General features: G+C 47.9%; 44 protein-coding genes and 2 rRNA genes. 17 read left to right on the plus strand and 29 right to left on the minus strand.

Annotation, left to right across the window (positions count from 1 at the left end; all coding sequences use genetic code 11):
* Positions 1 to 113 (minus strand): 16S ribosomal RNA (locus tag MHM89_RS18210); the annotation flags it as partial.
* 649 nt (positions 114 to 762) lie between these two features.
* Between MHM89_RS18210 and MHM89_RS18215 the strand changes: the two genes are divergently transcribed.
* Positions 763 to 1,221: an RNA-binding protein gene (locus MHM89_RS18215; protein WP_045979511.1), complete on the plus strand. Its 459-nt coding sequence runs from the start codon at positions 763 to 765 to the stop codon at positions 1,219 to 1,221.
* Positions 1,222 to 1,247: 26 nt separating this feature from the next.
* Here the strand turns inward: MHM89_RS18215 and MHM89_RS18220 are convergent, their stop codons facing one another.
* From MHM89_RS18220 to MHM89_RS18230, 3 genes are read right to left on the minus strand one after another with little or no spacing between them, the layout of a single operon-like run.
* The gene (locus MHM89_RS18220; RefSeq protein ID WP_045979512.1) at positions 1,248 to 1,988 is read right to left on the minus strand and encodes a phosphoadenylyl-sulfate reductase; all 741 of its coding nucleotides are present in this window, start codon (positions 1,986 to 1,988) and stop codon (positions 1,248 to 1,250) included.
* Between the two features lie 25 nt (positions 1,989 to 2,013).
* Entirely contained in the window at positions 2,014 to 3,732 is a 1,719-nt protein-coding gene (cysI, locus tag MHM89_RS18225) for an assimilatory sulfite reductase (NADPH) hemoprotein subunit (protein ID WP_022946132.1), read from the minus strand.
* Positions 3,733 to 3,768: 36 nt separating this feature from the next.
* A complete protein-coding gene (locus tag MHM89_RS18230) occupies positions 3,769 to 5,580 on the minus strand; it encodes an assimilatory sulfite reductase (NADPH) flavoprotein subunit (protein ID WP_239409409.1) in 1,812 nt (603 codons plus the stop codon).
* Between the two features lie 295 nt (positions 5,581 to 5,875).
* Here MHM89_RS18230 and MHM89_RS18235 point away from each other — a divergent pair, with 295 nt between their 5' ends.
* A complete protein-coding gene (locus tag MHM89_RS18235; protein WP_239409410.1) occupies positions 5,876 to 7,498 on the plus strand; it encodes an endonuclease in 1,623 nt (540 codons plus the stop codon).
* 53 nt (positions 7,499 to 7,551) lie between these two features.
* On the opposite strand, the gene MHM89_RS18240 is transcribed toward MHM89_RS18235, so the two are convergent.
* Complete coding sequence (locus tag MHM89_RS18240; protein WP_022946129.1) at positions 7,552 to 7,935, minus strand: hypothetical protein; 384 nt, start codon at positions 7,933 to 7,935, stop codon at positions 7,552 to 7,554.
* 111 nt (positions 7,936 to 8,046) lie between these two features.
* Between MHM89_RS18240 and MHM89_RS18245 the strand changes: the two genes are divergently transcribed.
* Complete coding sequence (locus MHM89_RS18245; RefSeq protein ID WP_239409411.1) at positions 8,047 to 8,754, plus strand: hypothetical protein; 708 nt, start codon at positions 8,047 to 8,049, stop codon at positions 8,752 to 8,754.
* Between the two features lie 42 nt (positions 8,755 to 8,796).
* Here MHM89_RS18245 and MHM89_RS18250 read toward each other — a convergent pair whose 3' ends face one another.
* Positions 8,797 to 9,681: a LysR family transcriptional regulator gene (locus tag MHM89_RS18250; protein WP_239409412.1), complete on the minus strand. Its 885-nt coding sequence runs from the start codon at positions 9,679 to 9,681 to the stop codon at positions 8,797 to 8,799.
* A gap of 120 nt (positions 9,682 to 9,801) precedes the next feature.
* On the opposite strand from MHM89_RS18250, the gene MHM89_RS18255 reads away from it, so the two are divergent.
* On the plus strand, positions 9,802 to 10,371 hold the full coding sequence (locus tag MHM89_RS18255; protein WP_053911811.1) for an NAD(P)H-dependent oxidoreductase: 570 nt from the start codon (positions 9,802 to 9,804) through the stop codon (positions 10,369 to 10,371).
* Here the strand turns inward: MHM89_RS18255 and MHM89_RS18260 are convergent.
* Genes MHM89_RS18260 through MHM89_RS18270 form a run of 3 tightly spaced genes read right to left on the minus strand, consistent with a single transcriptional unit; the run spans position 10,355 to position 11,951 of the window.
* On the minus strand, positions 10,355 to 10,861 hold the full coding sequence (locus tag MHM89_RS18260; protein ID WP_130147991.1) for a YgjV family protein: 507 nt from the start codon (positions 10,859 to 10,861) through the stop codon (positions 10,355 to 10,357). The genes MHM89_RS18255 and MHM89_RS18260 overlap by 17 nt on opposite strands.
* 55 nt (positions 10,862 to 10,916) lie before the next feature.
* Complete coding sequence (locus MHM89_RS18265; RefSeq protein WP_239409413.1) at positions 10,917 to 11,480, minus strand: Crp/Fnr family transcriptional regulator; 564 nt, start codon at positions 11,478 to 11,480, stop codon at positions 10,917 to 10,919.
* Between the two features lie 21 nt (positions 11,481 to 11,501).
* On the minus strand, positions 11,502 to 11,951 hold the full coding sequence (locus MHM89_RS18270) for a TerB family tellurite resistance protein (RefSeq protein WP_022946123.1): 450 nt from the start codon (positions 11,949 to 11,951) through the stop codon (positions 11,502 to 11,504).
* 69 nt (positions 11,952 to 12,020) lie between these two features.
* Between MHM89_RS18270 and MHM89_RS18275 the strand changes: the two genes are divergently transcribed.
* Complete coding sequence (locus MHM89_RS18275; protein ID WP_239409414.1) at positions 12,021 to 12,368, plus strand: hypothetical protein; 348 nt, start codon at positions 12,021 to 12,023, stop codon at positions 12,366 to 12,368.
* A gap of 10 nt (positions 12,369 to 12,378) precedes the next feature.
* Here MHM89_RS18275 and MHM89_RS18280 read toward each other — a convergent pair whose 3' ends face one another.
* From MHM89_RS18280 to fabR, 6 genes are all read right to left on the minus strand, one after another.
* Positions 12,379 to 12,981 (minus strand): hypothetical protein, encoded by a 603-nt coding sequence (locus MHM89_RS18280; protein ID WP_022946121.1) that lies wholly within the window; start codon positions 12,979 to 12,981, stop codon positions 12,379 to 12,381.
* Between the two features lie 85 nt (positions 12,982 to 13,066).
* Positions 13,067 to 13,666: a 3-isopropylmalate dehydratase small subunit gene (gene leuD / locus MHM89_RS18285; protein WP_239409415.1), complete on the minus strand. Its 600-nt coding sequence runs from the start codon at positions 13,664 to 13,666 to the stop codon at positions 13,067 to 13,069.
* The gene (gene leuC, locus MHM89_RS18290) at positions 13,663 to 15,066 is read right to left on the minus strand and encodes a 3-isopropylmalate dehydratase large subunit (protein WP_239409416.1); all 1,404 of its coding nucleotides are present in this window, start codon (positions 15,064 to 15,066) and stop codon (positions 13,663 to 13,665) included. The genes leuD and leuC overlap by 4 nt, the downstream gene beginning before the upstream one ends.
* A gap of 20 nt (positions 15,067 to 15,086) precedes the next feature.
* Positions 15,087 to 16,163, minus strand: a complete 1,077-nt coding sequence (leuB, locus tag MHM89_RS18295; RefSeq protein WP_022945941.1) for a 3-isopropylmalate dehydrogenase — start codon at positions 16,161 to 16,163, stop codon at positions 15,087 to 15,089.
* On the minus strand, positions 16,160 to 17,710 hold the full coding sequence (gene leuA, locus MHM89_RS18300; RefSeq protein ID WP_239409417.1) for a 2-isopropylmalate synthase: 1,551 nt from the start codon (positions 17,708 to 17,710) through the stop codon (positions 16,160 to 16,162). The genes leuB and leuA overlap by 4 nt, the downstream gene beginning before the upstream one ends.
* 385 nt (positions 17,711 to 18,095) lie before the next feature.
* Positions 18,096 to 18,710, minus strand: coding sequence for an HTH-type transcriptional repressor FabR (fabR, locus tag MHM89_RS18305; RefSeq protein WP_022945939.1), 615 nt, complete (start codon positions 18,708 to 18,710; stop codon positions 18,096 to 18,098).
* A 111-nt stretch (positions 18,711 to 18,821) separates the two neighbouring features.
* Here fabR and MHM89_RS18310 point away from each other — a divergent pair, with 111 nt between their 5' ends.
* The 3 genes from MHM89_RS18310 to MHM89_RS18320 all read left to right on the plus strand — a co-directional run bounded on the left by MHM89_RS18310 (position 18,822) and on the right by MHM89_RS18320 (position 22,913).
* Positions 18,822 to 19,952: a fatty acid desaturase gene (locus tag MHM89_RS18310; protein WP_239409418.1), complete on the plus strand. Its 1,131-nt coding sequence runs from the start codon at positions 18,822 to 18,824 to the stop codon at positions 19,950 to 19,952.
* Positions 19,953 to 19,969: 17 nt separating this feature from the next.
* Positions 19,970 to 21,409: a Si-specific NAD(P)(+) transhydrogenase gene (gene sthA, locus MHM89_RS18315; protein ID WP_022945937.1), complete on the plus strand. Its 1,440-nt coding sequence runs from the start codon at positions 19,970 to 19,972 to the stop codon at positions 21,407 to 21,409.
* A gap of 124 nt (positions 21,410 to 21,533) precedes the next feature.
* The gene (locus MHM89_RS18320) at positions 21,534 to 22,913 is read left to right on the plus strand and encodes a TonB family protein (protein ID WP_138510409.1); all 1,380 of its coding nucleotides are present in this window, start codon (positions 21,534 to 21,536) and stop codon (positions 22,911 to 22,913) included.
* A gap of 73 nt (positions 22,914 to 22,986) precedes the next feature.
* Here MHM89_RS18320 and hemE read toward each other — a convergent pair whose 3' ends face one another.
* Complete coding sequence (gene hemE, locus MHM89_RS18325; RefSeq protein WP_239409419.1) at positions 22,987 to 24,051, minus strand: uroporphyrinogen decarboxylase; 1,065 nt, start codon at positions 24,049 to 24,051, stop codon at positions 22,987 to 22,989.
* A gap of 465 nt (positions 24,052 to 24,516) precedes the next feature.
* Here hemE and MHM89_RS18330 point away from each other — a divergent pair, with 465 nt between their 5' ends.
* On the plus strand, positions 24,517 to 24,984 hold the full coding sequence (locus MHM89_RS18330) for an Rsd/AlgQ family anti-sigma factor (RefSeq protein ID WP_022945934.1): 468 nt from the start codon (positions 24,517 to 24,519) through the stop codon (positions 24,982 to 24,984).
* Between the two features lie 93 nt (positions 24,985 to 25,077).
* On the opposite strand, the gene fkpA is transcribed toward MHM89_RS18330, so the two are convergent.
* Complete coding sequence (fkpA, locus tag MHM89_RS18335) at positions 25,078 to 25,833, minus strand: FKBP-type peptidyl-prolyl cis-trans isomerase (protein ID WP_022945933.1); 756 nt, start codon at positions 25,831 to 25,833, stop codon at positions 25,078 to 25,080.
* A gap of 208 nt (positions 25,834 to 26,041) precedes the next feature.
* Here fkpA and MHM89_RS18340 point away from each other — a divergent pair, with 208 nt between their 5' ends.
* The gene (locus MHM89_RS18340; protein ID WP_151173336.1) at positions 26,042 to 27,028 is read left to right on the plus strand and encodes a hypothetical protein; all 987 of its coding nucleotides are present in this window, start codon (positions 26,042 to 26,044) and stop codon (positions 27,026 to 27,028) included.
* The gene (locus MHM89_RS18345; protein WP_022945931.1) at positions 27,025 to 27,237 is read left to right on the plus strand and encodes a SlyX family protein; all 213 of its coding nucleotides are present in this window, start codon (positions 27,025 to 27,027) and stop codon (positions 27,235 to 27,237) included. Before MHM89_RS18340 ends, MHM89_RS18345 begins: the two co-directional genes overlap by 4 nt.
* Here the strand turns inward: MHM89_RS18345 and MHM89_RS18350 are convergent, their stop codons facing one another.
* Positions 27,238 to 27,438, minus strand: a complete 201-nt coding sequence (locus MHM89_RS18350; protein WP_022945930.1) for a YheV family putative zinc ribbon protein — start codon at positions 27,436 to 27,438, stop codon at positions 27,238 to 27,240. It lies immediately after the preceding gene.
* A gap of 133 nt (positions 27,439 to 27,571) precedes the next feature.
* On the opposite strand from MHM89_RS18350, the gene MHM89_RS18355 reads away from it, so the two are divergent.
* The 5 genes from MHM89_RS18355 (at position 27,572) to MHM89_RS18375 (ending at position 31,576) form a co-directional block, all read left to right on the plus strand.
* On the plus strand, positions 27,572 to 29,485 hold the full coding sequence (locus MHM89_RS18355) for an ATP-binding cassette domain-containing protein (protein ID WP_239409420.1): 1,914 nt from the start codon (positions 27,572 to 27,574) through the stop codon (positions 29,483 to 29,485).
* The gene (locus MHM89_RS18360; protein WP_171035462.1) at positions 29,472 to 29,945 is read left to right on the plus strand and encodes a TIGR02444 family protein; all 474 of its coding nucleotides are present in this window, start codon (positions 29,472 to 29,474) and stop codon (positions 29,943 to 29,945) included. The genes MHM89_RS18355 and MHM89_RS18360 overlap by 14 nt, the downstream gene beginning before the upstream one ends.
* Before the next feature lie 85 nt (positions 29,946 to 30,030).
* Positions 30,031 to 30,177 (plus strand): hypothetical protein, encoded by a 147-nt coding sequence (locus tag MHM89_RS18365; RefSeq protein ID WP_022945927.1) that lies wholly within the window; start codon positions 30,031 to 30,033, stop codon positions 30,175 to 30,177.
* A 164-nt stretch (positions 30,178 to 30,341) separates the two neighbouring features.
* Positions 30,342 to 31,316, plus strand: coding sequence for a hydrolase (locus tag MHM89_RS18370; protein WP_239409421.1), 975 nt, complete (start codon positions 30,342 to 30,344; stop codon positions 31,314 to 31,316).
* Positions 31,313 to 31,576: a YheU family protein gene (locus tag MHM89_RS18375; RefSeq protein WP_239409422.1), complete on the plus strand. Its 264-nt coding sequence runs from the start codon at positions 31,313 to 31,315 to the stop codon at positions 31,574 to 31,576. The genes MHM89_RS18370 and MHM89_RS18375 overlap by 4 nt, the downstream gene beginning before the upstream one ends.
* A gap of 139 nt (positions 31,577 to 31,715) precedes the next feature.
* Here MHM89_RS18375 and MHM89_RS18380 read toward each other — a convergent pair whose 3' ends face one another.
* Positions 31,716 to 32,108 (minus strand): hypothetical protein, encoded by a 393-nt coding sequence (locus tag MHM89_RS18380; RefSeq protein ID WP_239409423.1) that lies wholly within the window; start codon positions 32,106 to 32,108, stop codon positions 31,716 to 31,718.
* Positions 32,109 to 32,332: 224 nt separating this feature from the next.
* Here MHM89_RS18380 and MHM89_RS18385 point away from each other — a divergent pair, with 224 nt between their 5' ends.
* Positions 32,333 to 33,526 (plus strand): dipeptidase, encoded by a 1,194-nt coding sequence (locus MHM89_RS18385; protein ID WP_022945922.1) that lies wholly within the window; start codon positions 32,333 to 32,335, stop codon positions 33,524 to 33,526.
* A 48-nt stretch (positions 33,527 to 33,574) separates the two neighbouring features.
* Here MHM89_RS18385 and MHM89_RS18390 read toward each other — a convergent pair whose 3' ends face one another.
* The 10 genes from MHM89_RS18390 to rrf form a co-directional block, all read right to left on the minus strand.
* Positions 33,575 to 34,996 carry a YdiU family protein gene (locus MHM89_RS18390; RefSeq protein WP_239409424.1) on the minus strand — a complete coding sequence of 474 codons (1,422 nt, stop codon included), beginning with the start codon at positions 34,994 to 34,996 and terminating at the stop codon, positions 33,575 to 33,577.
* An 8-nt stretch (positions 34,997 to 35,004) separates the two neighbouring features.
* Positions 35,005 to 35,697: a DNA-3-methyladenine glycosylase I gene (locus MHM89_RS18395; RefSeq protein WP_235420151.1), complete on the minus strand. Its 693-nt coding sequence runs from the start codon at positions 35,695 to 35,697 to the stop codon at positions 35,005 to 35,007.
* Between the two features lie 64 nt (positions 35,698 to 35,761).
* A complete protein-coding gene (locus tag MHM89_RS18400; RefSeq protein ID WP_045979531.1) occupies positions 35,762 to 36,706 on the minus strand; it encodes a VWA domain-containing protein in 945 nt (314 codons plus the stop codon).
* Complete coding sequence (locus MHM89_RS18405; protein WP_239409425.1) at positions 36,703 to 37,770, minus strand: vWA domain-containing protein; 1,068 nt, start codon at positions 37,768 to 37,770, stop codon at positions 36,703 to 36,705. The genes MHM89_RS18400 and MHM89_RS18405 overlap by 4 nt, the downstream gene beginning before the upstream one ends.
* Before the next feature lie 6 nt (positions 37,771 to 37,776).
* Positions 37,777 to 38,547: a MotA/TolQ/ExbB proton channel family protein gene (locus MHM89_RS18410; protein ID WP_130147963.1), complete on the minus strand. Its 771-nt coding sequence runs from the start codon at positions 38,545 to 38,547 to the stop codon at positions 37,777 to 37,779.
* Positions 38,548 to 38,678: 131 nt separating this feature from the next.
* Positions 38,679 to 40,667 carry a PEGA domain-containing protein gene (locus MHM89_RS18415; protein WP_239409426.1) on the minus strand — a complete coding sequence of 663 codons (1,989 nt, stop codon included), beginning with the start codon at positions 40,665 to 40,667 and terminating at the stop codon, positions 38,679 to 38,681.
* 5 nt (positions 40,668 to 40,672) lie between these two features.
* A complete protein-coding gene (locus MHM89_RS18420; protein ID WP_239409427.1) occupies positions 40,673 to 42,109 on the minus strand; it encodes a hypothetical protein in 1,437 nt (478 codons plus the stop codon).
* Between the two features lie 23 nt (positions 42,110 to 42,132).
* Entirely contained in the window at positions 42,133 to 43,398 is a 1,266-nt protein-coding gene (locus tag MHM89_RS18425) for a hypothetical protein (protein ID WP_239409428.1), read from the minus strand.
* A 14-nt stretch (positions 43,399 to 43,412) separates the two neighbouring features.
* Complete coding sequence (locus tag MHM89_RS18430) at positions 43,413 to 43,922, minus strand: hypothetical protein (protein WP_239409429.1); 510 nt, start codon at positions 43,920 to 43,922, stop codon at positions 43,413 to 43,415.
* A gap of 473 nt (positions 43,923 to 44,395) precedes the next feature.
* Positions 44,396 to 44,490: ribosomal RNA gene (gene rrf, locus MHM89_RS18435) — 5S ribosomal RNA — on the minus strand; the annotation flags it as partial.

The raw sequence follows: 44,490 nt of genomic DNA on the forward strand, positions 1-44,490 counted from the left end.
CCCGTCCGCCGCTCGACGCCAGAGGTGCAAGCACCTCTTCGTTTCCGCTCGACTTGCATGTGTTAGGCCTGCCGCCAGCGTTCAATCTGAGCCATGATCAAACTCTTCAATTAAAAGTTTTTTATTCCCCACCTAATGAAAGGCGAAGAATCATGCTCAATGAATTCTGATTTTGATTCTTTCGAATCGAATTGACTGTGCTGAAACAAGTAAACTTGTTTCCGTTGGTCACTCAGTTCAATTGAGACTCTAAATCTGTTTGCGTCATCTAGCGAACTAGAATCGGCTGTTAGAACTCAATCTGTACGAGTGCCCACACAGATGATTGCTTCATATTTTTAAAGAACGTTTTAGGCTTTCGCCTCGGAAGCTTTGCTCCCGTCCAGGGCTGCGCATTCTACGCTTTCCTGATTTTGTGTCAACACTTAATTTTAAGTTTTTTTAATTCGCTTTAAACTAAGTTTTATTTGACTCACCTGACTCATTGAAGTGCTTGTTTGTAAGCAGTCCGCCGTGTCGGTGGATGCGCATTATAGGGAGATCGAAAATGAGATCAACACTTTTTTTAAAGATCTTTTCTGATCGCTCAATTTAGCAACAAAAATGTGTTTTTTGCTCATTTTTAATACATCTATACTGAGCTTGAGCAATAAAACCCGAAGTTTCCCGCTTTACTTGTTGCTATGTGTTGTAATGTCGTTAAGATAACACACTGCATTTTGTTAATTTTATGTTTATTCTATGTATATTTGGTAGATCACAATGACGTCACCTAATTTAAAAGCAATTATAATCTCAGTTTCTATCGCTGTTCTGGGTTTTCTTATACTGCAATTTGCAGTTCCTCAGTTGCAGCTTTCACCAGCCGTTACATTTGCGCTAGGCGCTATATTGGCGGGTTTCGCTCCCTTAGCTTTCAACCAGTCACCGCAGCATGATGCGGTAGATGCCGATGTAACCGATACGAAAACACTCTATGTTGGTAACTTACCCTACCGTGCAAACGAGCATATGGTTAAGGAGTTATTTGAACAGCATGGCACTGTTTTCAGTGTTCGATTACTCAAAGATAAACACACAGGCAAGCGCCGAGGTTTTGGTTTTGTCGAAGTCGCATTGAAAGATGCGGATAAGATAATTGATAAACTGAATGACAATGAGTACCAAGAACGGACTCTGAAAGTTAGAGAAGCGAAGCAAAAGCAAGAAGGCAACGCATAAAAAAAGAGGGCTTAAGCCCTCTTTTTTTATATTCCATCACCATCTATATGCAAACCACATTCTCGATTAAGGCCAAAGAAGCGCGTTTCCTCTTCGCTCATGCCCGGCTCCAGTTTACGAGTAGTATGCACATCCCCCATCGAAACATAGCCTTGCTCCCACAAAGGGTGATACGGCAGATCATGTTTAGTTAGATACTGGTATACATCACGGTTCGTCCACTCCAATATAGGATAAACCTTGACCGTACCGCGACTAATTTCAACCACATTTTTGTCCTGGCGAGTGCTCGACTGCTGACGACGTAAGCCACTGAACCACGTACCTACTTCCAGCTCGTTCAATGCTCTGGTCATGGGCTCAACTTTGTTGATCTGGTTATAAAGCTTAATACCAGCCTCTCCCTGCTCCCACAACTTCCCATACTTAGCTTCTTGCCATGCGGGACTGATAGCTGCTTTATAGACTTTTAGATTAAGCTGTAAGCGCTCAGTCATCTGCTCTATAAACTGGTAGGTTTCTGGAAATAAGTACCCTGTATCAGTCAGCACTACGGGAATGTCGTGCTTTTGCGCCGTTAGCATATGCAGCATCACCGCCGCTTGAATACCAAAGCTGGAGGACAGCATGGGTGTGCTTGGCAAGTTATCCAGCGCCCATGCAACACGTTGCTCTGGGGTTTTGTCCGCAAGTATTCCGTTGATATCGGTTAGCAAGCTTTGTTGCTGCTCTTTTTCAAGCGTTAAAATGTGCTTAAAATCACTCATGACTTGTCCTCATTCCCGCACTTAGTTATGCGTGGAAATCTGTCTTTGATACTTTGACTTCAGTAACGATGCCTTGGCGAATAACAAAATCCCCAAACCCTTCGTCTTGCTCGCGTTCATTGGCCCAACGACCGATTAGCTCGTCTAGGGCTTCTAAGTAAGTCTCTTCGCCAACATTTTCGAGATACAACTTAGGAATACGTGTTCCTTCTCGGTTGCCCCCGAGATAGAAGTTATACTTACCCGGCCCTTTACCCACTAAACCAGCCTCGGCGAGCATGGCTCGACCACAACCATTAGGGCAACCAACCACGCGCAAAATAATGTGCTCATCGGCAACATTGTGCTTGGCTAGTAAGGCTTCCGTTTTTTCGATTAAACTCGGTAAATAACGTTCAGCTTCTGCCATCGCCAACGGACATGTGGGCAATGACACACAGGCCATAGACGCTTTGCGCTGCTCACTATCGCCGTCGTCTATCAGGCCATGCTCGCGCGCCAGCTGTTCTATTGTGGCCTTTTGCTGTGCAGGTACACCGGCGATGATAAGGTTCTGGTTTGCAGTCATGCGGAAATCGCCTTGGTGGATTTCAGCTATTTTTCGACATCCCGTTTTTAAAGGCTTACCTGGAAAATCTAGGATCCGGCCATTTTGAATAAACAAAGTAAGATGGTGTTTACCATCGATGCCCTCAACCCAACCAAAACGGTCACCACGATGAGTAAACTCATAGTCACGACTTGGTTCAAACTTGACGCCAGCACGCTTTTCAACTTCCGCTTTAAAGGCATCGCTACCAAAGGTGTCTAAGGTGTATTTCGTTTTCGCGTTTTTACGGTTTACGCGGTTACCCCAGTCACGTTGTACTGATACCACATGCTCTGCAATCGCTAAGGTGTGTTCTAAAGGCACAAAACCAAAGTCGTCTGCTTTACGCGGATAGGTATTCACGTCACCATGAGTCATGGCTAAGCCACCGCCCACAAGTACGTTGAAACCAATAAGCTTGCCATTTTCAGCAATCGCTACAAAGTTCAAATCATTGGCATGTACATCCACTTCATTATTCGGTGGAATAGTGACCGTCGTCTTAAACTTACGCGGCAGATAAGTAGACCCCAAAATAGGCTCTTCATCTGTACTCTCTGACTTTTCACCATTAAGCCAAATTTCCGCGTATGCTCTGGTCTTCGGCAACAAATGCTCAGAAATCTTCGCAGCCCACTGATAAGCTTCTTGATGTAGCTCAGACTCTACTGGGTTTGTGGTACACAACACATTACGGTTCACATCACCCGCAGTAGCGATAGAATCGATACCGACACTGTTGAGCATCTGGTGCATATCTTTGATGTTAGGTTTGAGCACGCCGTGAAACTGGAAGGTCTGCCGCGTCGTCAAACGGATACTGCCGTACATGGTTTTTTCATCAGCAAATTTGTCGATGGCCAACCACTGTTGTGGCTTGATAATACCGCCTGGCATCCGCGCCCGTAGCATCACGTTGTGCAATGGTTCTAGCTTTTGTTTTGCCCGCTCTGGGCGAATATCGCGATCATCCTGCTGATACATGCCGTGAAAACGGATCAACTGGAAGTTATCAGCGTTAAAACCACCGGTGATCTGATCCTTAAGATCAGTTTCAATGGTGCCACGCAAAAAGTTACTTTGCGTTTTAAGACGCTCGTTGTCAGCAAACTTCGCCTCGGGGTCATGCTTGCTATTTGGCTTGTAGTCGCTCATATCAATTCCTACATTATTTGCGCTGACGGAGTGCGCTTAATAAACATCTTTTTGGTAACGGTTGGCGCTGCGTAAATCTTTAATGTACTGCTCAGCACTTTCGTCGTCTTTGTTGCCATGAGTTTTCACAACATCAATTAAAGCTTGATGAACATCTTTGGCCATACGGTTCGCATCACCACACACATACAGGTGAGCTCCTTGCTCTAGCCATGCGAAGAGTTGTTCACCTTGCTCACGCAGACGATCTTGGACATACACTTTTTCAGCCTGATCGCGACTCCAGGCAACATCAATGTTAGTGAGTAAACCCGATTTTAAATAACCCTGAATTTCGGTTTGATACAGAAAGTCTTGCGTAAAGTGTGGGTTACCAAAGAAGAGCCAGTTTTTGCCCTGTGCGTCACGGGCTTCACGCTCTTGTAAAAACGCTCTAAATGGCGCAATGCCGGTTCCTGGACCAATCATAATGACTGGCGTGTTATCATCACTTGGCAAACGGAAGTTATCATTGTGCTCAGTGAATACGCGAACTTCACTGCCTTCTTCTGCAACACGACATAAGTAACCTGAACAGCCGCCTAGGTGGTTCTCACCAAAGGCGTCAAACTCAACGACACCAACGGTAAGGTGTACTTCGTCCTCAACCTCGCTTTGGCTCGAGGCAATGGAATACAAACGTGGCTGCACCTTGCGCAAGCAATCAACCAACTCTTGAGCACCAATTTGTGCCGGATGCTGGAAAATCACATCAAACGTTTGTCGCGCTTCAATGTATTCACGCATCGCCGCTTTATCTTCGACTAGGGCTAATAGCTCTGGTGTGTTAGTAGCTAAGGCGTACTTTTCCACAAACCCTGGGTAAGACTGAGTAAGTTCTAACTTCTCTATTAACGCATCACGTAGGCTGAGACTCTCATCACCGAGCGTTATTTGCGTAGCACCATCCAGCTGCAAGAGTGACAATACCTTGTCGACCTTACTTTGCTCATTTAAGAAGTACACACCTAATGAATCACCTGGAGTGTAGGTGATATCTGACCCCTCCAGTGAAATCTCAATATGACGAACATCTTTAGTCGAGTCACGGCCGGTAATTTTCTGCACCGTCAGTAGTTCAGCTGCAAAGGGGTTTTTCTTGTTGTACTGACTTGCCGCTGGGCTCGCAGCGCCAAATGGCATGCTCACCACATTTGCCTCGCCGCCTTGTTGCGCTCTCAGCTCAGGCTCAAATGCATCTAGGGCTCCAGCAATCCAGGTCTCGCTTTGATCTTCATAGTCAACATCTAGATCAGCGCGTTGGTAAATGCTTTGCGCCCCGAGCTTAACTAAGCGCTCTTCAAAATCTTTCGCCGTTTGACAGAAGAACTCATAGCTTGAGTCGCCTAACCCAAGCACCGCAATTTTAACGTCATCAAGCTTTGGCGCTTTTTTGGTGGTTAAAAATTCATGTAAGGCCTCAGCATCTTCTGGCGGCTCGCCTTCACCATAAGTAGAAACCACGATGCTAATAAATTTTTCTTTCTTTAATGCTGTAGGCTTGTAGTCCGCCATACTAACTAGTTTCGCGGCTAACCCTCTGCTTTGGGCTTGCTCTTTAAGTTGTGTGGCCACAGCTTTCGCGTTACCCGTTTGTGACCCGTAAAGGATCGTTAAAGCAGCAGCCTCAGTGGCAGCGGGCGCACTCACAGCTCCACCAGCCAAGGCTGCAGTATTTGCATTGGCAGCGAGATAACCACTGACCCACGCCTGCTGAATTGGATTAAGTTCAGCCACCAAACCTTGGAGCTTCTGCACCTGTTCAGGTGTAAGCGGGCTTGCAGCCGCATGCAGCTGGTTTAACAACATTTTAATTCCTCTGACCCATGAAAAACGCCACCATTTAAGTTTGCGGTGGCTGATTAAATTCGTACTACGTTGGCAACCCAAGTCACTTTTTTGGGTTTTTGTTAGCGTGAAGCATACCTATGAGCGACGTTTGGAAAAAAGAATAGAATCTGCTTTGTTATTCCATTTGGTTATGAAATTAGAATTTATCCAACAAAAACAATTTAACGGATCAGCGACTATAGTTACCCTGTGTCACTTTGGGGTAATACTCCTTCGGCACAATTTATAACCAAAAGAATCAACAGGTATAACAATGAGAAATTTTTCACATAACATCGTGGCGCTCACGCTACTGTCAACGGCTAGTTTCGCTGCTCAAGCTCAGGTATTGGATAATGGTGGGTTTGAGGCTTGGAACGCGAATGTTCCTTCCGGGTGGAGCACAATCGATACTGGTATTGAAGTGAGTCAAGAATCTGCCAATATATATGCTGGCAGCTATGGCGCGAAGGTGCGCGTAACCACTGGCTCACAAAGCAGTACAGACCTACGACAAAGCATTGACGTAAGTGCCGGCCAGCAATATCAATTTGCCGTTTGGGTTAAACATACCGAAGGCAACGTGCGTGCACGGCTGTACGTTGATGGCTATCAAAACTACTCTAATCCAGCCCAAATAAATCAATGGCAACAGTTAAACTATACCTATACTGCTACTAGCAGTGGTCAGATAGAGGTTGGCTTACGCTTTTATGATGTCAGTGGCTTTGATGGCAGTGAAGTGGTTTATATCGACGAATTTGCCCCGAGCAACGGCCACAGTGAGCCACCAACAGGCTCTTGCAGTGAGCACACTGTCACCTTAACTCTGCACACCGATAACTATGGCAGTGAAACAAGCTGGGAGCTGAGCCAACAAGGGGGCAACGTCGCCAATGGCAGTGGCTACCAATCTAACCAAGAATACAATGAAGACATGTGCTTGGCCGATGGTGACTATACCTTCACCATTTTTGATAGCTATGGCGATGGGATGTGTTGTGGACAAGGCTCTGGCTCTTACGAATTAAGCAATGGCAGCACCGTACTAGCCAGTGGCGGGCAATTCACCTATTCGCAAGCCACATCTTTTACCCTTGGCGACAGCGACCCAGTAGAGCCCCCTCCAGTCGACGGATACTATAGCTCAGCTTCAGGGTTAAGCGGATATGCCTTAAAAACAGAACTACATAACCTCATCAGTAACCATGCCAATCAGGGTTATGGTGCCATTTGGGGTTTCTATGATCAGTACGCTCGAGACAGCTATTATGAGAATGACAACAGTATTCTCGATCGCTACTCAGAGCGTCCTTCAAGCACTGATTCACACAGCTTCATTAGCATCAACGACCAATGTGGCAGCTACAGTCGAGAGGGTGATTGCTACAACCGCGAGCATAGCTTTCCAAAGAGCTGGTTTGGTGGCAAGGTTGAGCCCATGAACTCAGACGTACACCATATTTTCGCATCTGACGGCTATGTAAATGCCAAACGTGGAAGTTATCCTTTTGGCGAGGTCGGCAGTGCTAGCTACACTTCCAGCAACGGTTCAAAATTAGGCGTTGCGCGCAGTGGCTTAGGTTACAGTGGCACGGTGTTTGAGCCAATTGATGAATTCAAGGGTGACTTTGCACGTGCTCACTTTTACATGGCAACACGCTATCAAGACCGTATTGCCGGCTGGAAGAACAATTCGAGTTATGGCAGTGCCGTGCTTGATGGCAGCAGCAATCAAGTATTCAGCTCATGGGCACTGACGATGTTATTGCAGTGGCATCAGCAAGACCCAGTCTCTCAAGCAGAAATAGACCGCAATAACGGCGCTTACAACCATCAAGGCAATCGGAACCCTTATATCGATCATCCCGAGTTTGCAGCCCTGATTTGGCAATAGTCGTTCACAACTAAAAAGGCGCCAATTGGCGCCTTTTTACAATTTAAATAACTTTAATCTTGTTCTAAGCCGTACAGCGTAATCTCAATACCTGCACCAATAGCAGAAATACGAAGTAAAGTATCGGCGCTAATGGCTTCATTAAAACATTTGGGCGAGTGACCAGAACTAAAGCCCAAATCAAACGTACGACGCGAGCAGCTCAGCCATTGTTTAAGTCCGGCTTTAGAACATGACTCAATCAGCTCGCACAATTCATTGATGGCTTTATCTGGGCTCGGGCTATCGACGTTAGCCTCAATACGCGCGAGCTGGCGTGTTTCGTCTTTGTCGTAGTGCAAAACAATGGCGCTTTTGTCTAAATCAGCGACTAGCGCGCTAATATCATGTTGTGACTCCAGCTCAAGATCCACATTAAGAAATTGAATATCTGCCATGCACCGTTCCTATTATCCACGCACTAGTTATTAACTGCGTCATTGTGTCACATTGACCGCCAATAACAAGAGCGTAAACTGAGTTACACCTGCCACAAAGACAACAACAATATGAATAAACGTCTTTTCAAGCACAGCCGAACATTACACAAATGGGCTGGATACGTACTTGTGTTGCAATTATTTGCTTGGCTCACGGGTGGCCTTGTGATGAGCGCACTACCGCTCGACAAGGTACATGGTAAGCATTTGGCAAAGCGCACGCTAGAGAACCCCTTTTCCAGTAGCGACTATACTGCCTCCTTGGATAACATTCGCATGCAGATGCCCTCACTGAGGCAGCTACAATTTACTCACCGCCTCAATCAACCAATCATTATCGCGGCTGAGGGCAAGCAAGAGCATGTTTTTCACGCCCAAACGGGTCAGCTATCTGCGGCTCTTAACCAAGAGCAGGCTGAGCGTATTGCCTATAACCATTATCTTGGCAAGGGTAAGGTTAGCCTCGCAGAGCGCCTTATCACTGGGCCACAGGAGATCGGTTACCGTCAAGATGTGTGGCGTATCGAGTTCGATGACTGGTGTGCAACAACGCTTTATTTAGACGCGTACAGTGGCCAGTTTATTACTGTTCGCTCAACTATTTGGCGCATTTTCGATTTCTTCTGGATGCTGCACATTATGGATTACCAAGAGCGCAAAGATTTCAACAACCCGCTGCTGATAAGCTTTGCAGCTGCCTCTGTATTATTTGCTATCACAGGGGGGATGTTGTTGCTGCAAAACCCACCTTGGCGCCGACGGAAAAAGCGCAGCTAGTGCCTAAAGGGCGATGCCTCAAAGGTGAGCACACTGCCATTGCTATTTACGAAAGTGTTGCTTCAATAATTGCGCGAAGGCTTGGACCTTAGCACTGCGATGCACTTGATGGTGAGTCACCAACCAAATATCACTGTGCCAGCTTAACTCACTGCCAAGCACAGGCTTTAGCTGTGGGTATAAAGCTGCCACTTCTTTTTGCATCCCGCCAATCCCTAGGCCGCTGGCAATCGCCCGATTGGCATCAGACGTTTCTGACACCCGCAAGGTGATCTGCTCACCCGGTATATGCTCATCCACCCAAGCAAAATAAGGGACTCGACTATTGAACCCGGCCACACCAGATATGAAATGATGCTGTTGCAACTGGGCCATGGACTGTGGTTCACCGGTGCGAGCCAAATAACGTTCATGAGCGTACAACCCTGCCTCGATAGTACTGAGGTATTGGGCAATATAATCGCCCTCATCTGGGCGCGGACCAGCACGCACAGCAATGTGTGCTTGGCCATGATCGAGGCGCAAGCGCTTTTGATCCAACAGCACTTCTAATTGCACCTGGGGGTGCAGTGTTTGAAACTGCTCACATACCGGCGCCAACACATCGATAAAGCCGCTTACTGTTGTTAGCAGTAACGAGCCAGACAAAGTCGTGTCTGCAGCCATAATATCGTTGTGTAATAACTCTAACTGCTCGTTGATTTGCTCTGCACTTGCAAACAGTTTGGCACCGGTTTCTGTCATGGAGTAACCTCGAGCATGACGGTGAAACAATCGCGCATTCAAGCTTTGCTCGAGATGATTAATGCGTCTTAGCACTGTGCTATGGTGCACACCTAAGGCTTCGGCCGCTGAGGTAAGAGTCCCTCTTCTGGCAACTTCAAATGCTACTTTGATATCCTGCCAGTCGTTAAATTCTATCGCCATGGTTGCATTCTCTGTGTATATACGCACATAAGCTTTGCGTTTTTTGCGCTTTTTTGCAAGTCTGATTTTGGCTAAAGTACGTACTAACACAGACTAACTTACAGCATTAGGATATTCACTATGGCAACAGCAAAAATTATCGCCCTCGCAGGCAGCCTTCGTAAAAATAGTTTCAATCAGGCAGTGATCAATCATGCCGCACAATTGGCGCAACAGCAGGGCAGCGAAGTCGAAGTAATTTCTTTGGCGGAGTTAAACTTGCCCATGTTTGATGAAGACATTGAAGCACAAGGTGTACCAAGCAGTGCGCAACAACTAAAAGATAAATTGCGTTCAGCGGATGCTATTTTACTTGCCAGCCCGGAATACAATGGCTCAATCACAGCGGTATTAAAAAACGCCATAGACTGGGCATCACGTACTGAAGCCGGTGCAACGCCCGCATTTCGTAACAAGGTAGTAGCGTTATTCGCAGCGTCTCCTGGCGGACTCGGTGGCCTACGCGGCTTAAATCACGTGCGTGACATCCTCAGTGGCATTGGCGCATTAGTGCTTGGTGACCAACTCGCTATTGCTGGTATCCACGGCTTTGTGAACGACCAAGGAGAGCTGACCGACAGCGCCACCAGCGAGAAAATAGCCGGGCTTACGTCACAACTTATCGACGTAACGTCTAAGTTGAAAAGCTAAAAAGCTGCCGGCGATAGCGATATAGCGCAATGACGTTGCTGCTTACAAACAAGCCCTCAAGTAACGCAGCCATAGGGGAGCCTGCAGCAACGCCATACGCTAACCAACAACCACTACCCAAGAGCATCAGTAAACGCATCGTCAATTGCCGGCGCTGAAATGCAGCGCAGGTTTGTATACAACTTCCCGCCAAAGCCCACAGCGAAATAGGCGACTGCCATACAAATAAAGTTGTCAGTATCGACAGAGCCATAAATATCACCATCAGCCGCCGCTGTTGATAATGAATACTGAGCGCAAAGCGCAAAGACGCCAGCAGCATCAGGATGGCGCCGCTGTACTGAGTTAATAAAACATAATGGCCACTGGTCAGAGCCGTAGATAGCACCAAGCATATTAGGACACTGCGCCTTTGTGGTAATTGAAACGATACTAAATCGCAGACAATAGCGATAGCAACCAGTAGCTGAGATAACCAAAACCAATCCATACTCCCTCCACTGCCGGAGTATGCCGAGTATAGGCTGGGGCCGCCTTAACCTTTGTTAATTCAATCCTAAACGAGCGCGTATCCGCGACAGACTCACGGCACTAATCCCTAAATATTTGGCCACTTGCGTAAGCGATAATTGCGCCAACCAGTGTGGTCGGTGGGTTAATAAAAACTGGTAACGCTGCTGTGGACTTTGCAGCAACAGGAAGGCTTCTTTAGACTCTTTAAATAATACTTGTTGCTGTAGCAAAGCCATAGTTAATGAGTGCCACCGAGGCTGTGCCAGCTCAGCCAGGGGCACACGCAACAAGCAGCTGGGTTTGAGTACCTCTAAGCTGTAGTTTGCAGGTTGTTGAGTGATCCAGGCACTGTATATAAACGCCAATTCACCCTGAAAATAGAACTCTTTATAATGTTGTTGTCCTTGTTCATCGAGATACGCGGCAACTAACACCCCGGATTGTACAAAGTATGCATAATTCTGTTGTTGTTGCTGTTCGAGCAATACATCATGAGTGTTCATCTCTAAACTTTTGATAGCATGACTGTGAGCGAGTAACTGTTGCAGTTGCTCACTCACAACTTGACTGGCCTGCCCTAATTGCTGATAAGCCAAGGCACAAGCCTCTGCAACTGGTTAACTTTGCACATTTGTCGCTGCCAACTTTGCTTGAATAAAATCATTATGAGTTACATAGAGTAAATCAGCTACACGGCGAATAACATGCTCTTCATGCTTATCTAATTGGCCATCTGCATAGGCCAGTCGCCATAACAACTCGATAATCTCTATACGCTCCTGTGCATTGGTATTGTCATTGATCTGCTTAGAAAAACGGAAGTAATCAATGGCTTCATCAAGGTCTTGACTGGCCGCTGTGATTAAGTTGTTTACCTCTTCCTCGCCTAAATCAAAGTATTTCTGTAACAGCACGACCATGGCTTTGCGCTCATCTTCTTGAAGTTCGCTATCGGCACGCATCACCTCAACCAGTAGCGCTGCGACTGAGGTTTTAAAATCAGGCGAGTCATCTTGCTGTGGCTGTGACTGTAAAGAATTAAAGAACCGTTTTAAATTATTGAGCATGGCACGCCTCCCGCTTGGTGTTACACTCACTGTAAAGGATACTCCCAGTACACACAACAAGGGTTGTTTATGTCGTCATATCGCTATGCTTTTCTGCTTTTCATGGTCGCAATGAACTGGGGATGTAGCTACACTCCTGCACCTATTGGTGAGCAAGAAAAGTTCTATGACTTTGATAATAAGGTGAATTACTACCAAACTAGGTTAAGTAAAAAGCGCTATCGTCTGGAAGTGGTTGAGGATGGTTACCAACAGTTCGCCAACCAGAGTGTGTTTTTATTACGTCACAGTGCTCAGTTGTGTAACGATTCCACCTTCTCTTTGCGCATTACCCAAGGTGTGCAAGACTATGAACGCTTCCCTACTCACCCACGAGGTTATGAGCCCAACTTGGTTGCTGAGCTCATTTGTGAGTAGCCCTGCGCAATTAGTCTTTATATCCCCAAGGGGCTTTTGGCGGGGTAATGGGCTGGGTCAAATCAAAATCAACGCGAAACTCTCGTCCCTGGCGCACTAGCCGATAAGTAAACTGCTCTGGGTAAATATACATTTGCCAAGTATTACCCACTGATTGTGGGATCCCTTGCTGTACAAATAATTCTTTGGAGTACTGATCCGCCGGGAATGACTGCATGGTGGCATAACCGGCATCCACGGTATGGCCGCCGTACATAGTCGAGACGTCATCGCTGCCATCCTTATGGCGATGGTCATGCTTTAAGCTTAAGCCACTGCCCGTTTTAGTAATAATCCAGGTGCGCGAGGCATCATCACCGACATGAAACGGCACTTGTAACTCGCGCTCTGTACAACGGCGCACGTGCATGACCAGCTTTGCTTCGCTGAAGCTACTTGGTCCTGCGTTATCAACCGTCACCTTTCCTTGATACGCTTTACCACAATGCGCTTTGATATTATTAAAAAATGCATCGTGGGAAGGGATTGAGACCAAAGGCGCAGGGCGCGCTTGCGCACCAGTGGCAACAGCGCCTATCACAGATAACGCCGCACACGTAATCGCTAATTTCATGCTGAGTTCCAAGTAAAGTAAAAGCGCCAATATAGCGCTTTCACTGTTGCTTTCCTACTTTTTACGTTGAAGCACTACCTGCCACTCACTGCCAAGGGCGCTGCGCCTTTAGTTGCTGCTCAAAGGCTTCAATTTGGGCGTTGTATTGCTCAGTCACACCGATAAAATCCAGGCCACTTAACAACCGCTCTTTCACGTCTGCACGCACCGAGAAAGTAATCGGTGCAAAGCGTGAACTGCGCAGCTGCTGATTCGCCAAGTCCACCTCAATATGCAGTGCTTGCTCAGACTCACACAGTGCAAATAAGGCATCCAGCTGCGCGCTCGCCAAGGCGATAGTCAACATTTGGTTATTAGCACAGTTATTAAAGAAGATATCAGCAAAGCTTTCGGCAATGATCACCGAAAACCCATATTGCTTCAGTGCCCAGGGTGCGTGCTCCCGTGATGAACCACAACCAAAATTATCACGGCTAAGAAGAATACTAGCCCCTTGATATTGCGGGTAATTAAGCACAAACTCTGGATCGGGTTGGCCATCGCTAAGGTAACGCCAATCGTAAAACAGGGCTTTATCGAACCCATCTCGACTGGTGGAGGTTAAAAATTGCTTGGGGATAATCTGGTCGGTGTCGACATTATTCTTATCCAACGGGGCCACTAGCCCCTGATGAAAACAGCTCATTGTGCCTCTCCTTGAATATCAGTAAAGCGCCCAGTTATTGCGGCCGCAGCGGCCATCGCTGGACTCACCAAGTGGGTGCGCCCGCCGCGTCCTTGGCGTCCTTCAAAATTGCGGTTGGAGGTCGACGCACAACGCTTGCCCGGAGCGAGTCGGTCATCATTCATAGCTAAACACATGGAGCATCCAGGCTCTCGCCATTCAAAGCCTGCGGCTTTGAAAATATCCGCCAAGCCTTCTTCCTCAGCCTGCTGTTTTACCAGTCCTGAGCCGGGCACAATTAATGCTTCTATGTCTTTGGCTACCTGCTTACCGGCGACCACCGCAGCGGCCGCGCGCAAGTCCTCAATGCGGCTGTTGGTGCATGAGCCAATAAACACCGTATCGACACAGATATCACTGATCTTTTGCCCAGGTCGCAAATCCATATACTTTAAGGCACTGCGAATAGCATCAGCCTTTATCAAATCCGTTTCTTTATCCGGATCGGGAATAACCTCATCCACGCCCAGCACTTGCTCTGGACTGGTACCCCAGGTGACTTGTGGCTGCACCTGCTGAGCATCAATGTCGATGATCTTATCGAAGTGCGCGTCAGCATCCGAGTGCAACGTGCGCCAATAGGCAACGGCCTTGTCAAAGTCTTCACCTTGCGGGGCAAAAGGCCGTCCTTTAATATACTCATAGGTGGTTTCATCGGGAGCGATAAGTCCTGCTTTGGCCCCCATTTCAATGCTCATATTGCACAGCGTCATACGCGATTCCATCGACAAAGCGTTAATTGCCTCGCCACAGAACTCGGCAACATAACCGGTGCCACCCGCCGTTCCTAACTGGCCGATTATAGCCATAATTAAGTCTTTCGCTGTTGCCGTGCTTCGCAGCTTGCCATGAACGTGAATTTTTAACGACTTCGCCTTTTTTTGCTGCAATGTCTGGGTGGCAAGCACGTGCTCAACCTCGGACGTACCAATACCGTGAGCCAATGCCCCAAACGCACCATGCGTGGAGGTATGGCTATCACCACAGACAATGGTGGTCCCGGGCAGCGTGATCCCCTGCTCGGGACCCATCACATGTACAATGCCCTGGTTAATGGAGTTGAGGTCGTACAATCTAATGCCGAATTCATCACAATTTGCCTGCAATGCCAGTAACTGGTTACGCGAGACAGTACTTGCGGCATCCAAAGAGCGAGATTTGGTCGAGACGTTGTGATCCATGGTTGCGAAAGTTTTCTCTGGACAACGTACAGTGCGATTTTTCTCGCGCAACCCGGCAAAAGCTTGAGGTGAGGTGACCTCATGCACTAGGTGACGGTCTATGTACAGTAAGTCGGTTTGTTCATTTAGACTGGCGACGCAATGAGCCTGCCAAATTTTATCGTATAACGTGTATGCCACTTGCTACATCCTTTTACTTGTTAAATGCGCTCAACGATGGCTGCCGCTACATCGCGCGTGGTATAGCCCGCATCGGGAAAGATATCTGGCGTGCCAACCCCTGCAGCTACGGCTTCGGCTACGGCTTTCTCAATACGCCGTGCAGCCTCGTCTTGCGCTAATGAGTAGCGCAACATCAATGCCGCACTGAGTATTTGCGCAATGGGATTAGCGACCCCTTTACCGGCAATATCTGGCGCCGATCCGCCGGCAGGTTCATATAAACCGAAGCCGGATTGATTAAGGCTAGCCGAGGGCAACAGCCCCATTGAACCGGTGATCATGGCGCACTCATCGGACAAAATATCGCCAAATAAGTTGTCACACAACAGCACGTCAAACTGGCTCGGCTGCTTCACGAGCTGCATCGCGGCATTATCAATGTAGATATGATCGAGCGTGACATCGGGGTAGTCTTTACTTACGTCATTCACTACCTCTCGCCACAACACACTGGTGGCCAAGACATTGGCCTTATCCACCGAGGTAACATGATTATGGCGCAGCCGCGCCGCTTCAAAAGCAAACCGAGCGATGCGCTCAATTTCACTACGAGCATAGGTTTGCGTATCAAACGCAGCTTCGTGCTGCCCTTCACCACTGCGTCCTTTCTCTCCGAAATAAATCCCCCCTGTTAACTCGCGTACACAGAGTATATCGAAGCCGTGAGCGCTAATATCTTGGCGCAGCGGAGAGGAGGTGCTCAGCGCAGGCAATAATTGCGCCGGACGTAAATTACAAAATAACCCGAAGTGCTTGCGTAGCGGCAATAATGACGCCCGCTCTGGCTGTTGCTCAGGAGGGAGGTTTTCCCATTTTGGTCCCCCTACGGCACCAAACAGTATCGCGTCAGCGGTTTCACATGCCGCCAGCGTTTGCTCCGGCAGCGCTACACCAAACTCATCAATGGCGCCGCCGCCGACGGCGTGATGGTGCAGGTTGAGGCTAAAGCCAAATTCGCGACTGCAGGCCGCTAATACCATTTCTGCTGCGGCCATCACTTCTGGACCAATGCCATCGCCGGGTAATACGGCGATACTGTAACTGTTTTGACTCATCCTGCTTTCCTTTGTTGCTGCTTTAAGCTCGACACTTGCTGTGCTCGATGAATAATGTTGTAAACGCGGATCATGGCACGTACCGACGCTTCGACGATGTCGGCGGCAAGCCCCGCGCCGTGATAGGTACGCCCCTGATATTGGGCAATAATGTCAACCTGGCCTAAAGAGCTAGCTCCTTGCCCGGTGGCATCTAAGTTGTATTCAATCACCTCCACCGCCATGCCGGTTAGTCGGGCTATGGCAGCAAAAGACGCTTCTACCGGGCCGTTACCCGTGGCCGCTTCTTGACGCTGTTCACCAGCAATGCTCAAGCCGATGGTCGAACTGGCGACTGATTGTGAGTTCGACGCGGAATTAACAAACTGCAACTGGTAATAATCGTCTTTATCGGTGATTTGATTGAAATAAATAATGGCTTCAAGGTCGTAGTCGTATACCGTGCCTTTTTGATCGGCTAACTCCAAAAAGCTGGCGTATAAGCTATCCATATCGTAGTCACCGCCTTGATAACCTAGTTCACTCAAGCGATGTTCTATAACATGGCGGCCCGAGCGTGAGGTCATATTCAGTTGATTATTGGGCACTCCAACACTCTCTGGCGACATGATTTCATAGGTATTTTGCGCCTTGAGTACACCGTCTTGGTGAATACCTGAGCTGTGGGCAAAAGCATTTTCGCCGACAATGGCCTTGTTCGGCTGTACTGGCATATTGCAGATCTTAGCGACCTGGCGCGACGCCCGATATATCTCCTCACTGCGAATATCGCTGTGCACTTGCAGATGGTCTTGGCGCATTTTCATGATCATCGCCACTTCCTCTAACGAGCAATTTCCAGCGCGCTCACCAATGCCATTAATGGTGCATTCGATTTGTCGTGCTCCCGCTTGCACAGCGGCAATAGAGTTGGCTACCGCTAAGCCTAAATCATTATGGCAATGCACGCTCAAGCGTGCTTGATCAATATTGCTGACATGCACTTTGAGATAACGGATCATGGCCGCGTATTCATCTGGAGTAACATAGCCGACCGTGTCAGGCAGATTAATGGTCCTGGCGCCAGCGGCAATGGCGCGCTCAACGACGTAACATAAATCATCATGGGGGGTGCGCCCGGCATCTTCGCAGGAAAACTCAACGTCATCAGTGTATTGACGGGCTTGGCTAATTGCTTGTACCGCCATGTCGGTGGCCTCGGCGAGCGTCATACGTAACTTATGTTCTAGATGCAGTGGACTGGTGGCGATGAAGGTATGTATACGGGCCCGCTGCGCGCCTTTAAGCGCCTCCCCGCATGCTTCAATGTCTTTGCTCACTGCTCGTGCTAAGCCACAAATAATGGGCCCTTGCACCTCATTAGCAATACGCTGGACAGCCCGGAAATCAGCAGGGCTGGACACCGGGAAACCAACTTCCATCACATCCACGTTAAGACGACTGATTGCATGAGCCAGTTGCAGTTTGTCGTCTTCCGTCAAACTTGCTTTCAATGCTTGCTCACCATCGCGAAGGGTGGTGTCAAATATCCATACCTTGTCTTGCATACTCAGTCCTCTAAAAGATTACCGCCGGAAATAAAAAACCCCGCTCGGGAGGGCGGGGTTGTGTTCGTTTCGTATTACTAACAATCAATACATCACGCCCCGCTAAAGCTCACAAGGAGTAGCAGGTTTAGGAGCAATGTAATGAATTGATTGGTGCGCATAATTGAGCATCGCTGTTAGTAAGATGGCTATTTTTTAACACTAAGAGAACAGCGGGGCAAGCATAAATATTCCAAAAATACCGGTTAAAACCCGCAACTAAAGAAATATAAATCCAACAAAAACAGATAAACTGAATTGATATAACAAATTAGAGATTAAGAGAACAAAGAAGGCGCTCGAGAAACAGAAATAGCGCCAAGGTTATTTTATTTTCCAAAAGCGTTTATTTGCTCGCTTTTTGTGCATAGTGATTGCCGCCATGAGAGATATAACGCAACTGCCAAATCAACCGCTCTATTAACTCCTCACGCGACTGCCCCTCTAGGTCGAGCGCTTCAGCGCCAGATGTGAACACTATGGTGACCATGGCTTCGGCTTGCATATGGGCGTGCGAGGCATCACAGCGCGTCTCGCTTTCCAGATAATGCGCTAATTCGAGGATAAAATGCTTAATCTCTCGGGCCACGGCGGCACGGAACGCTTTCGAGGTACCTGAGCGCTCGCGCAATAGCAGTCGAAACTGATTCGGTTGATTATCGATAAACTCCAAAAAGGTCAGTACCGATGTGGAAATGACGCTGCCACCACTGGCTATTCGTCGCCGAGCTTGGCGCATAAGCTGACGCAGAGTCAGGCCTGCCTCATCAACCATAGTTAAGCCCAGCTCATTCATATCTTTAAAGTGGCGGTAGAAAGAAGTGGGAGCAATCCCCGCCTCGCGCGCGACTTCACGCAAACTCAAATTGGAAAAGCTATGTTCAGCACTGAGCTGATTGAATGCTGCTTCTATCAGAGCTTGACGAGTTTTTAGTTTTTGCTGGGCGCGAACTCCGGCCATCTTTGCCACCTAAGCAGTTAAAAACTTAAGTCTAATACTTGACGCTAAAGGATTGAACCTCTATTTTAGCGTACAGTTGTACGCTGAGATTATTTATAGAATAGTTATAGAATGAAAAAACCACCTATTTTGTGGGTCAATGTGCTGTTTTTTAGCCTGTCATTTTTGGCCGCCATTACGTTAGTTCCCTGGTATGGAATCACCTACGGATACACAAGCGCGCACTGGATTGCCTTTATTGCCTGTATGTTTTATGCCGGGCTGTCAATTACGGCTGGATATCACCGCTTATGGGCGCACAAAGCCTATGAGGCACACCCCGTTATCGAAGTGATTTTCGCACTCGGCGGGGCCTTCGCACTGCAAAACAGTGCGTTGCATTGGAGTAGCGATCACCGTGTACACCACGGCCAGGTTGACGATCCAGTAAAAGACCCCTACGCCGCCACGCGCGGATTCTGGTACAGCCATATTGGCTGGATGCTCAGAGATTATCAGGGTGAACAATACAGTAATTACAACAATGCCCGTGACTTACAGCGCAATAAAGTAGTGATGTGGCAGCACCGCCATTATATGAAGCTGGTCTGGGCGATGAACCTCGGCCTGCCGATGCTATTAGGGCTGATCTTTGGTAACGTGCTAGGCATGATGTTACTTGCTGGCTTACTGCGCCTGGTACTATCACAACACTTTACGTTTTTTATTAATTCTTTGGCGCATATTTGGGGTTCACGCCCATACACCGAAAAAAACACCGCCCGCGATAATGGTTTCTTGGCGCTATTAACTTATGGTGAGGGCTACCATAATTTTCACCATATTTTCGCCAGCGACTATCGCAATGGCATTCGTTGGTGGCATTATGATCCGACGAAGTGGCTGATCCGCGCCTGCTCATGGGTCGGCTTAGCGAAAAAGCTAAAGCGCACTCCAGTGGAGCGTATTGAGCGCGCCAAAGCACAAACCTTAATGAGCCGTACCCAAGGTAAACTGGCAGCCATTGAAAGTGCTCAGGAAAAACTGGTTTTGCTTCAAAGCGAGTATGATGTACTGTTGAAAAAACTTCAGCATTTTTGCCAAGTGCAAAAACAAGTACTTGAAGCAAAGCGCGATTCGGTGCTGCAACAATGCGAAAAATCCGCTTTAATGAAGCAATACCATGAATTAGAAGATGCCTGGCAAGCGCAAAAACAAGCTTGGTTAGCCCTCAACGCCCGCTTGCTTAAGGCTCATTGTTAATGCCCTAAGGAGTCACCGTGGCAAAGCAAACAGCAAGCAAAAAACAGCAACCTAAAGCAGAGGCATCGTATCAGTACGATGCCATTATCATTGGCACAGGTCCTGGCGGTGAAGGAACCGCCATGAATCTTGCGAAAAGCAATAAGAAGGTTGCTGTCATTGAACGTCAGCAAGCCGTAGGCGGTGGCTGTGTGCACTGGGGAACCATTCCTTCAAAGGCGCTGCGCCATTCAGTGAGCCGCTATATTGAGTACAAAGCAAATCCGCTATTCAATATCACCGAACGCCCAGGGCGCATTACCTTTGCCGACATCTTGAATCATACCAGTTCAGTGATCTCTAAACAGTCAAGTTTACGCAGCAGCTTTTACGAGCGTAACCGCATTGACTTGTTTCAAGGAGAAGCCAGTTTCGTTGATAAAACAACGGTGAACGTGCAGCATCAAGATGGTTCGTTTGAACGATTAAGCGCGCCTATTATAGTAATCGCCACGGGCTCACGCCCTTACCGCCCTAAAGAAATTGATTTTAACCACCCTCGAGTATTCGACAGCGATACCATTTTAAGCCTCAAAGACGATCCTCAGCGCATTCTTATTTACGGTGCTGGCGTGATTGGCTGTGAGTACGCATCTATTTTTAAAGGTTTGGGCATGAAGGTAGACTTGGTCAACACTCGCGACCGTTTGCTGGCCTTCATGGATGATGAAATATCCGACGCTTTAAGTTATCACTTTTGGAACAGTGGCATCTTCATTCGCCATAATGAGGAATTCGACCACGTCGAAACCAAAGACGATGGCATTATTATGCATATGAAATCAGGCAAACGCGTCAAAGCCGACTGCTTATTATTTGCCAACGGCCGAACTGGTAATACTGATACCCTAAACTTGCAAGCCATTGGCCTTAAAGCCGACGGTCGTGGTCAGCTGAAAGTCAACGAGAGCTACCAAACCGAAGTCGATAATGTTTATGCCGTTGGTGATGTGATTGGTTATCCAAGTCTAGCCAGTGCAGCTTTTGACCAAGGCCGTATTTGTGCCGATGCCATTGTTCAAGGTGAGTGCAAAGAAAAGCTGATTATTGATATTCCTGCCGGGATTTATACCATCCCAGAGATGAGTTCAGTGGGTAAAACCGAGCAACAACTTACCGCCGCAAAAATTCCTTACGAGGTGGGTCGCGCCCAATTTAAGCATCTAGCCCGAGCGCAAATCGCTGGTACCGACGTCGGTAGTTTAAAAATTCTTTTCCATAGTGAGACTAAAGAAGTACTGGGTGTGCATTGCTTCGGCGAACGCGCCTCGGAGATTGTCCACATCGGCCAAGCTATTATGGAGCAAAAAGGCAGTGGCAATAATGTCGAATACTTTGTTAACACCACCTTCAACTATCCTACGATGGCCGAGGCCTACCGCGTTGCAGCGCTTAACGGGCTAAACCGTTTGGTTTGATACACATCATATATAACTGAAAAAATGGGCATTGTGCCCATTTTTTCTATAAGAGCTCTTGTTCGCCTGTAAAATTATTGTAAACTCTTAAACATATAAGAAAAAAAAGACAGGTAATGAGGGAATGGGTATACGTGCATTAGGGCTTTGTGCCGCGCTCGGTCTTGCTAGCTTCACCGCTTTCGCTGACTACTCCAGTGCAACAAAAGATCTCAAAAATGAAGATTACACTGCTGCGTTTAACGAATTTAAACAGCTAGCACAACAAGGCCACGCTAAGGCAATGTACGAGCTGGCACGTATGTATGAACTTGGGCTCGGTACCGAGGAAGATATTTACAGTGCATTCTCGTGGTACATGATTGCTTTGGACTTTGGCAACGATGATGCCAAAGATCGCTATCGTAAGATCCGTCGTTTGGTCCCTTCGCGCAAAGAAGGCAAAGATCACTACAAAGCGCTCGCTCGTGATTTTGGTTTTGATGTTCACCAGCGCGTCTTGGCTCCAGTAAAAGATAAATCTGGACATGATGCCCGCTATATCACCGTCAAAAGCAAAGTTGAGCCGGAGTATGGAAGTAGCTTATCTGAAGTACAAAGTGCTTGGGCTACCGTGGGCTTTGACGTTAATCAACAAGGCCAGGTTGTTAACCACCGTGTTATTGCTTCATTCCCTAAAGATGTCATTGATGACGCCGCCCTAGAGGCCATTAGCCAATGGCAATATAAGGTGCCCAACGACTACAGTGGTGAACCGCAAGCCGTTTATGACCTAACCCACACCTTCAAGTTAGAAGCTTCTAAAAAGAGCCATCGTCGCGAGTATGAATCGCAGTTAGCTGAGTATGCACAAAAGCTAAAAGCTCTGGCCGAAGATGGTAATAACTATGCTCAGGCTCGCTATGCCATGATGCTAGAGAGTGATCTGATTGAACAGTCAAAAGATCACTACCTAGATTGGTATTACCGTGCTGCCCGCAATGGTAACTATGACGCGCAATTGTGGATGGTGCGCTGTTTTGAGTACGGCACCGCGTGTAAAGCCGATAAAGATAAAGCCTTTTCATGGTTAGAGCTTGCAAGTAACAGTGGTAATGAGCGGGCACAGTATCAACTAGCAACTAAACTACTTGATTATGAAACCATTCATTATGACTTAGATAGAGCTGCAGATATCCTCAGAAAAGCGACTCATAACCAGTATTTACCGGCCATGATCGCATACGCAAAGTTGCTCGCTTTCGCAGACAAAGAGTCAATTCGTAATTACGAAGAAGCGGTAAAATATGCCGAGCTAGCGCGCTCAGATGCGCCTGACAACCCAGTGTTACTGTCAGTACTGGGAGTGGCTTATAGCGAGCTGGGTCGCATGCAACAGGGCGAAAAGTACCTGCGCCAAGCCTATGACGAAGCTAAACGTCGTAATTGGCCAACACAAAACTACTTAGAGCTGATGGAAGGCCGCGCATCAATGATGGCCAATGGCACCAGCTTAATATATTAACGCCTGATATAACCTCTTCATTACAAATACAAAAAAGCCCGCGAAAGCGGGCTTTTTATTGCTTAGTAAATCGTTACTTGTGGTATTTACGGCTTAACTCACCTACGGCATTAATAAACGCACCAGCGTGCTCAGGGTTAACATCCGGAGTAATACCGTGGCCAAGGTTAAAGATATGTCCTGTGCCCTCGCCAAAGCCTGAAAGAATAGTTTCAACCTCTGAGCGGATGCGCTCAGGCGAAGCATGCAGCATAGACGGGTCCATATTTCCTTGCAGAGCGACTTGGTCTCCCACTCGACGCTTAGCATCGGCAATATCAATGGTCCAATCCAAACCGATTGCATCACAACCGGTAGCCGCGATTTTTTCAATCCATTGGCCGCCATTTTTAGTGAACAAGGTGACGGGCACTTTACGACCATCATGCTCCCTGATTAAACCATCAACGATCTTTTGCATGTAACGCAAAGAAAACTCTTCGTAATCACGCGGGCTTAATACTCCACCCCAAGAATCGAATACCATGAGTGATTGCGCACCGGCCTTTACTTGGGCATTCAAATAGCTAGTAACCGAGTCTGCGAGCTTATCCAATAGCAAATGTAAAGTTTTAGGCTCAGCAAATGCCATTTTCTTAATTTTGCCGAACGTCTTGCTGCTACCGCCTTCAACCATATAAGTAGCAAGTGTCCAAGGCGAGCCAGAAAAGCCTATCAGTGGCACCTCACCTTTTAATTCTCGGCGAATAGTACGCACTGCATTCATCACATAGCCAAGCTCGTCTTCAGGGTCTGGAATAGCAAGATTGGCAACTTCTTGATAGCTACTTAATGGGCGCTCAAACTTAGGCCCTTCTCCGGTTTCGAAGTAAAGCCCAAGACCCATTGCGTCAGGAATAGTAAGAATATCACTGAAGAGTATGGCGGCATCTAAAGGGTACCGACGCAGTGGTTGCAGAGTCACTTCACAGGCCAGTTCCGCGTTCTTACATAAGCTCATAAAGTCACCCGCTTGAGCTCGTGTAGCGCGATACTCAGGGAGGTAACGTCCAGCTTGACGCATCATCCAGACCGGAGTTTGGTCCACTGGCTGTTTTGCTAGGGCGCGAAGATAACGATCATTTTTCAATTCGCTCATGGCGTGACTCTTTTTTACTGAAAATAAACTGCGATTATTCTAACACAACCGTACTGTGGCACTATGAATTAGATCATTGAATCAAACAAAATCTTGCGCTTTTAAACAGATTCACTGTTCAGCTTTTAGTGATTTTTGATAAAAAAAAGTAAATTTTTCTGTTAAAGAACTTGCAACACACATACGACCTTGGTATAACTATATCCGTTGCTAGAGAACAATAATAAAAAGCTAGAAACATATTAAATAAAAAGAAGCTCGGTTAACGAGACTGCTAAAGAAATTCGGCCACCCTTGCGGTGGCTTTTTCTTTTCTAACGCCTTCCCCCGCAATACGCCTTGTATAGCCAAGTTTTATGCTGATTCCATACACTTATAGATCGATTAATTCGCAAAAATAGGTTGACCTTTGACGCAGATTTCCTTTTTATAGGGGTATGACCAACGCAGGTTAGGAGAGCAACGATGTTATCGCGGTTGGAAAAAGCACAACAGAAATGGGGCGGCAGCCACACAGTTATTGATAAATGGTTAGCAGAGCGCCAGGAGCTGCTTGTGCAGTACTGCAATATGGCGGGCAATTCGCACAACGCGAAGCATGATAAAGCATTGCCCGAGCCGGCGACTATCCAGCAATTTTGTCAGTTGTTAATGGATTACTTATCTGCCGGACACTTTGAAATCTATGATGACATCGTTAAGCAATGTGAAAGTCGTGGACCAGAGAGCTTAGAGCTGGCTCAATCCCTTTACCCACAAATTTCTGCAACTACAGATGTGGCTTTAGACTTTAACGACAGCTACGCCGAGGTTAAAGGTGATGACCTGATGGAAAACTTCGACAATGACTTGTCAGCATTAGGGGAAGCACTTAGCACCCGCTTTGAATTAGAGGATGAACTGATTCACAACCTCTACACCAATCATACATAGAAAAATAAAGCCTCAGCAAAAAGGAGGCTTTATTTTTAGTGCTTTACAGGCACAAAAAAAGAGAGCCTAGGCTCTCTTTTTTTATCTAGCTACTTATTCTGCTGCAGCTTCTTCTTTAGGCTTAACAATCTCGAGCAACTCAACTTCAAATACTAAAGTAGAGTTAGCTGGGATCTTGCCAAGGTCACGCTCGCCATAAGCAAGCTCTGACGGAATAGTAAATTTGTACTTCGCACCCACAGGCATAAGTTGCAGGCCTTCAGTCCAACCTGGGATCACACGATTAAGTGGGAAGGTAGTCGGTTCGTTACGTGAGTATGAGCTGTCGAACTCAGTGCCATCAAGTAAAGTACCTTTATAGTGTACTTTTACAGTATCTGTTTCAGCAGGCTTTTCACCATCGCCTTGCTCAAGTACTTCGTACTGCAGGCCTGACTCAGTGACTTCAACGCCTTCTTTTTTAGCATTCTCAGCAAGGTACTTCTCGCCTTCTGCTAGGTTTTCTTGTGCTGCCGCTTTCGCCTGTTCTTGTTGCTTAGCGCGAACAGACTCGTCTAGTGCAGTCAGCACTTCACGGATTTTTTCTTCTTCGATTTTTGCATCACCTGCAAGTGCATCTTTAAAACCACGTAACATAAGCTCTTGATCAAGCTCGATACCCAGTTCTTTTTTATCCGCTAAATCTTTGTTTAAGAAGTTACCAACAGACGCACCAATGCCATAAGATTGCTGCTGAGCTTCGGTTTCTAGTTTTACTTCTTTTACCTCTGGCTTAGCCGCTTCTTGATTACACGCCGTAAGTGCTAGTACAGACGCTGCAACGAGCGATAGCTTAATTGTTTTTTTCATACATAGTCTCCAGCAACTTGGTGTTGCCATTTTAAGGTTACAAAACTAAATTTTGATTAGAGTTAGCATAAAGCTAGCTCTGGCTTTCAACTCCAGCATGAGGCTGTTTTTCTAATTACTTTAATGAAATAATTAGGAAAACAACCTAGAGTTGTGACTTCTAGTCTAACTGCTTGCGACAGCAGAGTTAAGGGACGCTGGTAAATTTATGTTAATAATTCGCTCACTCTCCATTGTTATCTGCTTAGCGCTCTTAATTGCTTGCCAGCCACAACATTCGGATGCCATAAAGCAGTATCAACACGCCAGCGCAGGGGCTTTTGATGCCGCCATTTCTGCTGATGGCCAATACAGCTTGGTCTCCACCATAGAACATGGTGTCGCAGTCTGGGACAATCAAGCCAATGCGTTAAAATTTCAATGGTACCTTAAAGAAGATGAACAGAATCTTGTTATCGCATTAGCTATTGCCGACGACAATAGCACCGCTGTCACGGCAACTAAAACAGAGTTTGCAGTGTGGGATATACAAAGCGGTGAGAACCTTGGCTTTTATAGCATTAAGGCGTCTCACATTCGTGACATCGCCATAGCAAATCAAGGCCGTTATGTGCTTTATGGTCGTGCTGATGGGGTCGCTGTGCATGTAGATTTACAAACCGGGCGGCGCATTGAGTTTTTAGGCCATCAAGAGAAAATTAACGCCGTCGCCTTATCACCTAACGGCCGCTACGCGCTAAGCGGTGCCAATGACTACGCAGCTTATCTGTGGGATACGCGAAGTGGCCAAGTGGTCTATCGCTTTAACCATGCTAGTCGCGTCACCCAAGTTGCACTCGACCCCCAAGGGCGCTTCGCTTTTAGTGCTGGGAGCAAACGCCAAGCGAGTATTTGGGATTTGCGCACAGGTGCACAACACAGCCAATTGCAGTATATTGCGCGACAAAAGATTTTCAGCGCGGTGCGCTTTTCCAATGATGGTCAGTGGTTGGCTACAGGTTCGCCTAGCCGCGAGCTTGCGCTATGGGATACTCACTCGGGTAAGCGAGTATTAGACTACCAAGTGGCAGCTAGAGCAAATAGCCAGCCAAAATCTGCGGTGGTGTTTGCCGTCGCCTTTACCAACAACAATCAATTACTCACAGAGAGCTCCAGCGGCTTAAGTGAATATTTCAATATAAAGGGCATGCCATGAACCAATTAGAAACACGTATAGAGAACCTTGAAGCCAAGGTAGCGTTTCAAGACGAAACGATTGATGTGCTCAATGATGAAATCAAGGCCCACCAGCAGCAACTCGCTAAAATGCGCCGACAAATGGAATTACTGGGTGAGAAGCTAAGAGAAGTGCAAAGTAACTCCGGTGGCACGCAAGAACTTGAGCCACCACCGCCGCATTATTAATTATTCCGGCTTGAAGACGCCAATCACTTGTTCAAACTGACGCGTGGACGCCTGCACGGCGTTTTCGGGCTGGGTCATAATATGGCCACATTGCACGCACTGCACTTTTTCTACATCGTGCTCTTTATATAGCATCATGGTGTCCATTTGCTGACATTCAGGGCAGCTAGCCCCTGCGATAAAGCGCTTTTTCTGTTTCATTATCATTACCTCTTTGGCCATCGCCGCGTGTGGCTCGGTGCAGCAACTGCCGCTAGTGTATCACAAAAACTTTCCCGCTTGAGTGTGCTGGCCGTGTTATCATTCGCACATTACTAATTAGCGTGCAGTAACTATGATTCAGATTACCGATATCGAGCTTTTACGCGGCCCTAAATGCTTGTTAAAAAATGCCAATGCCACTTTGTTCCCGCAGCATAAAGTGGGCCTAGTGGGCAGCAACGGGTGCGGTAAATCAAGCCTGTTTGCCCTACTCAAAGGTGAGCTACAACTCGATGCAGGCAACGCTAAGGTGCCAAAAGAGTGGTCTATAGCCTCGGTAAAGCAGGAAACGCCTGCATTGGCGATCACTGCCTTGGAATACGTGCTACAAGGTAATCCGGATTACTACGCGTTGCGCTGTCAGCTAAAACAAGCAGAGCAACAAGGCGATGGCGAGACACAAGCTCAAGTGCACCAACAGCTTGAGCTGATGAAGGGCTATAGTATTGAGGCCAAAGCTGGCGAATTGCTGCATGGTCTCGGTTTTTCCAATACCCAAATAGACTATGCGGTCAGTGACTTCTCTGGTGGTTGGCGTATGCGCTTGAATTTGGCGCAAGCGTTGATCCGTGATGCCGATTTATTGTTGCTGGATGAACCTACTAACCACCTAGACTTAGACGCTGTATATTGGCTCGAACGATTTTTACGCAGCTATGCCGGGACCTTGGTTCTGATTTCTCACGACCGGGAGTTCTTAGATGCAGTAGTCGGTGAAATTTGGCATATCGATCAGCAGCAAATTAATGTTTATAAAGGTAACTACTCTCAATTTGAGCGACAAAAAGCCGAGCGTTTAGCGCAACAACAAGCGCAATTCGACAAGCAACAAGAGCAAATTGCTCACTTGGAAAAGTTTATTACCCGCTTTAAAGCGAAAGCCAGCAAGGCCAAACAGGCGCAAAGCCGCGTGAAAGCCCTGGAGCGCATGGAAAAACTGGCGCCTGCGCATGTCGACTCGCCGTTTGATTTTAGCTTTGCAGAGCCGGATGCCCTGCCCAACCCCTTGATTGCCCTCGATGGCGCCCAGGCCGGCTATGGTGATACCACCATTTTACACAGTATTAAGTTAAATCTAGTCCCGGGCAGCCGCATTGCCTTACTCGGGCGCAATGGCGCAGGTAAATCGACATTAATTAAGCTACTAGCCCAAGAGTTGGCCCCGCAAGCGGGTGATGTATTTTTCCACCAAGGCCTCAAAGTGGGTTACTTTGCCCAGCACCAGCTTGAAGCGCTTGATTTACAAGCAAGTCCGGTAACCCATTTACAGCGCCTAAACCCGCAGGCCAGCGAGCAATCGCTACGCGACTTTTTGGGTGGCTTTGCCTTTATCGGCGATAAAGCCTTAGACCCTGTAGCGCCGTTTTCAGGCGGTGAAAAAGCACGTTTGGTATTGGCCATGTTAGTGTATCAAAAGCCCAACTTACTGCTGCTGGATGAGCCCACTAACCACCTTGACTTAGAGATGCGCCATGCCCTCGTGATGGCGCTACAAAGCTTTGACGGCGCCATGGTCACCGTGTCCCACGATCGCCACCTACTGAAAAATACCGCCGATGAGTTTTACTTGGTTGATAGTGGCGAAGTTCGCCAGTTTGGCTATGACTTAGATGCTTACTACCAGTGGCTAACGAAGGCTAACCAAGAGCAAAAGCAGACTCAGGTTGAGCCCGATAAAGCCAACTCCAGCGCCAACAGAAAAGAGCAAAAGCGCAAAGAAGCAGAGTTTCGCAAACATGTGCAACCGCTAAAAAAAGCCATCGACAAGCTGGAAAAACAGCTCGATACACTCGCGCCCAAGCTGGCCGATATTGAAAGTCAGCTCAGCGACAATAGTGTTTACGAGGAGCAGCATAAAGAGAGACTAAAACAATTATTGGCTCAGCAGAGCGATTATGCTCAGCAACAGGAGGCTGCCGAAGAACAATTGCTCGAGCATATGGATGAACTTGAGCAACAGGAGCAGGCCTTTTATGAAAACAATTGATGCCGCCGACTTTTGGCAGTTCAGCCTAAGTGTGTATGACAATGAGCAAGTACAAAAAACCTTGCTTAATTGGCAAAATGATTATGGTCTGAACGTCAATCTGTGTTTATTTTTGGCTTACTTAGATTATCAACATGTGGCACTTCAAGCAGAGCAGTTAGACTCCTTGATAGCCAGTATTGGCGACTTTAATGAGCATGCACTGCAACCACTGCGTGATATTCGCGGTTACCTCAAACGCAACCAAAGCAGTGTTGTGAACTACAATAATATTCGCACACAGATACTGGACTTAGAGCTGGCCATGGAAAAGCTGCAGCAGCATCAACTTGTGAGCGCCTGCAACACCTTAACTCTGCGCCATAATACCCAGGCTTTTAACCTCGCGTTGTATTTACCTAATGCGTTATTGCCATTAAAAGCTGATCTGGATCAAGCTCTACACCAAAGCCCTGCGTAAGGCCAACACGATATTGATCTAGGTCATATCTCATCCCCCTGGCGTCCCCTACACTTAACACATCAAAGGAACAGGAGACGCCACCATGCAAGTATTTTTTCGCGACTTTTTCTCAGACCCAGTATTGTTTTTGTCGTTCGGCTTCCTCGCTGTAGTGATCCTACTTTGCTTGTTTTATGTGGGCTTTTTTATCAAGAAAGTAATGGACGCTGAGGTTCCTGAAGGACAGTAACAACCAATCACCTCCTCGCTGTGCGAGGTGATAACCAACCAAATTAAGCACGACGCACAAAGCCTCCTCTAATCTCGGTATTAGCGGGGGCTTTATTTTTGTGTCTATAGCCAGCAGTGAAAGTTTGATACTATTAGGCTCTGGATATTCTTGGTTAACATGTTGTGAGCACACATTTTACTCCTGCTTGGTGGATGCCAGGCCGTCACTTACAAACTATCTTACCGCGCTATTTTCGTCCCGGCTTTAAAGTGGCTTATCACCGCGAAGTGATCACCACCGAAGACGATGACTTCCTCGATCTTGCTTGGGCACAGCCCGCACAACCCGATAAGCCGTTGGTGATTATTTTGCATGGCTTGGAAGGCAATATAGATAGTTTTTATGCTAAAGGCATGATGAAGGCATTGCAGCAATCAGGACTTGATGCCGTATTAATGCATTTTCGTAATTGCTCTGGCGAAGTGAACCGCCAACCTCGCGCTTATCATAGTGGTGAAACCGAGGATCTGGGATTTTTAATTCGCACTTTGCAGCAGCGCTTTGGCCAACGCCCCTTAGCGGCCGTGGGCTTTTCGTTAGGGGGAAATGTACTGGCCAAATATCTGGGTGAGCAAGGTGAAAAAAGTGGTCTCAGCGCTGCGGCAGTGGTCAGCGCTCCCCATGACTTATCCAGTTCATGTCAGGTGATCCGTAAGAGCCTAGGAAAGATTTATCAGCACTACCTACTCGGTAGAATGAAAAAGTCCATGGCGCGTAAACTTCCCCAGCTGCAAGACACGCTGGCACTCAATGAACAACAGTTACGCAATATTAATGACCTCTGGGATTTTGATAATCAAGTGACGGCGCCACTGCATGGCTTTACCGATGCTGAGGACTATTACCTAAAGAGCAGTGCCAAGCCCTATTTAAAACGCATAGCCACCCCCACATTAATAATTCATGCCGAGGATGATCCGATGCTGGCACCCGAAGCCGTGCCACGCCCTGAGGATGTGTCACATGCCGTCGACTTACGCGTATCCAAGCGCGGAGGGCATGTTGGCTTTATTAGCAATAAAGGCCTATTTAGGGTGGAGTTTTGGCTCGAGAAAGCCGTCCCTGAGTTTTTTGCCAAACACCTAGGACAATCATGATTATTCCCTATCAAGAACTAAGTAAAGAAGCACTTACCAACCTTATAGAGCAGTTCATCCTGCGTGAAGGAACCGACTATGGTGAAACCGAAGTGGGCAACCAAACTAAAATTGAGCAGATTTTGACACAACTGAAAAACGGCGAAGCACTGATTGTGTACTCTGAGCTTCATGAAGAAGTGAACATTATGAGTGCACAGCAGTTTAAGCAAATGCAGGCCGAAGAAGGGGATTACCAAATCGATCGCGATGAGTTTTAACTCATCGCCCCGGAGGATACAAACTCAATAAGGTACTAACGCCTGCGAATCCAGCAACGCTTTACAAAACACCTCTCGCACATGTCGCTTAAGCACTTTCCAAAGGTTCACTGATCCGCATCGGCTAAATAAAAAGCGCTCAGTTATTCATAAACTCTTGGATAAAAGCCTCACTAACGACGTTTAAACATTGTGTAGTGATGTTGGCATCCATCAATTGCCTGCGACCAAACCGACTACCTGTACACCGCCCTATTTTGCCACCCCATTCAGTCGCTTGTGCACGCGATGTAATTGCATTTGGCACCTGCGGAGCAATAGACGCCATGCACTCGGAAAGGTGGTTTTGAGTATGCTGCACACATTGATTGAAATTATAAGTGAAACAAACACGGGCAAATTGCTCGGGCTGACAAAACATCTCCGGAAACTGTTGTTCAAACATATCGAGGAAATGATCAGATGCTAGCTCTTTTTGCGCCAAAGAACTCAGGGGAAGAAGCGAGATAAACGCAATTATCGCCTTTTTCATTATATGTTCTCAACAGGATAAGTTTGCTTCGCGGTACCGGTTGAACTGTTGTATAAGATGGCATTTTCAGGTGGCATTGCGTACTCCTTGCTAAAACGAACTTCCTTGCTGTCTACATTATATGCACGGCTGTTCGGTTGGCAACCACCGCGCTGCACTTGAGTTACCGGCTAATTCTAGCGACAATAGCTCACTCACTACGATAACAATAAAGAGCGGCAGATATGAAACTTTCCACCCTAGGCGCAGCGCTAGCAATCGCACTGGGCAGCACAAGTGTTGCAGCACAGGATGACTACCAGGCATCAGAAAAAGCAATTCAACTGGCAAAAGACAATATTCTTATCGATACCCATATCGATGTACCCTATCGCATTCACAATAAATGGGATGATGTCAGTAAAGCGACCGAACGCGGTGACTTTGATTACCCGCGTGCTATCGAAGGTGGCCTTAACGCGCCGTTTATGTCTATTTACATCCCCGCCCACTTAGAGTTCGAAGGTAAGGGGAAAAGCTACGAGTTAGCAAACCAACTTATTGATATGATGGAGGCGCTCGCATACCGTGCCCCAGACAAATTTGCCATTGCTGATTCAGTGGCCGATGTTGAGCAGCAGTTTAAAAATGGCGTTATGTCGCTGGCAATGGGGATGGAAAATGGCTCACCCATTGAGGGCGAGCTAAAAAATCTGCACCACTTCTATGAGCGTGGTGTGCGCTATATCACTCTTGCGCACTCGCAAAGTAACCACATTTCTGACTCAAGTTACGATATTCGCCGCAAATGGAAGGGATTGAGCCCATTTGGCAAAGAGTTAGTACAGGAAATGAATAACGTCGGCATGCTTATTGATGTTTCGCATATTTCCGACGATGCATTTTATCAGGTCATGGATATTTCCAACGTACCGGTTATTGCCTCGCACTCATCGCTGCGTAAGTACACGCCCGGCTTTGAGCGCAATATGGACGATGACATGCTACTCGCGCTGAAGAAAAATGGCGGAGTGATCCAAATAAACTTTGGCTCTAGCTTTGTGACTAACCAAGCCAACACTTGGTACGACCGCCGTGATGAAGCGCAGCAGCAAGCCAAGCAGTCTGGTAAGGACACCACCGACTTTAAAGCCGCATTCCGTAAAAAGAACCCTTTCCCTTATGCCAGTTTAGAGCAAGTGCTGGATCACATTGATCACGTAGTTGAGCTTATTGGCATCGAACACGTAGGTATTGGCTCTGATTACGACGGTGTTGGCGATTCATTGCCGGTGGGTTTAAAAGACGTGTCGACTTACCCTAACCTAGTACAAGGGCTATTAGATCGTGGCTATAGCGACGCCGACATTAAAAAGATTTTAGGCGAGAATCTGCTGCGAGTATGGCGCCAAGCCGAAAGCTACGCCAAAGCCCATTAACTCATAAAGCCCGGTTCATGCCGGGCTTTTTTACCGAACGCAGGCGTTTTAAGTGCCGCAGAAAGTTTGATACTGCTCATCACTCGTAGTGGGCGGGTGCTGTAGATAGTGATGTTGTGCTTGCACTTGATAAGGGTCTTTTAAAGCCGCCAGTAAGGGCGCAAGCTTGTCACTGTGGCCTTGCTGTTCAAAGTCCGCAATCACCGCTTCGACTTGATGATTACGGGGGATCACCTGGGGGTTCGCCTTACTCATCAGGGTCGCACTTTGGCGCAAGTGTTGGTTCACCACGCTCTGCCATTGCTCTAACCACGGGCCTAAATCCGCTTCAAGTTGAGTCAAGCCCGTTTGTTTACCTTGGCAATAGTCAGTGAGTTGCGCAAAGGTATTGGTAAAATCCAATTGCTGTTGCTGCATGCTCATCAACAGCTCATTAATTAATGGCTCTTGCTCACCGTCCGTTGCCAGTAATCCCAGCTTACTCATCCACATCTGTTTTAATGCCAAATTAAATTTGTCACCAAATTGGTTTAGCGCATTCGTCAGCGCTTCCACCGCCTGCTCTCGCGACGCCGCAAACAGGTCAATTAAGGTCTCAGCAAAGCGCGCTAAGTTCCAGTTGGCCATCTGTGGCTGATTACCATATGCATAGCGGCCTTGGCGATCTATCGAGCTAAAGGCACGATTAAAATCAAATTGATTGATCATCGCACACGGACCGTAGTCTATGGTTTCACCACTCACCAGGGTATTGTCGGTATTCATAACGCCATGAATAAAGCCAACCCGCATCCACTGTACCACTAGCTCAATTTGCTTCGCCATCACCGCATTAAACAAAGCCAGTAAACGCGCGTCCCCCGTTTCACCTGCCAACTCCGGGTAGTGACGAGCAATAGTTAGCTCCACCAGCTGTTGTAAGGCTTGCGTTTCTTGCTGCGCCGCCAAAAACTGAAAGCTGCCGACGCGGATGTGGCTACTAGCAAGACGGCTGACGATGGCACCGGCACTTGGCTGCTGGCGCATAAGGGTCTCGCCGGTTAAGGCCACGCCTAAACAACGGCTGGTAGGCACACCCAACCCTGCCAGCGCCTCACTCATAATAAACTCACGAATTGCGGGCCCTATGGCACAGAGGCCATCGCCGCCACGAGAAAATTGCGTAGCTCCCGAGCCTTTCAGTTGAATATCCCAGCTTAAACCTTGCTCATCCACTAACGCGCCAAGCAAATGTGCCCGCCCATCTCCCAATAACGGCACATAATTGCCAAACTGATGTCCAGCATACGCTAAGGCCGTGGTTTTCTTCACTCCTTGACCCAGCAGCAAGCGCTTTTGCTCATCGTCGCCTAAGCCAAATTGCTCAGCCAGTGGGGTGTTCCATAACAACACTTGGGCTTGCTCGAAGTGCTTAACTTCGGCCTGATGACTCAGAGCTGGAATATGTTGATATGGGTTGTGAAGCTTCATAATTGTCCTTAGCTGGCGATGCCAACACGGTTGTCGCCAACACTGTAGGCGATAAGTAAGCTGAGCTCTTGTAAAGAGCGGCCACTTTGTTGTTGCAAGTCGTTAAACATAGCTTGAATAGCGGTGAGTGAGCGTTTGCTGTGCAAACCACCGTCGATCACCTCGTGGGCGCGGCAATAGGCTTCCACATCCCGCGATAACACAAAGGTGTCTTTGCCCATACTGCGCAGCGCGTAAGCCCCAGTGTTACCACCTAAGCGCGCCCCCTGTTTTTTCAAATACTGCCACAGGCCAATAATGTCGGTGCTTGGCCACTGCGCTACGAAGTTGCTAAAACTGCCGTGCTGCTGCGCTGTTTCATAGATCATATAGCAATTTTCGGGCACCGTTTGTACCTTTTTAAAATTGCGCACGATGCGCTCATCGGCGGCCTTTTGCTCGAGTATTTCTGGCGACATCATCAGCAGCTTATCGATATTGAAGTCCCAAAAAACCTCACGAAACCCTGACCATTTGGCATTAATGACCGACCAATAAAAGCCACTTTGAAATATCTTGCGGGTAAATTCTTCTAACCAGGCATCATCACTAAGGCGCTGCAGTTGTGCGGTGCTCAGGGGTTGACTCAATAAGGCTTCTAGCTGCGCTGACGAGCCTTTTCGCTCAAGCGCACGCTCGTATATAGCGCGATAGGTTTCCATAACGTACTTACCAATAGACTCTATAGCCGCTATTTAAACATGCGAGCAGCATCAGGAGAAGGCTCTATAAGCCCATAAAAGTGCCGTTGTTTTGTCGCGCCACTTCGCGCATTAACGTGGAGAACTTGATCATATCCCGCGAGGCCCCGCTATGGCGTTTAAAGGCGATACCATGAATCCGAGCAATGGGTTGATTGCCATGGTTTCGATTGAGGCGATTAATTTGTGCCAATGCTGCATCATAGCTAGTGCCGGTATAATCATCACCAAACACATACAGGGCTAAATCACCTTGGTAACGGGCATAAGCCTTTAAGCTGGCGGCAATCCCCTCAACCGGTGAACTGTTTGAGCTGCCACTCCAATGCTGCAATCCCCGTAATACCCCGGCTCGTTGCGCTTTACTGTCGCTACGCCATGAACCGAGTTGACTGCCACCTAACACATCACCGTTATCGGATAATACCTGAAAGCCGGTAACTTGAGGGTGGTTGTTAAGTACCTCATCCAGCGTTGTTAACACACGCGGCCAAATTGTCTTCATTGACCCTGAGGTGTCGATAATAAACACCACATAATTACTATCTACCGGAATGCCGCCTACTTCATCATCACGAGCTGGGGCCTGAGCGGCACTAATGGCTGCTCGTTGGCGTTCAATTAAGCTTTGTTCGAGGCCAGAAGCGGCGTCGCTCAGTTGCTGCACGTTATTTTTGGCACGGGCCACTTGCGCTTCCAGTGCGCGTTGCTGGCTGGCATTACTGGCACCTTGTGCTTGCGCCTGCGCCAATGCTTGCTCACTTTGCTTAAGCGCTTGCTGTAATTGCTGTAGTTGCTGCTCGGCGCCATCGAGGGCAATCACTAGATTGGCAACTTGACCGGCGTCGTTATACTCGCCCTGATCGGCATTTTTTGCTAATAAAATAAGCATAACAACCGCCCCGAAGGCACAGGAGATAATATCCAAAAACGACAGGCTGAATATCTCTATGGGCTCGCGTCTTTTCATGGCCAACTCCCAGCCGGGCTTATCATTAAGCCACCGGTGGCATTCGCCCAGTTCCAATAAAGAGCCGGAGCTAAAGGGTCGCCCTCAAGCGGTAACAACACAATATGGGTGGGCACCTTTGGGGCCGCCTCGGCAACACTAAACTGATGAATACGCGCACGGCAGTCACCATCGATTGTTTTCATATTGCCGCTCAGGGGTTTGCAGTTTTTAGTTTCCCGAAACCCGGGGGCACCAGCCACCATGGTGGGTAAGCCATCGGTAATGATATACAGGGCATCAAGGTTTTCCAAGGTACTGCGCATCGTCTTTAAAGCGGTATATAAGTCTGTGCCATGCTCTGGCACCAAGGCATCAATATCGGCAACGATGGCTTGCATGCTGGACTCAACTTTGGCCGAGTTGATAGCGCGCAGACCCAGTACTTGGGTGCTGGAGTTAAAGCTTATGACGCTGACTTGAGCATTGTTAGGAAGGCGCGCTAACAGCCATTTTGCTACGCGCTTAGTGCGCAGCCATTTAGGTCCTTGCTGTTTTTGCTGCACCGAGCCGATTTTTCGCCGGATCACCTGAATTAACTGCTCATCGGTCATTGACGCACTGGTATCAATCAAGATACCAATGCGCTGGCCCTCGACCTTAAGGCCCAACAAGTATTGCTCTTCACCACTCCCACTCAAGGCGACAGGATCATCGGCCTTGGCCGGCCCCGCTGCGGCAATTGACTGCTGCAACTGAGCAACGAGTGCTTGTTGCTGCGCTAAGGCCTGCTGCGCCGCTTGTTGAATCACTTGCAATGCCTCCACCCGCGCTTTACTGATCTGCCCATCCGCCTGCGCTTGCTTAACTTGCGCGCTCATGTCGTCCAGCTGTGCTTGTGCTGTCTGAACACGCTGCTCTGCAGCCGTCAATTGCTGCTGTAAGCGCTCTATTTCGGTGCTGGGCACTGCTGTATAAGCTTGAAACTTAATAACAATTAAGATCAGCAATACCGCGCCAAGGCCACATGCCATGACGTCTAAAAAAGATAGGTTAACCCCCTGCTCGGCGCGGCGTTTAAACATCAGCAGTTACTTATGCAAATGCGTCAACAGATGAGTTTCACAGTTGTTTTTGGTCTTCAACACCATTTCATCTTGGCGGTTATTTAAGTGAAACAACACATACATCAAGACAATGGACAGCAGCAGTGACACTAAGGTTGAATTAAAGGCGACGCCAAGCTTATCGACCATGCCGGCAATATCCCCAGCGACGGCTTCTTCGGCCTTGGCCAGCGCCGAGCCGATACCACGCACTGTGCCGACAAAGCCGATACTGGGAATGGCCCAAATGAAAAAACGGATCATGGCGTTACCTGCCTCTAACTGCGCGGCAAGAGACTCGACGCTATCACGAATCGCATCGGCAGCGTGCTGCACGTTTTGCGTGTTTTTATAACGACGTAAGCAGTTGATCCACGTAGCAACTGAGCTGTTTTTCGCACTTTCGCCTTGTTCCAGATAAGCCAGCGCCTCATCCACAACTAAAGGCTTATCCTTGGCAAAGGTTTGCAAATAATCGAAGGTAAATACCGGCTCCTCTTTACTGACAATGCGGTAATATTTGTACGCCATCAGAATCAAGCAGAATATAGCCAAAGTGATACAAGCCTGTTGCTCGGCATCTTTGAGTATTACCCACACATTCGCTGTGGCTCCGGCCCCATGAGCGGCAATAGCAGCCTCAGCGGCGGGACGGATAAGGCCCTGATACAAGAGGTGCACAACAACGACGGTAAGCACAAACACACTCACCGACACCCAAAGTGGTAAATTCATGCGCGTATTATCACTACTCATAGTGCATCCTTAAATATCAACGGGGAAAGTGGCCGGCGAGTCGAGGCTAATTTTTGCAGCCACCGCCACTCCCCCTACCGTGCATGCCAGTATGACACTGACTAAGCCGACAATAAGTTTACGTTTCATTTTTACCTCTCATAACGCGCTATGCGAAAGCCAATAGTGGCGCTTGGCCCGTCGCTGATGATCTTTACGGCGCCGCGCAGCGATTGCATGCGCCCAGATAAATAATTGCCCCCTTTAGCAATAGGGTTCCCAGTAGAGCGCGGCCCGGTGTAGTCGATATGCACCTTACTCAGATCTGGGGTAACATAAGAGCTGCTATCAAACACCCACTCACTGACATTGCCTGCCAAATCATACAGCCCCGCTTTATCAGCGCGAAAGCTACCGACTGGGGCTTTGTTAGCAAAGCCATCTTGATAGTTGGCAAAGTAGAAAGGCTGCTGACCCTTTAAACTGCTATCAGCAAAGTTTCCTGCATCACGAGGAATACGCTCACTATCACCCCATACATATTTAGTGGCGCGGGCGCGTTTTGCTTTTTTCGCCAACCATTCCCACTCCGCCTCCGTTAATAACCGATAACCTCGTGCTTGTGGGTTGATACCAAGCAATTGGTTATTGGCGATGCGATAGTAGGGTGTAAGCGCCTCTTGCTCACTCAACCAATTACAGTATTGCAGCGCGCGTAGCCAAGAGATATTGCTCACGGGTAAAGAGGATGGAGCGACATCGTTGGCGAAGGCACTGAATTGCGCTTCGCTGATCTCATGCGCTGACACCCACACTGTTCGTGAAAAATCGACCTTTACCGGAAACTCATTGCGTTTACGGCCTATTTCATTTTGCGGCGAGCCCATGGTAAAGGCATCCATAGAGAAACGCTTCATGTCTATACCTAAGGTTGATACAAACAAAGGCCGCCCTTCCCTACGCCGAGCGTCAAACTCGGTTAATAACTCAACATGCATAGTGGTTAGGTGCTCAGCGCTCGGTGTAAGCTTTTTGTGTACCGCGCGATAGCCCGGTTTTGCCACCTTCACATCATGGGCCAACGCTGGCAACATGGTGGTCAATGGGGTAGCAGCCACAGGTTGCTCATCAATATACACCTGAGCTTGGACATTACTGGTAATAGTCACCTTGCCTTGCTCAGGCTTAAGAGTAATAGGATACGCCTTATGGGCCTGCGGCGGTAAAATCACCTTGCTATTAAAGCTGTAAAACCCCGGTTTGACATAACGCACGCTGTGCATGGTATTGGCATCAACCGAGAGCTCTGTCTCACTGACCAACTGACCATTAACAAATAAGCTGCCGCCGCTGGGCTGCAAGGTAAAAGCAAGGGTTGCTTGTTGCGCCTTGAGTTGATAGTTACGCTCCACACTGGGAAACTGCTCGGTTACCTCGAGCTCTTCGGTACTGTCTCTGTAGCCCTGCTTTTGCACGGTGATTTGATAAATACCCCCACTAACGGAGAGGGAGAATGGCGTTTGCCCTTGAAGCTGGTCATTGACATAGACATCCGCCCCGCTGGGGACGGAAGCAACGTTCAAGGCGCCCTTAATACGCTTAAGTAAAGGCTCAAGGGTTAATGTTTGTGCACGCTCTAGTTCAATGCGCTTTTGCCAGCGTTGGTAGTAAGGGTTTTCTATGCTTAACTGGTATTGCCCTTGCTCAAGGGGCTCACTGATGGCCGCGCCTTTGCCCAGTAATTGCCCATCCACGACCCACAAGGTATGCTCGGCGAAGGGCACGGATACTTTTGCTGCCAGCGTGCCCGGCTTTGGCTTCAGCTCCACCTCAACCACACTGGCTGTGGTAGCTGTAATTTGCTGTGCATGGTCATAGTAAGTTGGTGATGAAACTTGCACGCTCACATCACTGGCTAAGCGATATAGTACATTATCAGACAACCACCCCATGCCTGAAGTGACCTTAAACTGAGCCTGTTGCGCAGCAGGCTCAGGTGAGACCTTAATGGTGTGGCCTTTAACTACAAATAGATAGACAACAACCGTAAGTGCTAATAACAGCGCTAACAAAGCACCAATAAGCATTGGCAACAAAGTGCTTTTTTGCCGCTGCTTGAGTTGTGCGTCTAAATCAGACATAGATCTTAAATCCTTTTAGTACAGGCTATGGTGAGCGATACGCTATGGTTGTCACTGTTCACGATGAGTTTCTCTTTTACCGTGACATAGCCAGAGCGTCGCCCCTCGATGGTATAGCTGCCGGGCAACAACGGAAGCGTTTTTTCAGTAAACTCACCAAGGCGCTCAACACCAAAAATTCGTACCTGGGTCTCGCCATCTGATAGCAAAATGATCTGCACAGGCGTGCTCATCTCTTTTAGGTGCGCACGTAAGGTATCAATACCACGAGCTAAATCCCGGGAGTAGGGTTTGAGTGGTTGAGCGCTCGTGAGCGCTTGTTCGGCTTGAGCACGCACGCTGCTATCGCTTAAGCGCTGTGGCCGCGTTAAATACACATTAAGTTTTTGCTTGGCGGCTAACACCTCGCGTCCTCGTGCAGCTAGCGCAGTAATAGTGCTATCTCCTGGCGCCTGCTGTAGATATTGCTCGGCTAACCGAATAACCTGTTGCCACTGCTGCTGCTCGCTGGCTTGTAGGAGCAAAGCGCGCGTTTGCTCGGTGCTCAATTGCCTTTGCTGTTTAGCTAACTGAGCCTTTAGCAGCGCCAGAGTATTCTTATCACCTTGCAATTGTGCAATACGCGATATCGCTTGCTGAGCGTGTTGCAGCTGCTGTTGTTGTAACGCCTGCTGAGCCTGCTCTACGGCTGCACTCAATTGGGTTTGTCGCAATGATTCTTGAGCCGCTGCTAATTTTTGTTTTAACTCATCTCGGTTGGGTTGCACTTGAACGAGCTGTTGCAATGCAGTGACTTGCTTAGGTACATCTCGCTCCGCTAACGCTCCTTGATAAACGCGCCACCAGTGCTGTTGCTGCGCAAAACCATCAATGCGCTGTTGCAATTCCTTGATGCGCATATCTTGGTCATTAACCGCCGTTAACTTTTGCACATATAACTGCGCTTCCTGCGGGCGCTGCTGAGTCAATGCCTGCTCAGCTTGTTGATACCAGCTATCAGCTGCCTCAAGCCAGTGCTTCTGTAACTTTTCAGCCATGGCTATCGAATGCTTAAGGTGCGTTTCAACCTCGCGGAATTGGCTTTGGGCAAAGGCTTTCAAGGCCAGTTCATAGGCCTGCGTTGCTTGTTGGTGCTTAGCTGGGGCAAAGGATTGAATCTGACTTCGGGCTAATAGTGGTTGATATTGCTGCTCATAAGCAAGTATCGCCTGCTGCGCTTGCTCACGGTGTTGTTCATTTGCCTCAACAGCGCTGCCTGCCACCTCTGTCGGCGTGCTGGCTTGCTGCTGTACCTCCAAGGTGGTGAAGTAATAAGCCGCAATGCCAGTAGCTACCAACAATACGCTAGCTAGGGCAATCGCCACATAAGTACCCACTTGCGATTGGCGAACCTGAGTCTGCTTTTTTAACTGCTCATCAAGTGAGCTTTGTTCTGGTTGCACAACAATGGCCTTAGGTTACTGCATTAGTTTGCACTACTTTCCAACTGGTACATTTTGCGCAAGTGTGCTTTCCATTGCTCATATTGTTCCGCCGCAGTGCCTGTCAGCTCAACTTCTTGCTCATTGAACTCCATCACCTGGGGGCTTAGGGTGAGGTCCAAGCCTTGACCCATTTCGTCAATAACCGCCGACGCTACTCGCAAATTTTCATTGGCCTGATATGCATCTTTCAATAGCCATGCGCTACCCAACGCTCCAGCGGTTTTTGCTACCGCTGTGGATGTGGAGGTGGAGTTATTACCTAAGGCGAGGGCGGCGATAAAGCCTAACGCCCCAATAACCGCTTTAGTATTGCGCTCGGAACGCGCTTCGCGCGCCCGTACTGCTTCCGGTAAGGTCTCTCTTTGCCATTTACGATACGGGCCATTGGTCGTTTGCTGAAAAACAGCAAACTGATCCTGTAAACGGTCGACAAAAAGCATGTCTTGATTACGCAATACCTCAATGCGCTGCAGCATAGGGTCGTTTTCTGCTGGCATGGCGTTCAGCTCGTACTTGTAGAACTGCGTCCCTCTTTTACTTTCTAATTGTTGCGATAAATATCCAGCAAAAGCATCGGGGGCATAATAGTGGGCATAACGCACTAGAGTGGTGTTTTTAAGTTGTTGCTTTTGCTGCTCTGACATATCCGTTAACAGCTCATAGACATAATCGGCTACCTCAACAAACACCGGCTCGTAGGGGTCTTTATCTTGGTTCATTGCATCGCGAAAGAAGCTTTCCGATACTTGGTGCTCAAAATCCTCAGTATCAATGGGTTCACCGCTACTATCGACCACCGTAACTTCTAAACGAATAAATTCTGAATCTGAATGTAAGACAGTACCTAGCACGTATAAATCGGCACTGGTGTTAGCATTGGGCACCACGGATACGGAACCGAATGCTTTGGTCTTGGCTAAAGCCTGCTTGGTTTCTACGGCAAAACGCTTGGCCTCAGCACGGCGTAATTGTGGCCATATATCTAACTCATCAAGCTCTTGATAATCAACGTGGCCGGTATCATCGTCGATAGGGAAGCCGGGATTAAAAACAGGAATAGCCACATCTAAATAAATATCGCTGTTATACGTATAGCGCTTCGGCTCAGGAGACGGGCTTTGTGATTGCGTGACGCCCGGCCCCACAGCTATAGGTCCAGTCCGTGTAGTAGTAGACTTGCAACCACTCACCAATAAGAGTGATATCAATAATGCACTCATTAGGTGTATTTGAACTAAATATTTCATGTCACTGCCCATCCTTACTGAGTACAACGATAGTCTTCATACTGCTGCAGTAAAGCACTGCGTGTTGCCTCATTGGTTTCCTTCTGAATCTCTTCGTATAGCATAGTGCAAATTATCGAGTCGTTGTCTTTTGGCGCGACCACTTGCTGCTCTCGACCAGGGCCTGCCTTACGCTCTTTATCATCTACCTCAGTGTTATTTTGTGCTTGCTGTTGTAGCATTTCGTTCTGCCCCTGAGCTTGGTCTTGTGTTTGCCGTGTCGCTTGGGCATTGTTATTTCCTGTACCTTCACCCGCCTGCTGTGCCGCCATGCTTTGTTGCACTTGGTCCATGCAAGTACTGTATCGGTTAACTGAATCAAGTAACGCATTTTCCATTAGGCTAATACGCTCTTCTTTGGTTAATGTTGCCGGATCGACCTCTTCAATCTCTACCGCCGTGCAATCATAGGCGCGATAAGGAGGTTGCTCAGCACTCACTGATAAACTGCCCAATAGTATTAATAGTACAAAGCAAGTACGCATATACCTCCTCGGCAGAGTTCAACTGCTTTATAAAGACAACAGATAGACTATATGTATCGTTTTTTAAGCCATAAAAGCAATCATTAGTTTGTAGGATTTTGTTAGCTGGAGATCTCAACAGTGGCATTTATGGTAGCTTTTGCAAGGCTAGAATCTCGATGAGTGGGGATGTGCTGTGTTGTGGGTCAGGATTCATCCTGACTAGATGATGCAAGGCTAAAGCCTTGCCTGTAGATATGATGATGAATGTTTAGCTGTGTTGTAGGTCAGGATTTTATCCTGACTAAGGTGATGCAAGGCTGAAGCCTTGCCTACGGGTATGGGGTTTTTCTGATGTTTAGTTATGTTGTAGGTCAGGATTTACCCTGACTAGGATGATGCAAGGCTAAAAGCCTGGCCTACAGGTGTGGGGTTCTTTTCTACAGGCATAAAAAAACCCGTTGCACTTCTGCAACGGGTCTCTCTAATTAGGAGCCTGGTGATGACCTACTTTCACATGGGCGAACCCACACTATCATCGGCGCAGTTCCGTTTCACTTCTGAGTTCGGCATGGGGTCAGGTGGGTCC

The organism is Pseudoalteromonas sp. CNC9-20 (assembly GCF_022347875.1).
Classification (GTDB): Bacteria; Pseudomonadota; Gammaproteobacteria; order Enterobacterales; family Alteromonadaceae; genus Pseudoalteromonas; species Pseudoalteromonas ruthenica.

Bases quoted from the DNA above. Each gene is read 5' to 3' on its own strand.
- leuB (WP_022945941.1), bottom strand. From the start codon at position 16,163: ATGAGTCAAAACAGTTACAGTATCGCCGTATTACCCGGCGATGGCATT.
- MHM89_RS18390 (WP_239409424.1), bottom strand. From the start codon at position 34,996: ATGAAGCTTCACAACCCATATCAACATATTCCAGCTCTGAGTCATCAG.
- leuD (WP_239409415.1), bottom strand. From the start codon at position 13,666: ATGAGCTGTTTTCATCAGGGGCTAGTGGCCCCGTTGGATAAGAATAAT.
- MHM89_RS18275 (WP_239409414.1), top strand. From the start codon at position 12,021: ATGTCGTCATATCGCTATGCTTTTCTGCTTTTCATGGTCGCAATGAAC.
- MHM89_RS18230 (WP_239409409.1), bottom strand. From the start codon at position 5,580: ATGTTGTTAAACCAGCTGCATGCGGCTGCAAGCCCGCTTACACCTGAA.
- MHM89_RS18350 (WP_022945930.1), bottom strand. From the start codon at position 27,438: ATGAAACAGAAAAAGCGCTTTATCGCAGGGGCTAGCTGCCCTGAATGT.
- leuA (WP_239409417.1), bottom strand. From the start codon at position 17,710: ATGCAAGACAAGGTATGGATATTTGACACCACCCTTCGCGATGGTGAG.
- MHM89_RS18415 (WP_239409426.1), bottom strand. From the start codon at position 40,667: ATGTCTGATTTAGACGCACAACTCAAGCAGCGGCAAAAAAGCACTTTG.
- MHM89_RS18310 (WP_239409418.1), top strand. From the start codon at position 18,822: ATGAAAAAACCACCTATTTTGTGGGTCAATGTGCTGTTTTTTAGCCTG.
- MHM89_RS18320 (WP_138510409.1), top strand. From the start codon at position 21,534: ATGGGTATACGTGCATTAGGGCTTTGTGCCGCGCTCGGTCTTGCTAGC.
- MHM89_RS18235 (WP_239409410.1), top strand. From the start codon at position 5,876: ATGAGAAATTTTTCACATAACATCGTGGCGCTCACGCTACTGTCAACG.
- cysI (WP_022946132.1), bottom strand. From the start codon at position 3,732: ATGAGCGACTACAAGCCAAATAGCAAGCATGACCCCGAGGCGAAGTTT.
- MHM89_RS18360 (WP_171035462.1), top strand. From the start codon at position 29,472: ATGAAAACAATTGATGCCGCCGACTTTTGGCAGTTCAGCCTAAGTGTG.
- MHM89_RS18215 (WP_045979511.1), top strand. From the start codon at position 763: ATGACGTCACCTAATTTAAAAGCAATTATAATCTCAGTTTCTATCGCT.
- fkpA (WP_022945933.1), bottom strand. From the start codon at position 25,833: ATGAAAAAAACAATTAAGCTATCGCTCGTTGCAGCGTCTGTACTAGCA.
- MHM89_RS18240 (WP_022946129.1), bottom strand. From the start codon at position 7,935: ATGGCAGATATTCAATTTCTTAATGTGGATCTTGAGCTGGAGTCACAA.
- MHM89_RS18380 (WP_239409423.1), bottom strand. From the start codon at position 32,108: ATGAAAAAGGCGATAATTGCGTTTATCTCGCTTCTTCCCCTGAGTTCT.
- hemE (WP_239409419.1), bottom strand. From the start codon at position 24,051: ATGAGCGAATTGAAAAATGATCGTTATCTTCGCGCCCTAGCAAAACAG.
- MHM89_RS18400 (WP_045979531.1), bottom strand. From the start codon at position 36,706: ATGAAAAGACGCGAGCCCATAGAGATATTCAGCCTGTCGTTTTTGGAT.
- MHM89_RS18355 (WP_239409420.1), top strand. From the start codon at position 27,572: ATGATTCAGATTACCGATATCGAGCTTTTACGCGGCCCTAAATGCTTG.
- MHM89_RS18410 (WP_130147963.1), bottom strand. From the start codon at position 38,547: ATGAGTAGTGATAATACGCGCATGAATTTACCACTTTGGGTGTCGGTG.
- fabR (WP_022945939.1), bottom strand. From the start codon at position 18,710: ATGGCCGGAGTTCGCGCCCAGCAAAAACTAAAAACTCGTCAAGCTCTG.
- MHM89_RS18385 (WP_022945922.1), top strand. From the start codon at position 32,333: ATGAAACTTTCCACCCTAGGCGCAGCGCTAGCAATCGCACTGGGCAGC.
- MHM89_RS18260 (WP_130147991.1), bottom strand. From the start codon at position 10,861: ATGGATTGGTTTTGGTTATCTCAGCTACTGGTTGCTATCGCTATTGTC.
- MHM89_RS18425 (WP_239409428.1), bottom strand. From the start codon at position 43,398: ATGAAATATTTAGTTCAAATACACCTAATGAGTGCATTATTGATATCA.
- MHM89_RS18365 (WP_022945927.1), top strand. From the start codon at position 30,031: ATGCAAGTATTTTTTCGCGACTTTTTCTCAGACCCAGTATTGTTTTTG.
- MHM89_RS18220 (WP_045979512.1), bottom strand. From the start codon at position 1,988: ATGAGTGATTTTAAGCACATTTTAACGCTTGAAAAAGAGCAGCAACAA.
- MHM89_RS18340 (WP_151173336.1), top strand. From the start codon at position 26,042: ATGTTAATAATTCGCTCACTCTCCATTGTTATCTGCTTAGCGCTCTTA.
- MHM89_RS18375 (WP_239409422.1), top strand. From the start codon at position 31,313: ATGATTATTCCCTATCAAGAACTAAGTAAAGAAGCACTTACCAACCTT.
- MHM89_RS18430 (WP_239409429.1), bottom strand. From the start codon at position 43,922: ATGCGTACTTGCTTTGTACTATTAATACTATTGGGCAGTTTATCAGTG.
- MHM89_RS18270 (WP_022946123.1), bottom strand. From the start codon at position 11,951: ATGCTCAATAATTTAAAACGGTTCTTTAATTCTTTACAGTCACAGCCA.
- MHM89_RS18245 (WP_239409411.1), top strand. From the start codon at position 8,047: ATGAATAAACGTCTTTTCAAGCACAGCCGAACATTACACAAATGGGCT.
- MHM89_RS18280 (WP_022946121.1), bottom strand. From the start codon at position 12,981: ATGAAATTAGCGATTACGTGTGCGGCGTTATCTGTGATAGGCGCTGTT.
- MHM89_RS18255 (WP_053911811.1), top strand. From the start codon at position 9,802: ATGGCAACAGCAAAAATTATCGCCCTCGCAGGCAGCCTTCGTAAAAAT.
- MHM89_RS18330 (WP_022945934.1), top strand. From the start codon at position 24,517: ATGTTATCGCGGTTGGAAAAAGCACAACAGAAATGGGGCGGCAGCCAC.
- MHM89_RS18405 (WP_239409425.1), bottom strand. From the start codon at position 37,770: ATGTTTAAACGCCGCGCCGAGCAGGGGGTTAACCTATCTTTTTTAGAC.
- MHM89_RS18250 (WP_239409412.1), bottom strand. From the start codon at position 9,681: ATGGCGATAGAATTTAACGACTGGCAGGATATCAAAGTAGCATTTGAA.
- MHM89_RS18345 (WP_022945931.1), top strand. From the start codon at position 27,025: ATGAACCAATTAGAAACACGTATAGAGAACCTTGAAGCCAAGGTAGCG.
- MHM89_RS18395 (WP_235420151.1), bottom strand. From the start codon at position 35,697: ATGGAAACCTATCGCGCTATATACGAGCGTGCGCTTGAGCGAAAAGGC.